This is a genomic window from Mesorhizobium sp. Root102, from assembly GCF_001425625.1.
In the GTDB taxonomy this organism is placed as follows: domain Bacteria; phylum Pseudomonadota; class Alphaproteobacteria; order Rhizobiales; family Rhizobiaceae; genus Mesorhizobium.
In genome coordinates this window covers 168,102-224,970 of the sequence record NZ_LMCP01000023.1, presented here as the reverse complement: position 1 = coordinate 224,970, position 56,869 = coordinate 168,102, and the positions used below count along the sequence as shown (strand labels likewise).

Sequence of the window (56,869 nt, the reverse complement as noted above, 5' to 3'; positions counted from 1 at the left end):
GCGCCTATGGCATGTCTCCCGGCCTGCTTTTGCGGCGCATCACCTTGCCGGCAATGCTGCCCTTCGCCATACCGGGCCTCGCTAATCTCTGGCTGATCGCCACCAAGGACACCGCGCTGCTGGCGGTCGTCGGTTTCTACGAACTGGCGCTGGCAACGCGGCAGGCCGCCGGTGTCACCAAAGCCTATTTCACCTTCTTTTTCGCAGCAGGCGTGCTCTACCTGCTGCTCTCGCTGTTTTCCAATCTCATCATCGGCCGGGTCGAGGCCTGGTCGCGGCGCGGCATGCCTTCGCTCAAGGATGCGCGCTGATGGCCAATGAGGCGGCCATCATCAACGCCGTCGCGCGAACGTCGCTGTGGCTGCAGCCGCACCGCATCGTGCTGATCCTGATCGCACTCGGCCTGGTTCTGTCGGCGGCCTTTTTCATGCGCTGGGACTGGCTGCCGCAATATTATGAAATGGGATTGATCGGCATCTGGCGCTCGCTGTGGATCCTGGCCGTCACCTGCGTGCTGGGCTTCCTGCTGGCCGTGCCGCTGGGGTTGGCGCAGGCCACCGGCTCCTTCTGGTTCGCCGCGCCCGCCAAGGTGTTCTGCACGGTGATCCGGGGCACGCCGCTGCTGATCCAGCTGTGGCTGCTCTATTACGGCCTGGGCTCGCTGTTTCCGCAATATCCGTGGATCCGCGAATCCTGGATGTGGCCGTATCTCAGGCAAGCCTGGCCCTATGGCGTGCTGGCGTTGACCTTGTCTTTCGCCGGCTATGAGGGCGAGGTGATGCGCGGTGCCTTCGCCGGCGTGCCCAAGGGGCAACTGGAGGCCGCCCGCGCGTTCGGCATGAGCCGATGGAAGACGTTCCGGCGCATCTGGCTGCCGCAAGCCATCTACCGGGCGCTGCCGACGCTGACCGGCGAGACCGTGCTGCAATTGAAGTCGACGCCGCTGGTGGCGACGATCAGCGTCATCGACATCTTCGCCGTTTCGTCCAAGGTGCGGCAGGACACCTACCTCACCTACGAGCCCTTGCTGCTGCTGGCGCTAATCTACATGACGATCACCGGTATTCTGGTCCTCGCCCTCGGCAGGATCGAAGCCCGGATCCCCAACAAGATCGGCTAGTGAGTTAGGGAATAGCGAATAGTAAGCGCCCGCTATTTCCGCTACTCCCTACTCGCTATTCGCTATTCGCTTAGGAACTCATTGCGATGCAACTCAGTCTCGACCAGGCAAAAGGACTGTGCCGGATGGCGGCACTTGGCGCCGGCGCCAATGAGGAAGCGGCGCAATCGCTCACTGCTTCGATCGTCGCCGCCGAGGCAGAAGGGCTTTCCTCCGTCGGACTGTCGCATTTCATCGATTATCTCGAGGCGCTGGAAGCCGGACGCATCGACGGCAATGCCGACCCGGTGATCACCCGGCCGGCGCTGGCGGTCTATCTCTCCGATGCACGCGGCGGGCTGGCGCATACCGGCTTCGACCGCACCATCGACGACCTCGCCAAGGCGGCAAAACTTTTCGGCGTCGCCATCTTCTCGCAAAAGAACGCCTATACATGCGGCGCACTCGGCTATTTCACCGGGCGGCTGGCGGCACTGGGACTGGTGTCTTTCGCAGCCACCAACGGCCCGGCCGTGCTTGCCGGCTCGGGCTCGATCAAGCCGGTCTACTGCACCAATCCGATGTCGTTTGCGGCACCCGCGGCCGACGGCGCGCCGCTGGTCATCGACCAGTCGTCGAGCGCCACCGCTTTCGTCAACATCCGCAAGGCGGCCGAGGACGGCAAGACAATCCCAGAGGGCTGGGCGCTGGACGCCAGCGGCAACCCGACCACCGATCCGGCCGCCGCCATGAAGGGCGCGATGCTTGCCTTCGGCGGCCAGCGCGGCGCCAACATCGCGTTGATGGTCGAGGTGCTGGCGGCGGGCCTGTCGGGCGCCAACTGGTCGCTCGACGCGCCATGGTTCAGCGGCGGGCCGGACAGCCCCGGCACCGGGCTGTTCGTGCTTGCCGTCGAGCCCAAGCTGCTCGACCCGGATTTCGAGCAGCGGATGAAGGACCAGCTCGACCGGCTGCGGCGGCGCTTCGGCGTGCATGTACCTGGCCGGGCTCGCGCAGAGGCCGCCGAGAAGGCGCAAGCGCGCGGCATCACCGCATCCAAGGCGGTGGTGCAGCGCATTTCCGAATTTGCCGCCCGCTACTCTTCCTGATTATTCCGTTAGACATCAGATAGTTATCTGGAACCTGCCCGCCTGAGGCGCGGCGCGGTGCGATTTTCTTTGCGCGCCGCTGAACCTTTCCGCGCCTTGCTGCGACACAGCTTTGTCCAAGGCAAGGCGAGCTTGCCCGATCCACACCGAGGGAAGCAGCAAACCGAAAAGCGAAAGCCTGTTTCACGCAAAGGATGGTCCTTTGCACCTCGGAGAACTCAACCCAAATCAAAAGGAAATTATCATGACCAACACCAAGATCACCATGCTGACCGCCGTCCTTCTGCTCGGCTCGTTCATGGGTGCCACACAGGCAGCCAGTCTGAAGGCCGCGCCGATCAAGCCGTCCAGCCCGGGCGTCATCACCGCCCCGAGCGGCGGCGCCACCGAGGATCATTACTGCAAGAACGGCCACGCGAAATTCGCCAGCTGCAGCGCCGATTTCATCGCAGCCTGCAAGAAGGTTGGCGGCACCATGTCGGATGTTCAGGGCTGGGGTGGGCGTACTTGCTTCACGCCCTCCTGATACCGTCTCAGGTCAGGCCGCTCCGTCGGCCCCTGACTTCGCATGGATGTCACCCGGAAAACCCCGCTTCGGCGGGGTTTTCTGCGTTTCGTCTTCGCAACGATAAAACATTCGAATTTTTGTCAACTTTTGTTTATTTGACTTCGCCCGACCTGACCGGCCGTCTGCGCTGATTGAGCAAACAGAGGAGCTATAATGTCGGCAAGCACGGACAATCCCCGCAACAGCCTTGTCATCCCGGCCCTTGGCAGGTTCTACGCAGCCTTGCATGATGGTGCGGAAACCGTTCTTCGCGTCGTCGCCGGTGCGTTTCTCACCATCCATGGCTCGCAGAAGATCACCAATCCTTTCGGCGCCGCCGAGATGGTCGAGGGTCTCGGCTTTTATCCGGGCGCCTTGTGGTCTTTGCTGCTGGCCTGCACAGAATTCTTCGGCGGTATTTTCATCGCCATCGGGTTTTTGACGCGGCCGGCCGCCTTTGCCGGCCTGTTCGTGCTGCTGGTCACGGTCTGGTTCCACCTGATAACCATGGGCCAGGGCATTTCGGGCGCGGAAAAGTCGCTGCTGTGGGCGGCAATCCTGCTCTTCTTCGTCATTCGCGGCGGCAACCGCCATTCGATCGACGCCCACATGGGCAAGGCGTTCTGACAAGGCCAAACAAGGGCGGCAGCGACGACGCGTCGCCCTTTGCCTTTGGCGCGAAACGGATTATGAAACGGCTTCAGCCAAGCTTGCGAGCGCCGGAGCCAGCCATGACCGAAATCCTGCAGACCCCAAAGCTCGTCGTCGTCTTTGGCGGATCGGGCTTTGTCGGCCGCCATGTCGTGCGCGCACTGGCCAAGCGCGGCTATCGCATCCGCGTCGCCTGCCGGCGGCCCGACCTCGCCGGGCATCTGCAGCCGCTTGGCAATGTCGGCCAGATCCAGCCGGTGCAGGCCAATGTGCGCGTGCGCTGGTCGGTCGACCGCGCCGTTCAGGGCGCCGACCATGTCGTCAATCTGGTCGCCATCCTGCATGAGAGCGGCCGGCAGAAATTCCCCGCCGTCCACGAGTTCGGCGCCCGCGCCGTGGCCGAAGCGGCCCGTTCTGTCGGCGCCGGCCTCACCCATGTCTCGGCGCTAGGCGCGGATGCGGACTCCGAATCGGACTACGCGCGCACCAAGGCGCTTGGCGAAAAGGCCGTACTGGAGACGATCAAGGACGCGGTCATCTTTCGTCCGTCGGTCAACTTTGGGCCAGAGGACGAATTCTTCAACCGCTTCGCCAACATGGCGCGCTATTCGCCGGTGCTGCCGCTGATCGGTGGCGGCCAAACCAAGTTCCAGCCGGTCTATGTCGGCGACGTCGCCGAAGCGGTGGCGCGCTCGGTCGACGGCAAGGTCGATGGCGGCCAGATCTATGAACTCGGCGGGCCGAAGGTGCTCACCTTCAAGGAATGCATGGAAGAGCTGCTTGAGGTGATCGAGCGCAAGCGCCTGCTGGTGCCGGTGCCGTGGTGGGTGGCCAACATCCAGGCCTCGATCCTCGGCCTCTTGCCCAATCCGCTGCTGACCAAGGACCAGGTGATGCAGCTGCGCGAGCACAACATCGTCTCGGACGCGGCCGCCAAGGCCAACAGGACGCTTGCCGGCCTCGGCATCCAGCCGCAATCGATCGCGACGATCCTGCCCAGCTACCTCTGGCGCTACCGCGCCGCCGGCCAGTTCCAGCAACGCAAGCCTGCTGCCTGAGTCTGTGCAAACGCCCAAGGGCGTGGTGAGATTCGGGTCAGGCCGAGTAGAGAATGGTGGCTTCCGAGAACCGGAACGGAGTGTACTTTTGGTACGTGAGTACCGGAAGCTCAGGAAGCCATCGTTCGCAGGCCGGCATCACCTGAATATCAGCGTACCTGACGGGGCGTGACCTGCATCGGCAGACCGCCTTGCGGCTGCGTGGTCAGTTTCTGCACCGGCCAGGGTTTCGTTTCGGCCGTGGTGTCGAAGCGGAAGCGCGACAGCATGATCGCCAGCGCGATGATCGCCTCCTGCATGGCGAAACTGGCGCCGATGCAGACGCGCGGGCCCGCGCCAAACGGCAGATACTGGAAGCGATCGATCTTTTCGCGATTTCCCGGATGGAACCGCTCCGGCAGGAAGGCATCCGGCCGATCCCAAAGCTTCCTGTGGCGATGGACGACCCAAGGCATCACCAGAACCGCCGCGTGCTTCGGGATATAAAGATCCTTCCACATTTCCGGCTCGATCGGCTCGCGGTTGATCGACGGTGCCGGCGGATAGAGCCTGAGCGCTTCGTCGAAAGCCGCACGCGTGAACGGCATGGCGTCCAGCCATTTCGTCGGATCGGACTCACGCGCCAGCACCTGGTCGATCTCCTGTTCGACCCGGTTGCGCTCCCACGGCGATTCCGCAAGGCAATACAGCGTCCAGCCCAGCGCGCGCGCCGTCGTCTCATGGCCGGCGCCGATGAAGGTGATGATGTTGTCCTCGACCTCGGCCCGCGTCAGTCCCTCCGGCCCCTCGGCCTTCAGCAGCAGCGTCAGGAAATCCTGCGGCACGGCATCGGGATCGCGTTTGAATTTCCCTTCGCGCATCTTGACCGTGTCGGTGACGATCTTGCGAAAATAGGCCATGGTCTTGCGGCCGCGGATGCGGGTCAGTCGCGGCAGCCAGTCGGGCGCGCGCAACAGGTCGAGCGGGTCGACGCGGCCCATGGTCTCGAACAGGCGATCGATTTCGTTGGCGAAACTGCCGGGCTGTCCAGCGATCTCATCGGAGAACAGCGTCTCGGCCAGGATGTCGTAGGTGAGCAGCGTCATGTCATGGGCGATATCAGACGTGCCGCCGTCTTCGTAACGGGTGACGAATTCCTGCGTGCGCCGGAGCATCGGCTGGGCAAAGCCGAAGATGTGGCGCGGCGTGAACACAGGAGCCATCGCCTTGCGCGACCGCTTCCAGACCTCGCCCTCGGCGGTCAGCAGGCCGTCGCGCAGGATCGGCCGCAGGATCTTCTGGCGCACCGTCGCCATCTTGTAATTCTTGGCGTTATCGACCAGCACGTGGCGGATCAGGCCGGGATCGTTGGCAACGATCAGATGTCCACCGACGCCACTCGCCGAAACCCAGGGCTCGTTGTAGGTATGCTCGCCCCACAGTTCGAGCGGGTTGCGGTAGACGATGCGGATCATCTCCAGCGTGGAGGGCGGCGTCGTGCGCGGCTTCGGCGCCGGGGGGACGAAGGGGGCGGGCTGGATGTCCATGGGCTGCTCCGCTGATACACCAATGTAGTGGCTCGCAATCCCGGCGTCCATGTGACCGTACGGCAGGCACGAACCGTGCAACCCGGGACCTCGCGGCAGACAGTCTGTTCAGGCGATTGTGACCGCCGCCCTGGCGGTGTCGCCTTGTTCGCGGCCGTGCTCTGCCGTAGGTCTCGGTCACCAACAGATACCGCCAACGAAGGAGCCCGCCTTGAAGCACCAGCTGAATATCATCATCGGCAGCACGCGGCCGGGCCGCGCCGGACCGGTTTTTGCCGAGTGGCTGGAGAGGTTCGCGCGCGAGCACGGGAAATTCGAGCCTGTACTGACCGACATCGATACGTTCAAGCTTCCGGTGCTGGACGAACCGCACCATCCAAGGCTTGGCAACTACCAGAACGATCATACCAAAGCCTGGTCCAAGGCGATCGATGCCGCCGATGCCTTCGTGTTCGTGGCGCCGGAATACAATTATTTCGTGGCGCCGGCGATCGTCAACGCGATCGACTATCTCTCGCGCGAATGGAAGTACAAAGCCGCCGCCATTTTCAGCTATGGCGGCGTCTCCGGCGGCCTGCGTGCGGCGCAAGCGCTGAAGCCGCTGCTGACCTCGGTGGGTATCATGCCAATCTCGGAAGGCGTCGCGCTGCCGATGTATCAGAAACTGCTCGACGAGAACGGCGCTTTCAACGCCAGCGAACAGGTGCAGGTCGGAGCCAAAACCATGCTCGACGAGCTGTTGCGCTGGAGCGAGGCCCTGAAGCCGATGCGGGCTGCCTGAAAGCGCTGGTTTTCCGCCAAAAGCCCGGCTTGCTCATGCCATAAAGAGGTGGAATGTTCGCGCAAATGAACAAGCCGGGGGGCGGTTCGACTTGCGTTTGCTTTTTGCCTTGCTGCTGACGCTCATGACCGCCGCCACGGCGATGGCTGAGCGGCGCGTAGCCTTGGTCATCGCCGCCGACGACTACCGTCTGATCCGACCACTTGCCAATCCGGTTCATGACGGCGAGGCGATGGAAGCGGTGCTGAAGAAGCTCGGCTTCGAGGTCATTCTCGAAACCAATCGCGACCTGCGGCGCATGCGCCGCGCGCTCGACGATTTTCGCGAGGATGCCAAGGGCGCCGATGTGGCGTTGGTCTATTTCTCCGGCCACGGCGTGGAAATCTCGGGCGACAACCGGCTGCTGCCGGTCGACGCCGACGCCTCCTCGTTCGACGCCCTGGAGAAGACCAGCCTGCCGCTGGAGGAGGTGCGCGACGCTGTTGCCGCCACGGCCAAGGTCGGCCTGATCATGCTCGACGCCTGCCGCAGCGATCCGTTTTCGGGCACGGTGCGCGAAGGGCGCGGCGCGACCTCGCTGGCCAAGGATGTCACCGACAAGGTGAAGCCGGGTCTCGGCCGGACCGGCCGTGCGGAAAACATCCTGTTCGCCTTTTCCGCCGCACCCGGCGAGACGGCCGCCGACGGAAACGGCCAGAACTCGCCGTTCACGACAGCGCTGACCAAATATCTCGGCACCGACGGGCTCGAGATCCGCTCGGTGCTGACACTGGTGCAGCAGGAGGTCTACGACCTGTCGCGCGGCAAGCAGCTGCCTTACGTTGAAAGCGGCCTGCCGCAGCTCTTTTTTGCCGCGAAGGCCAGGCAGGACTTGCCCGAGCGCGAGCGCCTGTTGCTCGCCATGGCCGATGTGACGCCCGAAATGCGCGGCCAGGTCGAGCAGATCGCCAGCGATGCCGACATGCCGCTGGCGCCGCTTTATGGCGCGCTGATCGGTCTCGACACCAAGCACCTTTCCGCCGAGAGCCTGGATGCCAGCCTGCGCGAGGCGGCGGACGCCTTCGTCAAGGTGCGCGGCGAGATGAAGACGCTGGCCGCCGACGATCCGCGTGTGACGGAACTGCGTCGGCAGGCCGAGGAGCAGCTGGCCCTGGGCGCCTTCGGCGCGGCACAGGCAAAACTGGCAGAAGCGGTCGATATCGACGAAGTGTCGCGCAAGGCGCTGAAGGTGAATTTCATCGACCGCACGCTGTCGCAAGCCGCAACGCTGTTCCTGTCGGCGGGCGCGGCTCGCGCCGACCTCAACTATGCGGCGGCCATCGAGGGCTATGAAACCGTGCTGTCACTGTATGGCGAGGCCGGGCAAACCTCGCTCAGCCTGGAACAGGCCGACCGTCAGAGCCGCACGCTGGAGGAACTCGGTCTGCTCTATACGACGGTCGGCAATGTCGAGGCGGCCAGCCGCGCCTTTACCGCGTTGTTGGCCAATCTCGAGCAGCGCTCGCGTCAGGAAACCGACCCCAGCGTCAAGCGCGATCTCGCCATCAGCCATATCAAGCTCGCCAACATAAGGATGGCGCAAGGCGACCTGCCAACCGCCCTGGAAAACTACGAGGCCGCCAGGGACATGCTGCAGGGTCTGACCGCAAGCCTGCCGGACGAGAAAGGCTGGCTTGGCGATCTGGCCACGGCCAATGACAAGATCGGCAACGTGCTGGCGACGCAAGGCGATGTTGGCGCGGCCGCCCAAGCCTATCAGCAAAGCCTGTCGATCAAGCAGCAATTGGCCGATGCCGAGCCGGACCGCGCCTATCTGCTGCGCGATCTGACCATCACCCATGATGAAATCGGCGACCTTGCCCGTACCGCCGGCCGGTTGGACGGCGCCCAGACGGCTTTTGAAGAGAGCCTGAGAATTCGGCTGGCACTGGCCGAGAACAAGCCCGATGACCCCGAGCGCCAGCGCGCTGTCTCCGTCAGCCATGAAAAGATCGGTGACGTGCTGCGCGAGCGCGGCGACCCCGCCGGTGCACTCGTGGCCTACAACCAGAGCCAGGCGATCGCCGAAGAGCTGGCGCGCCGCGACCCCAACGATACCGACTTGAAGCGCGACCTGTCGATCAGTTACGCCAAGGCCGGCAATGCCCTGAGCGACCAGAAGAGCTGGTCTCCAGCACTGGCTTCCTATCAGCAAGCGCTTGATATAGCGCGTGAACTCGCCGCCACCGATCCTGGCAACACAAACTGGCAGCGGGACCTGTCGGTCTGTCTGGAAAAGGTCGCCGGTGTGCTTGACGTCCAGGGCGATATCGGCGGCGCACTGCAAAACTATCAGGACAGTCTTGCCATTGCCGACCGCCTGGCCAAGCTCGACCCAGCCAATTCCGACTGGCAACGCGATCTGTCGATTACGCTCTCGGAGATCGGCATGCTGGAGACCAAGCAGCGCCATTTCGAGGGCTCCAGGAAAGCCTTCGAAGCCAGCCTCGGCATCCGCCAGCAACTAGCCCGGTCCGATCCGGACAATGCGATCTGGCAATTTGATCTGGTACAGGCCTACATCAACTACGCCTATGTGGCGAAGGATCCGAAGGCGGTGCTGACCAAGGCGCTTAACCTGACGCTGGAGCTCGACCGCACGGGTCGGCTGGCGCCGAGAGACAGATCCACGATCAAGTATTTGCGCGGCCTTCTCGCCAAATTCGGCGCCCGAAAGAAATAGCCGGCTGCCGGCCGGGAGTTCGCCCCCGAAATGCTCGCAAACCTTGGAAAAACCGCCTTTAGCGCCTATATCTAGTCCATATCAGAGGCGCGATTCGGGGCCGATTTTCAGCGCCGTGCAAGCGGCATCCAGACAACAGGTTTTCATGAGCGATCAGATCGACAACAACAACGGCGCTGAAGCCGAATACGGCGCCGATTCCATCAAGGTTTTGAAGGGGTTGGATGCTGTCCGCAAACGCCCCGGCATGTATATCGGCGATACTGACGACGGTTCGGGCCTGCATCACATGGTCTATGAGGTGGTGGACAACGCCATCGACGAGGCGCTGGCGGGCCACGCCGACCTCGTCACCGTGACGCTCAACCCAGATGGTTCGGTCACCGTGATCGACAATGGCCGCGGCATTCCGACCGATATCCACACCGGAGAAGGCATTTCGGCGGCCGAAGTGATCATGACGCAGCTGCATGCCGGCGGCAAGTTCGACCAGAACTCCTACAAAGTCTCGGGCGGCTTGCATGGCGTCGGCGTCTCGGTGGTCAATGCGCTTTCGGCTTGGCTGAAGCTCAGGATTCGCCGCAATGGCCAGATCTTCGAGATGAGTTTCACCCATGGCAATGCCGACGCTCCGCTGAAGGCTACCGGCAGCTATGAGCAGGACAGGCAGCCCGGCACCTATGAAGGGCGCAGCGGCAGCGAGATCACCTTCTTCCCGTCGTCCGAGACCTTCACCATGGTCGAGTTCGATTTCGGCACGCTGGAACACCGGCTGCGCGAGCTCGCCTTCCTGAATTCCGGCGTACGAATCATTTTGACCGACGCCCGCCATGCCGACATCGTGCGCCATGAACTGCACTATGATGGCGGGCTGGAAGAGTTCGTCAAATATCTCGACCGCATGAAGAAACCGCTGATCGACAAACCGATCGCCATCAAGGCCGAGCGCGACGGCATCACCGTCGAAGTGGCGATGTGGTGGAACGACAGCTACCACGAGAACGTGCTGGCCTTCACCAACAACATCCCGCAGCGCGACGGCGGTACCCATCTGGCCGGTTTCCGCGGCGCGCTGACACGCCAGATCACCGGCTATGGCGAATCCTCGGGGCTGACCAAGAGGGAAAAGGTGGGGCTGATCGGCGACGATTGCCGCGAGGGCCTGACGGCGGTGCTGTCGGTCAAGGTTCCCGACCCGAAATTCTCCTCGCAGACCAAGGACAAGCTGGTCTCGTCCGAAGTCCGCCCGGTGGTTGAAGGACTGGTCAACGAGGCTCTCGGCACCTGGCTCGAGGAACATCCGGCCGAAGGCAAGGTGGTGATCGACAAGGTGATCCAGGCTGCCGCGGCGCGCGAGGCGGCACGCAAGGCCCGCGACATCACCCGCAAGAGTTCGCTAGGCATCACCTCATTGCCCGGCAAGCTGGCCGACTGCCAGGAACGCGACCCGGCGAAGTCCGAGATCTTCATTGTCGAGGGTGACTCCGCCGGCGGCTCGGCCAAGGGCGGCCGGTCGCGCCAGAACCAGGCCATCCTTCCGCTGCGCGGCAAGATCCTCAATGTCGAGCGGGCCCGTTTCGACCGTATGCTCGGCTCCGAGATGATCGGCACGCTGATCACCGCGCTCGGCACCTCGATCGGCAAGGACGAGTTCAACGCCGACAAATTGCGCTACCACAAGATCATCCTGATGACCGACGCCGACGTCGACGGCGCCCATATCAGAACCTTGCTGCTCACCTTCTTCTTCCGGCAGATGCCGGAGCTGATCGAACGCGGCCATCTCTACATCGCCCAGCCGCCGCTCTACAAAGTGACGCGTGGCAAGAGCTCGCAATACATCAAGGACGAGAATGCCTTCGAGGAATTCCTGATCGGCTCGGGGCTGGAGGAAGCATCGCTTACGCTCGGCTCGGGCGAGGTTCGCATCGGACAGGACCTGCGCGGCGCCATCGACGACGCGCTGGCGGTGCGCCAGCTCATCAACGGCCTGCACACGCGCTACAACAGGGGCGTGGTCGAGCAGGCGGCGATCGCCGGCGGCCTCAACCCGGACGTCTTCACCGATCTCGCCCAAGCCAACGCCATGGCCGAGCGCATCGCCAAGCGTCTCGACATCATTGCCGAGGACACCGAACGCGGCTGGACCGGTCGTATGTCGACCTCGAACGAGGGCATCGGCGGCTATGTGTTCGAGCGCACGGTGCGCAGCGTCAAGGAATACGCGCATCTGGACCTGGGGCTGATCAATTCGGCCGATGCACGCCAGCTCGACCGCTATGCGCCGCGCCTTACGGAAGTATATGGCGAGCCACCGGTGCTGCGCCGCAAGGATGTCTCCGAGACCATATCGGGGCCGCTGGCGCTGCTCAACGCGGTCTTCGCGACCGGGCGCAAGGGCTTGACCATGCAGCGCTACAAGGGTCTCGGCGAGATGAACGCCGAACAACTCTGGGAAACCACGCTCGATCCGAACGTGCGCTCGCTGCTGCAGGTCAAGGTCAATGACGCGACGGACGCGGATAGTCTGTTCTCGCGACTGATGGGCGACGAGGTCGAACCCAGGCGTGAGTTCATCCAGGACAACGCGCTGTCGGTCGCCAATCTGGATATCTGATCTCGATGTTCTCTGAGATTGGCGCGCCGCGGCGCGCCAATTGTTTCACCCGTGGCAAACAAAATCATTTTTTAACCCGCCGGAACGGAAGTCCCCTCGGGACATTGTGACAACATCGATCACAATTTCTCACAGGAGGCCATCATGGGACGCGGAATTTTGCTCTGGTTGCTCGGCATTCCGATTCCGATCATCATTCTGATCATGCTTTTCGTACGATAGGGGGAACTCATGCAGTCCACCCTATCGGCTGTCGACGTTTCAACTTCAACAGAATCATCCACCACGGCCGTCAGTTGGGGACCGATCATCGCCGGCGCCTTGGCGGCCTCGACGCTGACTTTCATCCTCATGTTGGTCGGCTCGGGGCTGGGGCTAAGCATGGTGTCACCCTGGTCTGGCTCCGGCGCGTCGGTCACGACCTTCGCGGTCTCCACCGCGATCTGGCTGGTCATCGTGCAATGGCTGTCCTCCGGTGTCGGAGGCTACCTTGCCGGACGCCTGCGCACCAAATGGGTCGGCATCCACACCGACGAGGTCTATTTCCGTGACACCGCCCACGGCTTCCTCGCTTGGGCGCTGGCCACCTTGCTCGTCGTCGGCGTTTTGGGCTCGGCGCTTTCCGCCGCGGTGGGTTCAGGCGTGCAGGCAGCCTCGACCGTGGCGTCGGGCGCCGCCATGGGTGCATCGGCCGGTGCATCCGCCAATGCCGGTGGCGCTGCTGCTGACAATGCGACATCCTACCTGGCGGACTCGCTGTTCCGTCCGGCTGATCCGAGCAAGCTCGCGGCAGCCGGTCCCGACGGCGATGCGGTTGCGGTAGGCCAAGCCTCGCGCATCCTGGTCGCCAGTGCCGCGGCAGGCGAAATCTCGGCCGATGACAAGACCTACCTGTCGCAACTGGTCGTCGCCCGCACCGGCCTCTCCGAGGCCGATGCCAAGGCGCGTGTCGATGCCCTGGTCGCCAAGGTTCAGGACGCCAAGGTCAAGGCACAGCAGGCCGCCGACACCGCCAGGAAGGCCAGCGCGACCTTTGCGCTGCTTGGTGCGCTGTCGCTGGTGATCGGCGCCTTCATCGCAAGTGCGGCGGCCGCTCTCGGTGGCCGGCAGCGCGATGACGAAGAAGCGGTGTTCCTGACCAGCCGCTGATCTGGACCTGAAGCAAATCGATCCACTCCGGGCCAAACCCCGGGGTGGATTTCTGTTTGAATTGCCAGGCGCCGCGTGGAGTACCGATCCCGTTCGCCGTTCTCATTTTTCGGGAGGTATCGCCCGCGCTTCCGCCTGGCTCGGCTCCAGCTTGCGGCCGAGGTCGACAGCGTCGCGCAGCACGACAAGGTGCGAGCGAGGCTGGTCGCCGGCAGCGACCTCGACACCGGTCGCCGCCAACGACCAGTACAACGTGTGGGTGAAGACGCGACCAAGTGAGCCGCGCAGCTCGACCTGAATATTCTGCACACCCGGGCCGAAATTTTCCGCCATCGGCCCGGAGATCGGATCGCCCGTCAGCCAGCCATTGCCGCGGTCGAAGATGTTGGTCCAGCGCGTCGCCGCAAACACCGCGCCATGATGCACGGCGCGCCGCGGCTTGCCCGAACGGTTGCGGCCTTCCTGATAGAGCACTGTGCCGCCGGTCGCGCTCTCGGCGATCGGGGGGCATGCCGAGAACAGCCGCTCGGCAATGCCGCGCCTGAATTCGGCGAGATTGTACGTCACCAGAAATTCGCTGTGGGTCAGCGGGCTGCCAAGCGTGACGAAATCGCTGATCTTCCAGGCCCGATGGTCGGCATCGCCAGTGCGCAGCCGCCGGTAAAGCTCCCACTGATCGCGCCGGAAGCCGGCAAGATCGTCCAGGCTGCCGGGCCATGCCGAACCGTCGGCAACAAGCGTCGCCTTGTCGATGGCGTGGATCGCCTTCAGTTTCGCCTTGTCGCGGATGGCCTCCAGTTTTTGGGGCCTGAAATCGGCCCACAAGATCTGCAACAGGTCATAGGCGATCATCGACCCAAGGCTGTGCGAGACCAGCACGATCCGGTCGTAGCCATCGTCCATCATCAGACGCTTCAGCAGCTTCAGGCCGCGGTCGCGGATCAGCGCGCGCTTCTCGACCGTCGCCGCTTCGGCGCGCACATAGGCCGCGACATCGCCGAAATAGGGAAGGCCAAACCGGTCCACCGACCAGATGATGAACGAGGCCAGGATGGTGACGAACAGGCCGGCGGCCAAGGAAATATACTGCTGCCAGAGCGAGGTCGCGAGCGCGAGCATCGCGCACAGGACGACGATGACGGCCAGAAGAGTGACGAGATAGAGCTTGCGGGCATCGCGCGGAATGTCGGCGGGCTTGCGCCACAGCAGGTTTGTCACCCACGCGGCAAGCCGCCCCCGCGTCGTGCCCTGCGTGATGTCGGCCCAGTAAAGCTCGTAGAAATCGGTGCGGCGGCCATCGACATCGTAAGGCGTGGTGATGCGGCGAAGTTCGTATGAATTTGTCCGGCTGTCGGGGGTGATCCAGCTCTGGTTGATCTTCGCGCCGGTCGGGTCGGCCGGATCGGCGACATGGGCATAAAACGGCGCTCGGCTGGGATCATGGCTCCAGACGGCCTGGACAAAGCCGCGCAGCGTATCCATCGGCCGCTGTTCGCCCATGCCATGCACGATCACCACCGCCTGGCTCGGCTTGTGGGGCGCTTTTCCGGTGACCGGCGATGCGACGGGATCGGGCACCAGCGTCTCCGTTGACGACAATCCCGCCGGTGAGACGGGAAGTCGTCATCGTAGCCCTGAAACCGCTGTCAGCCAAGAAAAAGCCCGGCGCGAAGCCGGGCATTTCTCGGTGTGTCTCAGTGCTGATTGCCGATCAGTGATCCATCGCCTTGACGATTTCCTCGGTCATCTTCTTGGCGTCGCCGAGCAGCATCATGGTGCCGTCCTTGTAGAACAGCGTGTTGTCGATGCCGGCATAGCCGGAGCCGAGCGAGCGCTTGACGAACAGGCAGGTGCGCGCCTTGTCGACGTCGAGGATCGGCATGCCGTAGATCGGCGAGGACTTGTCGTCGCGGGCCGAAGGGTTGGTGACGTCGTTGGCACCGATGACATAGGCGACATCGGCCTGCGCGAATTCGGAGTTAATGTCCTCGAGCTCGAACACTTCGTCATAGGGCACGTTGGCTTCGGCCAGCAGCACGTTCATGTGGCCGGGCATGCGGCCGGCGACCGGGTGGATGGCGTATTTGACGTCGACGCCGTTGGCCTTGAGCTTGTCGGCCATTTCGCGCAGCGCGTGCTGCGCCTGGGCAACCGCCATGCCGTAGCCCGGCACGATGATGACCTTTTGCGCGTTCATCATCAGATAGGCGGCGTCGTCGGCCGAGCCCTGCTTGACCGTGCGCTCGATGCCGTCATCGGCCGCGGCCGTGGTCTCACCGCCGAAGCCGCCGAGGATGACCGAGATAAAGCTGCGGTTCATGCCCTTGCACATGATGTAGGACAGGATCGCGCCGGATGAGCCGACCAGCGCGCCGGTGATGATCAGCGCCAGATTGCCGAGCGTGAAGCCGAGGGCAGCCGCTGCCCAGCCCGAGTAGGAATTCAGCATCGAGACGACGACCGGCATGTCGGCGCCGCCGATCGGGATGATCAGCAGGATACCGAGCACCAGCGAGGCAGCAACGATTAGCCAGAACACCAGCTTGGACTCGGTGGTGACCAGCAGCACGATCAAGACGATGAGTGCGATGGCAAGCGCTGCGTTGATGAAGTGACGGCCGCCAATCATGATCGGCTTGCCGGACATGCGGCCGTCGAGCTTGAGGAAGGCGATGACCGAGCCGGTGAAGGTGATGGCGCCGATGGCGACGCCAAGGCTCATCTCGATCAGCGCTTGGGCATGAATGTCGCCATCCGTGCCGATGCCGAAGCTTTCCGGGGCATAGATGGCCGCGGCCGCCACCATGACGGCAGCGAGACCAACCAGCGAGTGGAAGGCAGCGACCAGCTGCGGCATCGAGGTCATGGCGATGCGGCGCGCGGTGACGGCGCCGGCGCCGCCACCGATGGCGAGGCCGAGCACGATCAGGCCGAAACGGCCGGCGGACGGGGTGGCAAGTGCCAGTGTGGTGGCAATGGCAATGCCCATGCCGATCATGCCGTAGAGATTGCCCTGGCGGCTGGTGGTCGGATGCGACAGGCCGCGCAGCGCCATGATGAACAGGACGCCGGAGACAAGATAGAGGAAGGACGCGAAGTTGGCGTTCATGGCGCTCTACTTGTCCTTCTTCTTGTACATGGCCAGCATGCGCTGGGTGACGAGAAAGCCGCCGAAGATGTTGACCGAGACCAGCATCAGCGCGACGAAGCCGAAGCTGGCGGCGATGCCGGAAGCGGCTATGCCGACGGCAAGCAGCGCGCCGACGACGATGACCGAGGAGATGGCGTTGGTGACGGCCATCAGCGGCGTGTGCAGTGCCGGCGTCACCGACCAGACGACATAATAGCCGACGAAGATCGCCAGGATGAAAATGGCGAAGCGGAAGACGAAGGGGTCGATGGCGCCACCGGACAGCGCATGCGCGGCGTCACCCGCCGCATCGGCGCCACCGGGCGCGGTCGCCATATTGTGCACCGCCAGCCGAACAGCGGCGGAGGCCTGGTCGAGCTGGTCGAGAGCTTTTTGCAGGGTCTGGTCCATCACGCGATTCCTTTCGGCTTCGACGAGGGCGACTTTGGCACGGCCGCCTTCTTGGGCGCGGCTTTCTTAGACGCAGCCGGTTTGGCCGAAGCGTCAGCGACCATGGTGGTGGCCGGGATCGCGGCCGGCTCAACATAAGGCTGCTGGTCGGCCTTGGCGAAGGCCGGATGAACCACCTTGCCACCATCGGTCAGCATCGTCGCCTTGACCAGATCGTCGTCGCGATTGATGGCAAGCGTCTTGGTCTTCTTGTCGACCAGCGTTTCGAGGAAGGCAAACAGGTTCCTGGCGTAAAGCAGCGATGCTGACGCGGCGATGCGGCCCGGCACATTGAGATGGCCGACGATCTTGACGTTGTTGGCTGTGGTGACGACCTTGCCGGCTTCCGCACCCTCGACATTGCCGCCACGTTCGACGGCGAGGTCGACGAGCACCGAGCCCGGCTTCATCGAGGCGACCATGGCCGCCGACACCAGCTTCGGCGCCGGCCGGCCGGGGATCAGCGCCGTGGTGATGACGATATCCTGCTTGGCGATATGCTCGGCGGTGAGTGCCGCTTGCTTGGCCTGGTATTCCTTCGACATTTCCTTGGCGTAGCCGCCGGCCGTTTCCGCAGCCTTGAATTCCTCGTCCTCGACCGCGAGGAACTTTGCACCGAGCGACGCAACCTGTTCCTTGGCGGCGGGGCGAACGTCGGTGGCGGTGACGACCGCACCAAGCCGGCGCGCGGTGGCGATCGCCTGCAGGCCGGCAACGCCGACGCCCATGATGAAGACCTTTGCCGCCGGCACCGTGCCCGCCGCCGTCATCATCATCGGCAGTGCGCGATCATATTCCGAAGCGCCGTCGATCACCGCCTGGTAGCCGGCAAGATTGGCCTGCGAAGACAGCACGTCCATCGACTGCGCCCGGGTGATGCGCGGCATGAATTCCATCGAAAAGGCGGTGACGCCGGCCTTGGCAAGGGCTGCCACGGCGGCATCGTTGCCGTAGGGATCCATGATGGCGATGACCGACGTACCGGGCTTGTAGCTCTTCAGTTCGGCATCACCGGGCCGACGCACCTTCAGTACGACATCGGCCTTGGCGACATCTGAAGCCTTGCCGATCGTGGCACCGGCGCTCGCATAGTCGGCATCGACGATGCGCGAATTCAGACCGGCACCGGCCTCGACAACGACATCGAAGCCCAGCGCCGCCAGCCGTTTCACCGTGTCAGGCGAGGCCGCGACGCGCGGCTCGTTGGCATCGAGTTCACGAGGGATGAAAACCGTCTGTCCCACCGCATGATCCTTTCGGCCGGAAGCTGTTTCCCGCAAGACGCCGGCCGGCCTCGCGGCGGCGCCATGGACAAGGTGTCGGAAAAATCTATCGGAGGATAAAGGCGCCGACGGCCAGAATCAGCACGAACAGGATGGTCGCCGAGAAGAAGCCGCCCGCGAAGAAACCAAAAGCCATCGCCAGAAGCAGGGCTCCGCAGAAAAGCGAACCGTATTTGGCCAGCATGAGGAAGCCCGCATAGGTGCGGTCATGCTCAGCATAGTCCATCTTCGCGCCCAGTTCGACAGGACCGGTCGGCGAGTGATCAGCCATAGGAATACCCCTTCGAAGACATCATTCAGGCACATAGCGAAAAGCCGGGCCGAGAGCAATGGCGCTATTGCCGCATCGCAGCCGACAACTGCCTCAAAGGAAAATTGAAGCCGGCTGCCGACGCGCGCCGAAGCCGCCCCCGGATCCGGGTGTCTGATGCGGAAAGATGCTCCGAAAGCGGTCGAGGCGAACGCTTGCGTTGCCTCAACCGGCGCTCTCAGCCGGCAAGATGCGGGAAAAGCCCGAGCAGCCCGACGACGATCAGATAGAGCGCGACGATATAGTTCAACAGCCTTGGCATCACGAGGATCAGCACGCCGGCAATCAGCGAGATGAGCGGGGTGAGCGCAAGCGTGGAAATGGTCATGTCGGGTTCCTTTTGGCAGATCCGTCGAAATGAAGACGCGGAACGTCAACGCGTCGCCGTCCTCGGAACGCGCATCCAAGCGAAAAGCTCCGTACGCTCTGCAAAAAGCGGTGACCTCAGGCGGCGTCGCGATAATATTTCGCTGTCGGCACGATGGACAAGGGGGTCAGTCGGTTGATGGCCGGATTGGCAAACATCAGCCGCTGTTCCATCGGCGTCGATCTAAAGAATGGGAACCGTTCGAGCGTCCGACGCATATTCTCGCCGGCGGGGATTTCGAACAGTGCTATCGGGGTAAGAACGCCCGGAAATACTTTTCCTTCCGTCCTCTGCACGGCATTGAAGTAACGGGAATAAAAATTGGAATGCTCGATCTTGACCGGTGTAAGCACCGAGTTCTGGCCAAAGTAGCGCGAGGCGACCATGGCAAGCCTGAGTGTCAGGAAAGGCAGCACTCCGGGCGCCGGCGCGCCGTCGGGATCGGTTGCGAAGCGGGTTCCGTCGATGAAGGTTTCTCCGCGGGCAAGTCGCTCGATCAGTATTTCCGGATAGGCTTCGACGGACGGCGAATGCGGGTGCTCACTGGAAATGTAATGAAAGCGGATCGTGCTGACCAATTCGCCATAGCAATAGACACCGAATCGGTAGGAATTGGGCAGATTGTCCCAGCGATCCTCGAACATCCCGCTGGCGATTGGGCCGCACATGCCTGAGCGCAGATAGGATTTATAGCGAAGTCGGTAAATCGCCTCCAAATCCTCGCCTCCGGTAATGAGGCGATAATCGACATGCTCCAGCAGTTGCATGATCGATCGGTTCAGCACCGAATCCCCTGCTGCGCTGACCGCACCAGACGCATTCCTTGCAGCCCTTGCAGCATCCATTATCTGTCCTCGAAATTCCGCCTACGGATAAGCTATTCGAGTCAAAATGAGACACAAGCAGAAATTTAGATGTTGTTAATTTACTTTCTGTTAACCTTAACAGGTGAGCGCCAATTTGAGTAGACATTGGTGAGCAATGCGCCGCCCGGAGAAGGATGTGGGTCACGGCCTCCGAGACATCGCACCTCCGTCGACAAACAGGTGCTTGAGCTAGGCTAACTTGGGTTGAGGATCATCTTGGCGCCCGCGCCAGCGCTCAATCCATTCGAAAGCTGACTCTGGGAAAGACCATTTTTAGCAGCATTGCGCAAAAGCAAATCGCGGCGGAACAGATATCCGGAGTAATTCGCATGAGTTCGAGATCAGGGCAGTACTTGAATCGAAGCACGCCAGGAATCAAGCGAGCTTTGAAATCACAGCACTAAATGGCTGTCCGTTTGCCGGCGAGATGCAGGTCAGCGGCGAATGGCCAAGTGACATTTGACATCGTTTCGATACCCGACGCACTGAGCGCGGCGCCGAACAGGAAGCCTTGCACGAGATCGGGTTTGACCTGCAGGGCCAGGATTTTGAGCTGTTCGAAGGTCTCGACGCCTTCGACAGTTACGGCAAGCCCCAGCGGCCGCGACAGGTTGACTATGCCCTTGAGCAGTTCGAGCGAGCGGGGGTTCTGAGTGACGTCGATCAGGAACGAGCGGTCGATCTTGATCTTGTCGAGCGGCAATTTGTGCAGGTAGCTCAGGCTCGAATAGCCGGTGCCGAAATCGTCGAGCGCGATGCGCACGCCAATCTGCTTCAGCTCCTCGATATACTGACGCGTCAGCGACTTGTCGTCGAGCAGCGCCGTTTCGGTGACCTCGATCTCGAGCCGGCTGGCTGTGAGGCCGGAGGCGGCCAACGCATCGCGAACCTTCTGGATGACGTCGCGATTGCGGAAATCCTTGGCCGAGAGATTGACCGAGACGCTGGTCTGGTCCGGCCATTTGGCGCATTCGGTGCAGGCTGCCTGCAGCACGAAGGTGCTGATCTCGGAAATGATACCCATTTCCTCGGCCAGCGGAATGAAGATGCTGGGAGAGACCGGCCCGAGATCGGGATGGTCCCACCGGCACAGCGCCTCGCAGCTGGCGATGCGCATGGTGCTCATCGCCACGATCGGCTGATAGACCACCCGCAAACCGTGGCTTTCCACGGCGCTGCGCAGATCCGCCTTCATCAGCTGGCGGTTACGGAAGGCGGCATCCATCGCGGCTTCGAACAGCCGCCAGCCGTTCTTGCCGAGTTCCTTGGCTTTGTAGAGCGCAAGGTCCGCCTTGACGATCATGGCATCGACGTCGGTATCCTTGACCCGCGACAGCACCGCGCCGCCGCTGGCCTGGATGCGCAGCCCGTGACCGGCGACGTCGACTTCCCCTTGCAGCCCGGCGAAGATCTCGTCGAGCTGGCTGGTCAGATGGCTCTCATCCTCGACGCGGTCGAAGAAGATCATGAACTCGTCGCCGCCGAAACGGCTGACCGTGATGCCTTGCCCGGCAATGGCGGCAAGCCGCTCGGCAACGGCGTAGATCAATCCGTCGCCGATCGGATGGCCAAGCGTGTCGTTGACGCTTTTGAAATCGTCAAGGTCGAGCACCGCCAGGCCACAGAGACGATCGCGATCGCCTGATACCATGGCCTCGCCGATCAGTTCGTGGAAATAGGCGCGGTTGGGCAGGCCGGTGAGGTTGTCGTAGCGTGCCATGAAGCGGATCTTGTCTTCCGCCTCGACACGGGCGGTGACATCCTCGAAGGTGATGACGCCCAGCTCCTGGCTGCCTTCGCGAGCCGAGAATTCATAGTGCTGGCCGTTGGCGAGGGAAACCAGCACCTTGCGGTCGCGGCCCTCGCGCAGGGCGCGCGTCAGTTGCGCCTCGATATAGCGGCAATCCTTGGGCGCCAGCATGCCGCCGGCGACACCGCGCATCAACAGACCATGGATCGACCGCCCGAGCAACGCATCCCCGGACTTGAGCGACATCAGATGCGCGGCTTCGGCATTGGCCACCGCCACCCGGCCGTCCGGGCCGAGCATGACGAGGCCGTGCGACATGGTGTTGAGCGCGCGATCGAACCTGAGCGCGAGCTTCCTCGCTTCCTTGTGGCCGATGACCGCCGAGAAAAGCACGTCGCGGACGTGGTCGGCGCTGTTGATCGTGACGAAAGTCAACGGAATGATCATCAGCCCGAGAATAACCGAAGGGGCATCCATGCGCAGCAAGAGTGCAAGTGCTGCAGGACCAATGAAGGTCACGGAAAAAATCCGCACCATGAGCGGAGATCCGTAGTTCCGGCCAACAACCGTCACCAAGGTTGCGATGGCCAGCGACGTCGCGGCCAGTTCGGCAAAGGGATCGGGATAAACATAGATCGATATGAAGCACAGCGCGCCCAACCCGAGGCCCTGCAGGCTGCCCTTGAGGATGTAGTTGCGCTCCCACCGCTGCGCCTCCTGGACGTCGGCTATCACACCGCCCGCCTTCCGGAAGCTGCGAATGCCGAAATAGCGGAAAAGGCAGATGGACAGCAGGACAAAAGAGAAAGCCAGGAACAACGGATTGTTCGTGCGCAAGTAGATCATGAATCCGAGGATCCAGTAGCACACGCCGCCAATCACCAGCATGTGGGCGTTGTCGAACAACGACCGCACAAACTGGATATAAACATCCGCCGGGATGTTTTCGGTCTTTGTTCTGCCCATATCGTCGGCCCAACGCTAAGCCTCGTCATCCCACATCCGCCTTAAGAAAGGCTTAGAATAGTGTTTTGGCTGGGTTGCTGAAGGAGCGCAAAAGCAGGACAGACCGGGAAATCAAGCTTCAGGTAAACAAGGCCTTCACTCGGCGGCCTGAAGTGCCGGCCCCGCCGGTGCGTTTGCGAGGCGCTGGAGCAACCGGGAACGTTCGCCGGCTGCCTTTTCGGCACTGGCCTGCCGGACGTGGCCGTAGCCGCGAATGAGAGCCGGCACCGAGGCCAGCGCAAGCGCCGCATCGATCCTGGGCGGGGCCAGCGATCGGGAGATGAGCTCCAGATCCGCCTCGTACTGCGCCAGCAGCCGCCGCTCCATGCGCCGCTCGGCGGTGTAGCCGAACAGGTCGAAGGCTGTGCCGCGCAGACCCTTCATCGCCGCCAGCAGGCGGAAACCCTTCATCATCCAGGGGCCGAAACTCGATTTCCTAGGGCTGCCGTCATTGCCGCGGCGGCCCATGATCGGCGGCGCGAGGTGGAATTCGAGCTTTTCGTAGCTCTGGAACTGTTTTCCGAGTTCGGCGGCGAAAGAACCGTCCGTGTAAAGACGCGCCACCTCGTACTCGTCCTTGATCGCCATCAGCTTGAACAGATTTCTGGCGGCAGCTTCCGACACCGCGCTGGAACCGGGCACGGCCTTCGCTTCGGCCGCACGCAAGACGGCCAGTTTCTCGGCATAACGCCTGCCATAGGCGGCATTCTGATAGGCGGTCAGGAATGCGACACGGCGGGCGATGATGTCGTCCAGCGTCTCGGCGACATCGGCAGCCTGGCCGGTCTTTCCAGCGACGGTTGGGCCCGGCTGGGCGACGAGGCCGCGTACGAAATCCGGCTGATGGGCAGCGCGACGGCCCCAGCGGAAGGCGGCGACGTTCATCGCCACGGCTTCGCCATTGAGCTCGATCGCCTTCTCGACCGCCTCGGCCGACAGCGGCAGGCCGCCATGCTGGAAGGCAAAGCCGAGCATGAACATGTTGGCGCCGAGCGAATTGCCGAAAAGTGCCGTGGCGGTGCGGGTGGCGTCGAAGAAATGCGCCTTGTCGTCGCCCGCGGCCGCACGGATCGCCTTCTTCAGCCGCTCTATCGGCAACGAGAAATCCGCCGAACGGGCGAATTCGCCAGGCATGATCTCGGCGGTGTTGGCGACGAAGATGGTGTGGCCCTCGCGCACCGCGGTCAGCACCTTCTTGGCGCCCGACACGACGAGATCGCAGCCAAGCACGAGATCGGCCTTGCCGGCCGAAACGCGGATGGCATGGATGTCGTCCGGGGTGCGGGCGATGCGGACATGGGTGAACACCGAACCGCCCTTCTGGGCGAGGCCGGCCATGTCGATCATGCCGCAGCCCTTGTCCTCAAGATGCGCCGCCATGCCAAGCACCGCACCGACGGTGACGACGCCGGTGCCACCGACGCCGTCGATGATCGCCGCCCAACCCTGTTCGCCAAGCGGGAACTCGGCCGGCACGGGCACGCCGTCGAGCGGATCAGCCTTGCCGGCCAGACCTTCGGCCTTGCGGATCTTGGCGCCGTGCACGGTGACGAAGGACGGGCAGAAGCCGTTGACGCAGGAGAAATCCTTGTTGCAGCTCGACTGGTCGATCTTGCGCTTGCGGCCGAATTCGGTTTCAACCGGCTGGATCGAGACGCAGTTCGATTGCACGCCGCAATCGCCGCAGCCTTCACAGACCAGCTCGTTGATGAAGACCCGTTTGTCGGGATCGGGGAATGTGCCGCGCTTGCGGCGGCGGCGTTTTTCGGCGGCGCAGGTCTGGTCGTAGAGCAGCACGGAAACGCCTTTGACATCGCGCAGCTCGCGCTGGACGAGATCGAGATCGTCGCGGTGATGAATGCTGGCGCCGGCCGGGAATTCAGCTTTGCCGGCATATTTATCGGGCTCGTCGGTGACGATGGCGATGCGATCGACGCCCTCGGCGCGCACCTGCCTGGCAATCATGTCGACGGTCAGGCCGCCTTCATGCGGCTGGCCGCCGGTCATGGCGACGGCGTCGTTGTAGAGAATCTTGTAGGTGATGTTGGCGTCGGTAGACAGCGCGAAGCGGATCGCCAGCGTGCCGGAATGGTTGTAGGTGCCGTCGCCGAGATTCTGGAAGATGTGGTCGCGTTTGGAGAACGGCGCCTGGCCGACCCATTGCGCGCCCTCGCCGCCCATGGCCGTGAAACCGACGGTGTTGCGATCCATCCACAGCGCCATGAAATGGCAACCGATGCCCGCCGCGGCGATCGAGCCGTCCGGCACCTTGGTCGAAGAATTGTGCGGGCAACCGGAACAGAAGAAGGGCGTACGCGAGCCGATGTCGGTGGCGTCGGCGAGCATTGCCTGGAACTGGCGCAATTTTGCCACCCGCGCCAAGATCTCTTCAGACGGGCCGATGGTCCTGACGATCCTCTCGCCAAGCGCGATGGCGATCTCGTTGGGATCGAGCGCGCCCTTGGCCGGGAACAGCCAGTCGCCGCGCTCGTCCTTCTTGCCGATAATGACCGGTTGCGTGGCGGTGCCGTAAAGGCTCTCGCGCAGCTGCACCTCGATCAGCGAGCGCTTCTCCTCGACGACGACGATGGTGTCGAGGCCGCGGGCGAAGTCGGCGATGTGATGCAGGTCGAGCGGCCAGGGGCAACCAACCTTGAACAGCCGCACGCCGATGCGGTTGGCGGCCGCCTCGTCGATGCCGATATCCTCCAGCGCCTGGCGGACATCGAGATAGCTCTTGCCCAGCGTGATGATGCCGATCTTCGGGTTGCGGCCGCCCGAATAGACGATCCGGTTCAGCCCGTTGGCATGGATGAAGGCGGAGGCCGCGGCGCGCTTGTGCTCATGCAGCCGCTCCTCCTGGCCTAGCATGTCGATCTCGTGGCGAATGTTGAGACCGCCGGGCGGCATGTCGAAATCCGGCACGACGATGTTCAGCCGCTCGAGCGAGGCATCGACCGAGGCCGTCGATTCGATGTTGTCCTTGACGCATTTGATGGCCGCCCAGGTACCGGCAAAGCGCGACATGGCAAAGCCGTAGAGCCCGTAGTCGATGATCTCCTGGACACCGGCCGGATTGAGGATCGGCACCATGGTGTCGACGAACAGGAATTCGGTGGCATGCGCGTTGGTCGAGGATTCGGCCATGTGGTCGTCGCCCATCAGGGCGAGCACGCCGCCATGTCTGGACGAGCCGGCGAGATTGGCATGGCGGAACACATCGCCGGAGCGATCGACGCCCGGCCCCTTGCCGTACCAGACCGAAAAGACGCCGTCATGGGTGCCCTCGCCCAGCAGTTCCGTCTGTTGCGATCCCCAGCAAGCGGTGGCGGCAAGCTCCTCGTTGAGGCCGGGCTGGAAGACGATGTCGGCCTGCGCGAGCTGTTTCTTCGCCTTCCAAAGCTGCATGTCGAGGCCGCCGAGCGGCGAACCGCGATAGCCGGAGACGAAACCGGCCGTATTCAAGCCGGCGCGGCGGTCTCGCTCGCGCTGCATCAGAAGCATGCGGATGACCGCCTGCGCGCCGGACAGGAAGATGCGCTCCTTTGCAAGGTCGAACTTGTCGTCGAGCGCGACGTCGTGCAGCGTCATCGGGAATTTCCTCTGCGGAGGCCACGCGGGGGCAGGCAGCCAACGTCGGGGTCGGATGACGTATCCTTTCTCCCCTTGCAAGGCAGGTCAAACAAAATCGTAGTTACCAGGCAACGCGCAACGAACAGTCCGTGACCATCTCGAAATCGGGTACGAAAGCGATCGGCGGGCATTGTCCAGCGGACGAAAATTTCAGCCGCAGCCAGGGCTGGCAGCGATGCGTCAGCTGCCCTTCGAGCAATCCGGCTTCGGTTCGCCCGGCAGCTTGCCGTCGGGATGGCCTACGAGATCGGGATTGGCGGTATAGAGCTGGTCGATGACCAATGGCCGGTCGGGCAGCACCGACTGGTCCTCCGTCGACATCAGCGTAGTGTCGATCTTCTGCAGAACCGCGCCGTCGGCGCCCTTGATGCTGATGGCAATCGCATAGGGCTTGTTCTTGACGACGCAGGTCAGCGCCGGGCTCTCCAGCGTCACCTTGTCGAGCTTCGGCCACACCTTCTGCTCGACCACCAGAGGCGCGCCGCCAGCGGGATCCTGGAAACTGGCGACCGCGACCTGGCGCTCTCCCATCGGCTGCAGCGGCCGCAGCGTCACCACATAGGTCGCCCTGGCGAGGCGGTAGTTGAAGACGAATATCTTGCCGGAAATCTCGAACAGCTTGCCTTCGGCGTTGCCGGTATCACGACAGGCGCCGAGCGCCACGACGGCAAAGAGTGCCGCGCCGACAACGATCGAACGGGAAAGACCTCTAAGCATTCTTGACCTCATTTTCCGCCATGCGGCGGCGGCGATAGTGACGACTTGCCTTCTGCCTGTTGCCGCACACCGCCATGTCGCACCAAAGGCGGCTGGAATTGCGGCTTCTGTCGACGAACAGCCAGGTGCAGTTGGGACAGATCCTGAGCCTTGCGACGGTGTCGTCGCGCAGCAGCGACAGCGCGGACACCGCCAGCGCCGCCTCGAAAGCGATCGGCGTCACCGGGTCGCCGAACGGCCTTCCCGGCGCACCGATCTCGGTCCGGCTGCCGGCCAGACCCTCGGCGCAGGCTCTCAGGAACCCCGGCAGATCGGTGGTGACAACCGCGCCCTTCGACACCGCGCCGCGAAATAGCCGGTCCGTCGCCTCGCGGATCGACAGCACGACGGGTGCGATTGTCTCCGGTGACGGTGCAGCCAGCGGCCTGTCGCCAAGCTCGGCGGCGCGAAAGCGGCTCGCGGCATCGGCGAAGCGGGCAATCTCGGACGGATCATCGAAACGGTCGAAGGTCCGCTCCGGATCGCCGCGGAGCACGACGGTGTTCGCCGTGTCGAGCGCAAGCAGGCCGCCGGTGAAGCGGTGCGGGGTCCAGGATACCGTCATGCCATAAATCTAACCTATAAATCGCATTTGACAAGTTAGATTCAGCGATGCAGTTTCTCCACCAGGCGCGGACTCCGCAGCCTTTGTCTTGAGCATCTCGTTGCCCCAAAACTGCTTTGCATTTTTGGGCGACATGCTCCGAGGGTTTCGCATGCTCTACTTCTTCCAGCAGGTCCTGAACGGGCTGCATTCGGGCGCGCTCTATGCGCTGCTCGCCTTCGGCTATGTGCTGACCAACGGCATCCTCCACCGCACCAACCTCGCCTATGGCGCGCTGTTCGCCTTTTGCGGCCAGACGATGATCCTCACCGCGGCCTTCGGCTATCAGGTGCTATGGCTGACGCTGCTTGCGGCGGTGGCGCTCGGCGTCGTCACGGCTTTCCTCTATGCCGCGCTGATCAGCCACGTCCTGTCGCGCAGCGTCTTCGAACCGTTGGCCGACCGTACACCCAACGCCATCGTGGTGACGACGCTGGGCATATTGCTGCTGTTGTCGGAGGCAAGCCGCATCGCCGCCGACACCCATGACCTGTGGCTGCCGCCGATGCTGGCGCAACCGATCGTTTTCGCGCAGGGCGCGACCTTCAAGGCAACGCTCACGCTCATCCAGCTCATCGATTGCGCGGTGGCGCTGGCGGCAATCGCGCTGGCCAGCTGGGCGTTTGCCCGTTCGAGCTTCGGCCGGCTCTGGCGTGCCGTCTCCGACGATCCCAAGGCGGCGGCGATGTGCGGCGTCGACGTGCGCGCGGTGTTCCGGCATGCGGTCCTGTTCGGCGGTTTCTGCGCCGCGCTGGCCGGCGTCATGGCCGGACTCTATTACGGCAATGTCAGCTTCGGCTCGGGCCTCGTCTACGGGTTGAAGATCCTGTTCGTGACGGCGGTCGGCGGCTATCTGTCGCCGCCACGGGCGGCCCTCGGCGCGGCCGCCTTCGGCATGGCCGAATCGCTGTGGGCCGGCTATTTCCCGGTCGAATGGCGCGATGCGTGGATGTATCTGTTCCTGGTCGCCACCCTGGTGCTGATCGGCGCCGGTCGCGACACCGGCAAGATCGCCTGAGCCATCAGACTTTGGTTGCATGACGTCGCGGCAAATGTCCCACAGCCGGCGCTCGCATCTATTTGATGGTGTTTTGTTGCTTCCATCCTTGTTGACCCGTCAGTCCACGCGCGGCATACCGTTGGACCACGCGGCGTGACGGACAAGAAGGGGGAAGCCGGCACGCCTCTGCTACAAGGGAGGAATGCATGGCAGGGCTGCTCGCTCTATCCAGAACCATTGATCGCGCGAACGAATTCATCGGCAAATGGATATCGTGGCTGATCCTGCTGGCGATCCTGGTGAGCGCCGCCAACGCCATCATCCGCAAGGTGTTCGACATATCCTCGAACGCCTGGCTCGAGCTGCAGTGGTATCTGTTCGGCGCCGCCTTCATGCTGGCCGCCGCCTATACGCTGAAGCAGAACGAACATATCCGCATCGACATCGTCTACGGCCTGTTTCCACGCCGCGTGCAGCACTGGATCGACCTTTTCGGCCATGTCTTCTTCCTGATGCCGTTCGTGACGCTGATGGTGATCTATTTCGTTCCCTATGTGTCGCTGTCGTTTCGCAGCGGCGAGATGTCCAACAATTCCGGCGGGCTGATCATCTGGCCGGCCAAGGCCATCCTGCTCGTCGGCTTTTTCCTGCTCGCGTTGCAGGGCATTTCCGAAATCATCAAGAAGATCGCCATCATGCGCGGCGACATGGACGATCCCAATCCGTTCATATCGGCACATGAGCAGGCCGAGCTCGAAGCCAAGGCACTGGCCGACGAGGTGCGCTCGTGATGGAGTTCATCGCGCAGAACATGGCGCCGATCATGTTCGCCTCGCTGATCATCTTCCTGCTGATCGGCTATCCCGTCGCCTTTTCGCTGGCCGCCAACGGCTTGATGTTCTTTTTCATCGGCGTGCTCCTGTCGCCCTATTCCGGCGGATCGATCAACCTCGCCTGGCCGCTCCTGCACGCACTGCCGGATAATTTCTACGGCAGCCGGGTGATGTCGAACGACACGCTGCTGGCCATTCCGTTCTTCACCTTCATGGGCATCGTGCTCGAACGATCGGGTATGGCTGAAGACCTGCTCGACACGATCGGCCAGCTGTTCGGTCCGATCCGGGGCGGCCTCGCCTACGCCGTGATCTTCGTCGGCGCGCTTTTGGCGGCGACCACCGGCGTGGTGGCGGCTTCCGTCATCGCCATGGGCCTGATCTCGCTGCCTATCATGCTGCGCTATGGCTACGACCGCCGGCTGGCATCCGGGGTCATTGCCGCCTCGGGCACGCTTGCCCAGATCATCCCGCCCTCGCTGGTGCTGATCGTGCTTGCCGACCAACTCGGCCGCTCGGTCGGCGACATGTATGCCGGAGCGCTGATTCCCGGTCTCGTCCTGACCGGCCTCTACGCGCTCTACATCCTGATCGTTTCGATCTTCTGGCCAAAAATGGCGCCGGCGCTGCCCCTGGAAGCGCGCACGCTCGGCCATGGCGTGATGTCCCTGCTGGTGGCCTTGGCGGTCACGGTTGCTGCCTCCTACGCGGCGTATCGCTATCTGGCGCCGGCGCATGGCGACAATGCCGACATTCTCGGCGCCACTGCCGGGGTGCTCTTCATCTACATCGTGGCCATCGCCGACAAGCGCCTGAACGTCAACATGATGTCCAGGCTCGCGCAGCAGGTGATCATCGTGCTGATCCCGCCGCTGGCGCTGATCTTCCTGGTGCTGGGCACCATCTTCCTCGGCATCGCCACCCCGACCGAAGGCGGCGCCATGGGCTCCGTCGGTGCCTTGATCATGGCGGCGGCAAAGGGCCGGCTGTCGCTGGACGTGGTCAAGCAGGCCCTGACCGCGACGACGAGGCTGTCGTCCTTCGTGCTGTTCATCCTGATCGGCGCGCGGGTGTTCTCGTTGACTTTTTACGGCGTCAACGGCCACATCTGGGTCGAACACCTGCTGACCTCGCTGCCGGGCGGCGAAGTCGGCTTCCTGATCGGCGTCAATCTGCTCGTCTTCTTCCTCGCCTTCTTCCTCGACTTCTTCGAGCTGGCATTCATCATCGTGCCGCTGCTGGCGCCGGCCGCCGACAAGCTCGGTATCGACCTGATCTGGTTCGGCGTGCTTCTGGGCGTCAACATGCAAACCAGCTTCATGCATCCGCCGTTCGGCTTCGCGCTGTTCTACTTGCGTTCGGTGGCCGCCCGCGTGCCCTATCTCGACCGCCTCACCGGCAAGCAGATCGCGCCGGTCACTACCGGGCAGATCTATTGGGGCGCGGTGCCCTTCGTCTGTATCCAGGTGATCATGATCGGGCTGACCATCGCCTTCCCGCAAATGGTGATGCACTACAAGGGAACGACCGTCGATCCGGGCACCATCGACTACAAGGTGCCGGAAGTACCCGGCCTGTCGCCGCTCGGCACGCAGCCGGCCGGCGGCGGCACGGCACCGGCCGCTCCCGCCGCCCCCGATCTGTCGCAGCCGCCTAGCTTCGGTGACGCGCCGCCGGCCCAACCGGCAGCGCCACAGCCGGACCTGTCGCAACCGCCAAGCTTCAATTGAAACCGGCATGGCGACGATGATGAGAGCAGTGCGGCTTGAAGCGGTGGGCAGCATCGTGCTGCGCGAAGTCGACAAGCCTGACATCGGGCCGGACGAGCTTCTGGTGCGGATCGAGGCCTGCGGTGTCTGCGGCACGGACCGGCATCTGTTTCACGGTGAATTTCCGTGCACGCCGCCGGTGACGCCCGGCCATGAATTCTCCGGCATCGTCGAAGCGATCGGAGCATCCGTCTCTGGTTTTGCCGTCGGCGATCGCGTCACCGGCGACCCCAACATCGCCTGCGGGCGTTGCGCACATTGTCATGCCGGGCGGGTCAACCTCTGCAGCAATTTGTGGGCCATCGGCATTCATCGCGACGGCGGCTTTGCCGACTATCTTGCCTTGCCGCAGAAGCAGGCTTTTGTCCTGCCTGCCGACCTGAAGCCGACACATGGCGCCTTCTGCGAGCCGCTCGGCTGTTGCCTGCATGGCGTGGACCTTGCCGGGATCAAACCGGGCAGCTCGGTGGTCGTGCTTGGCGGCGGCGTGATCGGCCTGCTCACCGTACAACTGGCAAAACTGGCCGGGGCCACGACCATCGTGCTGTCGACCAGGCAAGCCTCGAGGCGCGCCCTTGCTAGGGATTTCGGCGCGACAGCGACGGTCGATCCGACCGCCGCCGATGTCATCGATGCCATCGCCGGGCCAGCCGGCCTGATGCCAGGTGGTGCCGACGTCGTCTTCGAATGCGCAGGCGTGCGAGAGACCGTCGAGCAGTCCATGCGGCTGGCCCGCGCCGGTGGCACGGTCGTCATCGTCGGCGTGACGCCGCAAGGCATGAAAGCGGAATTCGAGCCCTTCGACTTGCTGTTCCGGGAACTGAAGGTGCTCGGCTCCTTCCTCAATCCCTACACCCATCGCCGCGCCGCCGAACTCATTGCAGCAGGTGCAATCGAGATCGACAGGCTGATCTCAAGGCAGGTGCCGCTCGAGGACGCGGCGGCAGTGATCGCCAATCCGCCGGCACCAGGCGAGGTCAAGGTGCTGGTGGTGCCGCGCCGGGACTGAGCTGCCCGGGCCGTCATCTGACCTTGTGCGCATGCCTGCTATCCTGGCGGCTTTCACATCGGCTTCTTCGTTGGCGAACCGGACATCGTGCATGCAAAACAGGCCGAGCTTGCCGATGCGGGCCTCGCGCCGGGCGAGGTGCAAGAGCTGACGCGCGGCGGCGTCAGTTCGACGACCTTCTACTGTCATGCGCCGGGTGGAATGCTGATCGAGGTCAGCTCCTCGCTAGCCTGAAAAGAATGACCCCGGGCAAGCAGGCCCGGGGTCTTTTCAAATGAAGGCGATAGGCCGACTACAGTTTGCCGTTGCGTTGCTGCACCATCATGAAGGTGTCGTAATTGTATTCTGCCACCTGCGCCCAGAGATAATGCTCCTTGCGGAAGCCCTTGATCGACTCCCAGATCTTCTTGAACGGGGCGTTGGAGGCTTCCATTTCAGCATAGACCTCGTTGGCCTTTTCGAAACAGGCGGCCATGATCTCCTGGCTGAACGGACGCAGTTTGGCGCCGCCGGCCACCAGCCGCTTCACCGCCGCAGGGTTCAAATAGTCGTATTTCTGCAGCATGTTGGCGTCGGCCGCTTGTGCCGCGGTGCGCAGCAGCGACTTGTACGCCGGCGAAAGCTCGTCGTATTTTGCCTTGTTGAACATCAGATGGACGGTCGGGCCGCCTTCCCACCAGCCGGGATAGTAGTAATAGGGCGCGACCTTGTAGAAGCCGAGCTTCTCGTCGTCATAGGGGCCGACCCATTCGGCGGCGTCGATGGTGCCTTTTTCCAGCGCCGGATAGATATCGCCGCCGGCGATCTGCTGCGGCACGACGCCGAGCTTCTGCACCACCTTGCCGGCAAAACCGCCGATGCGCATCTTGAGGCCGGAGAGGTCGGCAACCGTGTTGATTTCCTTGCGGAACCAGCCGCCCATCTGCACGCCGGTGTTGCCGCCCGGCAGGCCAAAAAGGCCCTGCGTGGCGAGAAACTCGTTGAACAGGTCGATGCCGCCGCCATGATAGTGCCAGGCATTCATGCCGCGCGCGTTGAGCGAAAAGGGAACCGCTGCACCGAGCGCCCATGTCGGGTCCTTGCCCCAGTAATAATATGCCACCGTGTGGCAGGCCTCGACCGTACCGGCCGTGGTGGCGTCGGCGGCCTGCAGGCCTGGCACCAGCTCGCCGGCGGCGAAGACCTGGATCTGGAAATTGCCGTCGGTGGCTTCCGACAGCATCTTGGAGAACACCTCGGCGCCGCCGTAGATGGTGTCGAGCGACTTCGGGAAGGACGACGCCAGCCGCCACGTCACCTTAGGATTGGACTGGGCTATTGCGGGCGCCGCCAGCGAGGCCGCCGCCGCCGCGGCGCCGACGCCGGTGACACCGGCCTTGCGAATGAATGAACGACGATCCATGCAGTTCCTCCCTTTTGGATCAAACAGACCGAGACTCGGGAACATCCTCGATATCCCGGCTCAGTCTGGGGCAAAACAATACACAGGCAAGAAGTCGAGTCCAGCACGCCGGCCCGATTTGACGGCGAAGCCCAGCTGCCCTGCAACTATAGTCTAACAGGCCTTTTCGTGGCCCATGCGCACGCTGAAACTTGGCATGGAAAAATAACCAGGGATCGCCTATTTTAGAGGCAGGACATCCCTGCCCAGATGGAACACAGAGCCAAAATGCATCAGCCGCTCGTCGCCATATCGACCGACGTCCGTCAGTTCGACAACTACACCTGGCATGCCGCCCCGCAGCAATATCTGGAAGCGGCAGTTACCGGCGCCGGCGTGTTCCCGCTGCTGGTGCCATCGTTCGGCGACCGGCTCGACTTCGACGAACTTCTGTCGTCGGTCGACGGCGTCATGGTCACGGGCTCGAAATCCAATGTGCATCCTTCGCTCTATGGCGGCGACGCCAGCGAAGCCAATGGCCCCTATGACCCGGCGCGCGACGCCACGACGCTGCCGCTGATCCGCCGGGCGATCGAGCGCGGCGTGCCACTGCTCGCCATCTGCCGCGGCATCCAGGAATTGAACGTGGCGCTCGGCGGCACGCTGGGTACCGAGATCCAGGAGCGCGAGGGTTCGCTCGATCACCGTGCGCCGGTGAGCGACAATCAAGACGAACGCTTCGCCATCCATCAGACCGTTTCGATCGAGCCCGGCAGCTGTCTGGCCGGCGTGTTCGGTGCCGGCGAGATCAAGGTCAATTCGGTACATCGCCAGGCGATCGACCGGCTCGGCCCGAAGCTGCAGATTGAGGCGGTCGCCACCGACGGCACGGTCGAAGCGGTTTCGGTGCGCGACTCCCGCGCCTTCGCCGTCGGCGTGCAATGGCATCCGGAATATTGGGTCAAGTCGGACAGCAACTCGATGAAAATATTCCGTGCCTTCGGCGATGCTGTAAGAGGCCACGCCTTGGCCCGCCAAGCGGCGCGCACGGCGGCAGAGTAGAGACTATCGGGATCCGGCCCTTGGCGCGGATCCCTCGATCACCCCAAATCAGAACTTGTAACTGACGCCGACGCGGACAGCCTGGGTGGTCACGTCGGTGGGATAGAGGTAGCCGCTGTCGGTCGCCGGATTGTCGGTGAACGTGCCGAAATCGCTGTAGCGATACTCGACACGGGTCGTCCAATTTTGCGCGAAGGCATATTCGATACCGGCGCCCACAGTCCAACCTGCCTTTGTGTTGGACGAGTTATCCGTCGTGGTGCCGTCGTCATATTTTGTGTCGAAGTGAGCGACGGCCAGACCGCCCGTGGCGTACAAGAGGGCAGGTCCCGTCGCATAGCCAAGACGTGCGCGCAGCGAACCCTGAACGTCGATCTTGGTTTTGATGTTGCCGGCATATGCCGAATCCACGGAGCCGCTCGCTCCCGAGGCTTCGAGATCGGCTTCGACGCCCAGAACGATCGAATTGAAGGCCTGATTGTAGCCGACGTGGATACCGCCGATCACCCCGTCGGACTTCCACGAGTCAGCCCAGTCGGAATTGCCGTCGTCGATGTTGGCATCGTGGCTATCGACGTGCCCCCAATTGTATCCAAGCTGCGCGCCAACATAGTAGCCACTCCATTCGTAAGCCACCGGAGCTTCGACAAGCGCGTCCGCAGCGAAAGCGCCACCCGAAAGGGCGACAAGAATGGTGGATGCGAGAAGGATGGATTTCACGTTACGCCCCCGGTTGAATAGCGGCATAACGGTCTATCTTCTGCTCTATTACAAGATGCTAAAATATCGCGGCGCTGTTTTTACAATTGGCGTGGCAGAACGGCCACTCCAATTGGCTGGCTGAACCGCCACGGCGGTGCGATACCTGCCCCTTGCAGCGGCAGAATAGGCCACTGGGCATTAATAGCTATTCAGCGACAGCAACGGTAGCGCCGGGGCATAGGATTCGTAGCCGTCGCCATCGGCAACCGCGAAAGTGACGATTGGATCGGTGCCATTGGCGCTGAAGGCGACAGTGCCGTCGTTTTGCTCGCGCCAGAACCTCGCCTGCTCTATGCCCGGCAAGAGCCGGCGGCATTTCGGAGCAACGGTGAGCAGCGACAAACCGTCCGAAATTTCAGCCCCCCGGCTGACTGCACAGGCCGCCTCATCGCCATTGGCGACCAGCCTGTAGCTGTTGGGTGGGGCGGCCTCGTTGGCCACGCTTTCCCCGCTGCCTAGATGAAACAGCTGAACGCCACCGAACAGCGTTGCGGCAGCGATCAATGCGGAAAGTGCTTTCATCATTCTTCATCCACGCACACGGACAGGATGAAGAATGATTCCAAAGGGTTAAGCTGACGTTAATAAGTGTGGCGGCCAGCCGATCAGCATCATTCTCTGTGTTGACGCAATTCCCAAGGGAAAGCGCTTCGCGCTTTTCCCGGGAAAACCGCTCTACACTTTTCCTGGAATTGCTTTGGCCTTCACATGCGCCGTCTCGGGCACCGGCGTCAGCGGCCGGCGCTCGGTGAACCACGACACCAGATTGTCGACGCACAGATCCGCCATGGCGCGGCGCGTGTGGTCAGATGCCGAGCCGACATGCGGCAGCAGCGACGTGTTCGGCGCGTCGAGCAGCGCCTTGGGCACGTTCGGTTCGTCGGCAAAGACATCGAGGCCGGCAGCGGCGATGGTGCCGTTGGCAAGCGCCGCCGCAAGCGCTGCCTCATCGACCGTGCTGCCGCGGCCGATATTGACGAAGACGCCGCTGGCGCCGAGCGCCGACAGGATTTCGGCGTTGACCGCCTTCTCCGTCGAGGCGCCGCCCGGCGCCACCGAAATCAGCGTGTCGACGGCTTCGGCAAGCCCTTTCAGGGTCGGGTGGTACTGATAGGAAAGGCCTTCGACACGGCGCCGGTTGTGATAGGCGACCGGCAGGCCGAAGGCTTCGAGACGCCGGGCGACGGCTTGCCCGATGCGACCCATGCCAAAGATACCGACCTTGCGCCCGCGCAAGGTCAGCCGGCTTAGCGGATAGTTGCCCTTGCGCACCCAACTGCCGTCGCGCAGCCAGGTTTCGGCACGCGGCAGGTCGCGGATGGTGTTGATCAGCAGCCCGATGGCGGTGTCGGCGACCTCCTCGGTCAACACATCAGGCGTGTTGGTGACCATGATGTTCTTCGCCGCCGCATGGCCGACATCGACCGAATCATAGCCGACGCCGAAGGAGGCGATGAGTTCGAGATTGGGCAGTGCATCCATCATCGCCGCGTTGATGCCGGCAAACGAAGCGATGCCACGCACCTTGCTGCGCATCTCTTCGGTGACGAGGGACGGATCGGCGCGTTCGATCGGGACAGGCCTGAATGTGTGGTTGATGCGGTCGACCGCATGATCGTTGAAATCGCCCGGCACCAGAATGGCGACGGTCTGCAGCTGTTCGGCCTTGGTCATGCACGCTCCACCGGCTTGCCGGTCGACTGACGCACGTGCAGTTCCGGCTTGATCAATTCTTGCGAAGGCCGCACCGTCTGCCCGTTGAGCTTGTCGAGCAGCGCGCTGGCGGCGCGGCGGCCGACCTCGCGCTGGCCGTTCCAGACGGTGGTCAGCGCCGGCGTCGCGATCGCCGCCTCTTCGAGATCGTCATAGCCGGTGACGGAGATATCGACGCCCGGCACCAGGCCGGCACGGGCAATGCCGTTCATCAGGCCGATGGCGACGAGGTCGTTCCAGCAGCAGGCCGCCGTCGGCCTGTCCTTCAGCGCCAGGAACTGTCCGGCGGCCTCGAAGCCGGCCTGCTTGGTGCGCGGGCCGGCGATGCGCCAGGACGGCCTGACTTCCAGCCCGGCCGCCTCCATGGCGTTGACATAGCCCTGATAGCGGTCGCGACCGGTCGAGGTTTGGTCGGTGCCGCCGATCATGGCGATGCGCTTGTGGCCGAGCGAGATCAGATGATTGGTGGCGAGGCCTGTTCCATAAGAGTCGTCGCCACGAAAGACCGGCACGTCGGCGCCCTCGACGGTACGCGCGATCAGCACCGCCGGCAGGCCATTCTCCTCGGCCATCACGATGTCGGAAGCCGGTGTGCCGATGGCCGGCGACATGATGACGCCGTCGGCGCCGAGCTGCAAAAGCGTGTCGATGAAAGTGCGCTGCTTTTCGAGCTGATCATAATGGTTGGACAGGATGAAGGTCTGCCGGCTGCGGTCGAGCTCGCTTTCGATCGAGCGCAGGATCTCGGCGAAGAACGGGTTCATGATGTCGTGGACGACGACGCCGACAATGCCCGAACGCGAGGTGCGCAGGCTGGCCGCGCGGCGATTGTAGATATAGCCGATGGCGCGGGCATGTTCCTTGATGCGGTCGCGCGTCGAGCCGGCAACCAGCGGGCTGTCGCGCAGCGCCAGTGACACGGTGGCCGTGGACACGCCGAGCGCATCCGCGATCGTCGAAAGCTTGATTTTCTGTGCCAGCGCCTTGCGCCCCCCGGACCTGAATTTCCTGACCTAAACTGTTTAAAGGCGGCGTTATGCCATCGATCGAGTGCAAATCAAAGTTTTTTTGCCAGCGCTTCCGCCTCCACATCCGAGGCGGCGCGGCTCTGCAGCCGAAGCCGGTGCTCGCGATGGACGATGTAGAGGCCGCTGGCGACAATGATGGCGGCGCCGAGCAGCGTCCAGCGGTCGGGAAACTGCTTGAAGACGATCCAGCCGGAAATGATCATCCACACCATCTGCGAATAGGGATAAGGCGCTAAGGCGGTGGTCGTCGCCAGCCGGTAGGCCTGGACCAGCAGCCAGTGACCGACGCCGCCGAACACGCCGAGCATGAGCAGCACGAACCAGTGCCAGCCGTCATGCGGCAGGGAAAACGAAAATGGCAGCAAGGGCAACAGCAGCAGCGCCGGCGCCAGCGCCGAAAACAGGATGAGGCTCTCCGACGTCTCGGTCGCCGACATGCGGCGCGTCATGATGACGTAGAAGCAGTTCGACAACATCGAGCCGAGCGCGAACAGGTGCCCGACGCCGAAAACGCCGACGCCTGGCCGGGTAATGATGAGGACACCGGCAAAGGCCGCCAGGATCGCCAGCCAGCGCCGCCAGCCCGCCCACTCGCCGAGCAGCGGGCCGGCCAGCGCCGTGATCACCATCGGCCCGAAGAAATAGATCGAAGTGGTCTCGGCCAGTTGCAGGGAGCGCAGTGCCAGGATGTTGAAGATGGTCGAGCCGAACAGGAACAGGCCGCGCAGGACATGCGCCGGCAGGTTGACCGGGCGAAACCGCACCGGCTGGCGCCAGCCGCGCAGCAGCGTGCCGACCAGCACGACATGCACGGCAAAGCGCACCCAGGCAACGATCAGCACGGAAACCCCGGCAAGGACGAGATACTTGCTGCTGGTGTCGAGGAAGGTGAAGAAGACATAGGTGGAAAGCATGCACAGGATCGCCACCGGGGGCGTCGCGCTTTCTAGATGTCTTTGCGGAGCACTCACTTGCAGGCCGGGTGGGAAGCTGGACTGAAGCTCACCTTTGCGAGAATTGCCGGCTGCCGGCAAGCCAATTGTCGCCTGCCGCGACACCAAAGCCGGCTGGCATAACAAGAGCCCCGGCAGGCTTGGTCCATGCTTCGGAAAACTAGGCGTGCATGCGAGCGCCCTTGGTGATCTTGTCGACCAGCTTCTTGTCGACGCGAAGCGCGATACCGACCACCTTGGCGTCTTCAGGCGCGAATTCGCCGAAGACGGATCGGTTGGCCGCGTCAAAGCCGGTCGCGAACATCTCCTCGACATAGAGCGAGGTGGTTACGCCGCGCTCCAGAGTGCGCCGATGGATGGTGCCCAGTGTTGCCTGGTCGGCGGACAAAACGATGACCGGCTGGATCGACAGCGGGTTGTACAGATTGCCGGCGCGGTCGCGATAGGGCTCGCCGATGATGTCCGGAAACTGGGCCACGATGCCGCTGGTCAGAAAGGCCGTGACGTTGAGTTTCTGCCAGACCGGCAGATCCTCCCTGAGCACGATTGCAAATTTCGTATCGAACATGAGACATTGACCATTTGAGCTTGTGCCCCAATGCGAGGCTGAAGGAGACGATGTCGCACGATCTAGACAGCCAGGCCTTCAGGGGTCTTGGACGTTTGTGCGTCGGTGCGGCGGAAAACTGCATCATTTCCGCCCCCGATCCCGCCGGCATGGAGCGGATCGAGGCGCGCTTCCGTGGCAGCGCGTTCGAGTTGCATCGCCACGACACCTATTCGATCGGGGTGACACTGCACGGGGTGCAGACGTTTCGCTATCTTGGTGCTGCGCGCCACAGCCTGCCCGGTCAGATCATCGTGCTGCATCCCGACGAGTTGCATGACGGCGGCGCGGGTACCGAGGACGGCCTGCGCTACAGGATGCTCTACCTGGAGCCGTCACTGATGCTCGACTGCCTTGGCGGCGCTTCGCTGCCTTTTGTCAGGGATGGCGTGGTGACGGACGCCGCTTTCTGCGCGACGCTGCTTTCTGCGCTGGGGCCGCTGGAGCAGGAACTCGACGAGTTGTTCGTCGACGACTTCCTGACGCAACTGATGCAAAGCCTGACACGGCATGCCGGCCAACCGGCAAAGCCGATGACCAGGACGGCGTGGCGAGCGGCTGCACTTGCGCGCGACTATCTCACGGAAAACCTGACCCGACCGGTGCGCTCCGGCGAACTGGAAGCGGTAACCGGGCTCGACCGCTACGCCTTGTCACGGCATTTCCGCGCCGCTTTCTCGACCAGCCCACATCGCTTCCTGGTGATGCGCCGGCTTCAGCGCGCACGGCGCATGATTGCCGCTGGCGAACCTTTGGCGCAGATCGCGGTCGAAGCCGGCTTCAGCGACCAGAGCCATTTTATCAGGCAATTCAAGAAGGCGTTCGGTATGACGCCGGGGCGCTGGTCGTCGCTGGTTCATGGATTCACTGCGACGGCGGCCTGATCGCCTGCCGCGACGATCGGCTGATCAGTCGTCCGACTCGGCGTCGTCGTCGATGAGCACCAGTTCCTCGTTCGAGAGGTTGGCCTCGATGCGGGCAAGCAGCTTGAACAGCGCCTTCTGGTCCTTCTTGTCGAGGCCCTTCAGTGCCTGCTTCTCTGTCTTCTTAACCGATTTCTCGATGGCGTGGATGATGTCGCGGCCGGTGTCGGTGAGGAAGATGTGCGCCTGGCGAGCATCAGCCGACGAGGCGCGTTTTTCCAGGAAACCCTGGGCCTGCAGCCGGTTGATGGTCTTGGTGATGGTGGGCGGGCGCACACCGAGGCGACCGGCAAGATTGCCAGGCGTCTGGCCGTCCTCGCGGTCGAGCGCCAGCATGATCTGGTCCTGGCCGGCATAGAAGCCGTGCGCCAGGAGCCGTGCCGCCAGCGCGGTTCTTGCCAGCCTTGCCACCGAATGCAGCCGGCTCATTGTCGCAGTCTTGTCCGCCTTGGCCATGGTCATCCCTCTTCGGCCGTACCGGTGCGGGCAGCATAGAGACAGCCGGCCGGTTGGCAATCGACGATCAAAAAGATTCCGGAGCTTCAAACAGCTTTGCCGGCAAGCATTGTGGTGTCCGCCGTGGCTAATGCCAGATGTTTATTTCAGTTAGATGACAAACGAGTTTTCGCGGCCGGAGTTCTTGCCGCAAGCAGGGGCTGAGGGAATGCCGCTCAGCCGGGCTTCTTCGCGACGATCATCAGCGCCTGATAGGCATCCTCCACCTCGCGCAGTGCGGCTTGCGATTGCGGTCCGGCCTGCCTGGCGATGCCGTCGCTGGCATTGGAGGTATCGCGCTTGCCGGGCCGGTCATTGTAGGGTGCGACCGTGGCGAAGATCTGCTCGCTGAGGCTGTCGGGGAAGAACAACTGGCCGGTCATCACCGAACTGTCGTCAGGGAAGACCTTGAAATGGATATGGGTGGTGCGGCCGCGATACCAGCCGGGATAGATGGTAGCGAAGGAAACGATGCCGCTTGCGTCGGTCCTTTGCCAACCACGCAGGAAGGTTTGGCCGACGTGTCGACGTCCCGGCCGTCACCTTGTCCCGGATAGCCGGAATAGGCACCTTGCGCGTCGCAATGCCAGATGTCGACACGAGCGCCGGCAACCGGGCGGCAGCCCGCGTCGACGACCTGCAGCCGGACGTCAAGGGCAATACCCTTCTTGCCTTCGGTGACATCGGCACGTTCGAGTTTCGGGTCGAAATAGAACGGTCCCTCGGTCACTTCAAGCGTAATGGTGCAGACACCAGCGCCGTTTTCGAACAGGGCCAGTCCGGCATAGAGCGAGGCCTGGGTAGCCGAAGATTGGGCGGCCATTGCCGAGGCCGGCAGGAAGGCACCACCTCCGGCCGTGACCGCGATCAAACCAAGCGCCTGGCGTCGGCTCAATGAGAAGGAGGATGGCTTGCCGGACATATCTTGCCTCTCGAATTGGCCTCCCGCGTCCTGATCTAGGCGGTCGCAGCGGCTCTCGCCAGTCTAAATTCGGTAATGTCGGCAAGCCTGTTTGGCCCATCGGTTTGCCCCGTGCAAAAGCCCGGCACACATCCTATATGGAACCGACAATCCCTTTTTCGAGGGCCGGATTTTTCGCGGCCCAGCACCTTCGAGGCAAGCCATGAGCGACGCACAGACGCAGATCCCCGTAACCGTTCTCACCGGCTATCTCGGCGCCGGCAAGACGACACTGCTCAACCGCATCCTGTCGGAAAGCCACGGCAAGCGCTACGCCGTCATCGTCAACGAGTTCGGCGAAATCGGCATCGACAATGATCTGATCGTGGAATCCGACGAGGAAATCTACGAGATGAACAATGGCTGCGTCTGCTGCACGGTGCGCGGCGACCTGATCCGTGTCGTCGAGGGCCTGATGCGCCGGCCAGGGCGCTTCGACGCCATCGTCGTCGAGACCACCGGGCTCGCCGATCCCGTGCCGGTGGCGCAGACCTTCTTCATGGACGACGACGTGCGCTCCAAGACCAGGCTTGACGCGGTGGTGGCGCTGGTCGACGCCAAGCACCTGCCACTGCGGCTCAAGGATTCCAAGGAAGCCGAGGACCAGATCGCCTTCGCCGATGTCGTCGTGCTCAACAAGACCGACCTCGTCACCCCCGAAGAGCTCGCCAAGGTCGAGGCGACGATCCGCGCCATCAATCCGGCGGCGAAGATCCATCGCACGACACGCGCCGGCGTCGCCTTGTCCGAAGTCCTCGATCGCGGCGCATTCGACCTGTCCCGAGCGCTGGAAAACGATCCGGATTTTCTCGAGGCGCATGACGACCATGACCATGACGGCCACGATCATCATCACCACGATCATGACGGGCATGACCACCACCATCACGCACATGCTTCCGACATCCATGATGTGACGGTGCAGTCGGTGTCGCTGCGCGGCGGCGAGATGGACCCGAAGAAATTCTTCCCGTGGATCGAGAAGATCACCCAGATGGAAGGCCCCAACATCCTGCGGCTCAAGGGCATCATCGCGCTCAAGGGTGATGACGAGCGCTACGTCATACAGGGCGTGCACATGATCATCGAAGGCGACCACCAGCGCGCCTGGAAGGACGGCGAGAAGCATGAGAGCCGGCTGGTGTTCATCGGCCGCGAGCTGGATGCCGAACGGCTGAAGAAGAGCTTCGACGCCTGCCAGGTGACTTGATTTCCAAGCCTTATAACGCTAGCGCTGCCCCTTCTGTCCTTCTCCCCTTGTGGGAGAAGGTGGCTGAGCGAAGCTCGGTCGGATGAGGGGTGATCCAGCTTGGCACCGACGGCACTCCGTCCAACACCCTCATTCGTCTCGGCGCTGCGCGCCGATCCACCTTCTCCCACAAGGGGAGAAGGTTGGCGCCACACCTGGCCGCGCTGGCGACTTCTCGGGGATGGCAGCAAACTTCATTGGAATGGTTCTGATGCCCACAGTCGCCCCCCTAGACCTCGAAGGCCATTGCGTCGCCGCCGTCTTCCTCGGCGACGTGCCGCATTTCGCGCTGGCTGACGGCGCGATCCATCGGCTCGACCATGGTCACAAGACGGTTCAGGCCAATGACGGGCTGCTCGCCGCCTTCCACGATGCGGCCAACGACCGCCTCATCACCGGCGGCGAGGACGGCAAGGTGTTTGCTGTGAAGGCAGGCGGCGAAGCCACCGAACTGACCAGTGCCGGAAAGAAGTGGATCACCAGCGTCGCCGCAGGACCGCAAGGCGCGATCGCCTATGCGACGGGCAAGACCGCCTTCGTGCGCTTCGCCGACGGCAAGACCAGGGAATTCGTTCATCCGCGTTCGGTGGAAGGGTTGGCGTTCTCGCCCAAGGGCATGCGCTTCGGTGTCGCCCGCTACAATGGCGCGACACTGCATTTCCCGGCCGCCGAGGGCAAGCCGGTGGAGCTCGAATGGGCCGGCGCCCACACCGGCATCACCTTCTCGCCCGACGGCGCCTTCCTCGTCACCACGATGCAGGAGAACGCGCTGCATGGCTGGAAGCTCGCCGACGGCAAGCACATGCGCATGACCGGTTATCCCGGCAAGGTCAAAAGCCTGTCGTGGAGCGTGAAGGGCAAGTGGCTGGCGAGTTCCGGCGCGCCGGCGGCGATCGTCTGGCCGTTTTCAGGCAAGGACGGGCCGATGGGCAAGGCACCACTGGAACTCGGCACGCGCGGCAACGCCATGGTGACGGCAGTCGCCTGTCACCCCAGCCAGGATGTCGTCGCCGTCGGCTATGATGACGGCATGGTGATGGCGGTGCGCTTTGCCGACGCCAAGGAAGTGCTGTTGCGGCGGCCGGGCAAGGGCGCCATCACCTCGATGATGTGGGACAAGGAAGAGCGCCGCGTCGCCTTTGGCAGTGCCGCTGGCGACTGCGGCGTCATCGACATTTCGGCGTAGTTCAGGACTTATTCAGCCCCGCACGACACCTTGCCCGTCAACTCTTTCGGCTTGCCATCCGTTTCCACGTCGGCGGCATTGTCATAAACGGCAAGTGTGTACTGCCCGTCATAGATCCCTTCGTCGCTGGCCTTGGTCAGGATCGTCAGTTCGACGGAATTGAATGTGTTTGCCACCTCGTACTCGCGGTAGATGTTCAGCCGCAGATCCTTGCCGTCCAGCCAGTACTGGGTCAGGTTGGAATCCTCGAACGTCGTCTTGCGCAGATGATCGTCAACTGACCTCGCCTTGATTTCGAGATCGCCGCGAAAGTTGAAGGTCGGGCCGCCCATGCCCCTGGTGACGCCGGCGCCGACGTCGAATGCCACCGCCGTATCGTCGACGTTGCACCAGATGCCGCCTGAGGCGAAGGCGGCGCTGGCCGACGACAGAAGCATTGTCACACAGATGATCGTCCTCATTTTTGCTGTCCCCACCTCAATTCCCGCTCATATTGGCGCTGACTTCGGCAGCACGGTCAAGCGCCGCTGCCAATGGCTGAGCCAACGCAGGATGGACGCGCGGCCAATTGCGGATGCGGACACGGATTGGCTAAGAGGGATCGACCAGAGGGGTTTTCATGCACAGCGATACTTCCAAGACGTCCATCGGCGGCATCGGTCGCGACCGCATTGCCGAGTTGCGCGAAACCGAGGGGGCAGCCTTCCGCAAGGCGCGGCCAAAGTCGCAAGCCAAGGCCGGCAACGGCCTGCCCGGCTTCTTCGGCGGCGTGCCTATGCACTGGATGAACGACTGGCCGACGCCCTTTCCGATCCTGGTCGACAGCGCCAAAGGCGCGACCATCACCGACATCGACGGGATCAGGCTTGACGATTTCTGCCTTGGCGACACCGGCTCGATGTTCGGCCATTCGCCGCCGCCGGTGGCGCGCGCCATCCGCCGCCAGGCCGGACGCGGCCTGACCTATATGCTGCCTTCGGAAGATGCGCTCGCCATCGGGCCGCTGCTGCAGCAGCGCTTCGGCCTGCCGTTCTGGCAGATCGCGACGACGGCGACCGACGCCAACCGCTTTGCGCTGCGCGTGGCCCGCGCCGTTACCGGCCGGGAGAAAATCCTCGTCTTCAATGGCTGCTATCACGGCTCGGTCGACGAGACGATGGTGCGGCTTATCGACGGCGAGCCCGTCAACCGGCCGGGATTGGCCGGCGAGTTCCGCGACCTGACCCGTACGGCCAAGGTGATCGAGTTCAACGACATTGCCGCGCTGGAAGCCGCGCTCAGGGACAAGGATGTGGCTTGCGTCATTGCCGAACCGGTGCTGACCAATTCCTGCATGGTGCTGGCCGATCCGGGCTACCATGACGCGCTGCGCAGACTGACGCGGGCGGCCGGCACACTGCTTCTGATCGACGAGACGCATACGATCTCGACCGGCCCCGGCGGCTACACGAGGAAGTATGGTCTCGACCCGGATTTCTTCGTCCTGGGCAAGCCGATTGCCGGGGGTGTGCCGGCAAGTGTGTGGGGCATGAGCGACGACGTCGCCTCGCGCTACGCAGACTACAACAGGACCAAGCAGCCGGGCTATTCCGGCATGGGCACGACGCTGTCGGCCAACCCGCTACAGTTCGCTGCGATGCGGGCCACGCTTGAAGAGGTGATGACCCAGGAAAATTATGACCGGATGGATCGTCTGGCGCGGCGGCTCGATGCCGGGCTGTCCGGCGTGATCGACCGCTATCGCTTGCCCTGGCATGTTTCCCGTGTCGGCGCTCGTGTCGAGTTCATCTGTGCGCCCGGTCCGCTGCGCAATGGCGCTGAGGCGGAAGTGGCGCATGCGCCGGAATTGGAGGCAGCCATCCATGTCGCGCTGGTCAATCGGGGCGTGCTGATCGCACCCTTCCACAACATGATGCTGATCTCGCCGGCGACGTCAGGTGCCCAGGTCAACCGGCTGATCACCGCTTTCGGCGCGGTTGCGGCAAAGCTTGCGGCATGAGACAAGCGGCAATGGACCATCCCAATGCCATAATGACCTCACCTTCGGGCTCGACACCCGCCGAGGCGCAAGCCTTTCTCGATGCCCATCCCGAGATAGAAGCCTTCGATATCGTGCTGACCGACGCCAATGGCGTCGGCCGGGGCAAGATCGTGCGCAGGCATGAGCTGAAAAGCATCTTCGAGGGCGGCCGCCATATGCCGATCTCGATCCTCGGCCTCGACATCACCGGCGAGGATGTGCACGAGACCGGGCTGATCTGGACGACTGGCGACGGTGACCTAAGGGCATGGCCGATTCCCGGCACGCTGGTGCCGCTCTACGGCACAAATCCGCCGCGTGGCCAGTTGCTGATGGCGATGTACATGCTCGACGGCCGGCGGATGTCGTCGGATCCGCGGCTGGCGCTTGCGAGGCAAGTCGATATCCTGGCGGCCAAGGGTCTCTATCCGGCTGGCGCCTTCGAACTTGAGTTCTTCCTGCTGGCAAATGAGCGGGACGCCGACGGCAAGGTGCAGCCGGCGCGCGCCGTGCTCGATGGCCGCGTATCGGGCAAGACCGAAGTCTATTCCGTCGATCATCTGCACGGCATGGAGCCGTTGTTCTCCGACATCTATGCGGCAGCCAAGGCGCAGGGCATTCCGGCCGAGACAGTGATTTCCGAATATGCGCCCGGCCAGTACGAATTGACGCTGAACTACCGCAAGGATGTGATGCGGGCGGCCGACGATCTGGTTATGCTGAAGCGGCTGGTGCGGGCGCAGGCGCGCCGCCACGGCGTCACCGCCTGTTTCATGGCCAAGCCGATCGAGAAGTATGCCGGCTCGGGAATGCATTTCCACGTCTCGCTGCAGGACAAGGCAGGCCGAAACGTCTTTGCGGAGGCCGGCGGCGAGAGCTGGTCGCTGCCGTTGCTGCAGGGGCTCGGCGGTCTCATCCAGACGATGGCGGAATCGATGCTGGTGTTTGCACCGCACGCCAATTCCTGGCGGCGCTTCGTCTCGCAATCCTATGCGCCGGTGGCGCCGACCTGGGGCGTCAACAACCGCTCGGTGGCGCTGCGCGTGCCGGCGGGCGACGCCAAGAACCGGCGCATCGAGCATCGCCCATCTGGCGTCGACGCCAACCCCTATCTGATCGCCGCGACCGTGCTGGCCGGCATTATCAAAGGCCTGGATGAAGGTCTCGACCCCGGCCCGGAAACCACCGGCAACGGCTATGAGGCGGCTGTCACGCGCACGACGATGCCTGTCGACTGGCGCGCCGCGATCGAAGCCGCGCGGACCTCCACCTTCCTGAAGAACGCGCTCGGCGAGGACCTGCACCGGACCTTCGTGGCGATCAAGCAATCCGAGTACCTGCGTGTTGCACGCACGGTCAGTGAACTGGATTACCACCTCTATCTGCACGAGGTTTGATGGTTCATGATGGGCGGCGATCACTTTTTCGCCGCCTCCATCAAATGAGGTGGCGTGCCTCTCGCTTAGAACATATCATGAACATATGAGTGCACTCACCGTCCGTGAAAAGCTGGCGATTCTGTCCGACGCCGCCAAATACGATGCCTCCTGCGCCTCTTCCGGTGCGGCGAAAAAGGATTCGCTGAAATCCGGCGGCATCGGCTCGACCGAGGGCATGGGCATATGCCATTCCTATGCGCCCGACGGTCGCTGCATTTCGCTGCTGAAGATCCTGCTGACCAATTTCTGCATCTACGATTGCAGCTATTGCATCAATCGCTCTTCCTCGAATGTACGGCGCGCCCGTTTCACCGTCGACGAGGTGGTGAAGCTGACCATGGATTTCTACCGGCGCAATTACATCGAGGGCCTGTTCCTGTCTTCGGGCGTCATCCGCTCACCGGACGAGACCATGGGCGACATGGTCGAGGTGGCCCGGCGATTGCGGCTGGAGGAGAAATTCTCCGGCTATATCCATCTGAAGACAATCCCGGAAAGTTCGGCGGAACTGGTCGAGAAGGCAGGGCTTTATGCCGACCGGCTGTCGATCAATGTCGAGCTGCCGACCGACGAGGCCGTAAAGCGGCTGGCGCCGGAAAAGAAGCCGGAAACGATCCGGCTTTCCATGGCCAGGCTGCGCCAGAAAATGGAGGAGAAGGCCGAGCCGACACTGAGGACCAAAAAGCGCGAACGCTTTGCGCCGGGCGGACAATCGACGCAAATGATCATTGGCGCCGACAAGACCTCCGACGACGGCATACTGCACACCAGCGCGCGGCTCTATGGCAGCTATCATCTGCGGCGCGTCTACTACTCGGCCTTCAGCCCGATCCCGGATTCGTCGTCGTCCCTGCCGTTGCAGAAACCGCCGCTGATGCGCGAGCACCGGCTTTATCAAGCCGACTGGCTGATGCGCTTCTACGGATTTTCACAGCCGGAGATCCTCGCCGGCAGCGGCGACGGCATGCTCGACCTCGCCATAGATCCAAAGCTGGCCTGGGCCCTGCGCAACCGGGGGCAGTTTCCGGTCGACATCAACCGCGCCGACCGCGAAGCACTGCTGCGCGTTCCGGGTCTCGGCACCAAGGTGATCGCCAAAATCCTGGAGACCCGCCGCCATCGGCGCATGCGGCTGGAAGATGTCGGGCGCCTCTGCCAATCGATCGTCAAGCTCAGGCCCTTCATCATTGCCGAAGGCTGGTCGCCAGGCGCGCTCACCGACAAGGCCGGCTTGCGCGACAAGATCGTGCATCCTTGCGAACAACTGTCGCTGTTTTGACCATGCAACCGGCTGAGCTCAATCTTGCCAGCTACAGCGTGTGGCTCGACAGCGAGACCGACTTTTCCGGCTGGCGCGATGCGGCGCGGCGGCTGGCGCTGAACGAGGTCAGGCCGGAGGTTATCAGTTGGCATGTCGCAACCGGTTCCGACCGACCGCAGAGGGATTTTCCGGCCCCGCCGGCCGGCGCGCAGCTCGTGGTGCCACGCGACTTCATCGGGCATGCGGAAACCGCCTTCTGCCATTCCGATCCCACCCGGTTCGCCTTTCTCTACCGGATGCTGTGGCGGTTGCGCACCGAGCCGAAGCTGCTGGCGATCGCCTCGGATCCAGACACCAAGCGTCTCGAGGCCATGGAAAAGGCGGTACGGCGCGACAGCCACAAGATGCATGCCTTCGTGCGCTTCCGGAAGATCGGCGACGGCGACGAGGAGCGCTATGTCGCCTGGTTCGAACCCGATCATTTCATCGTCGAGCGGAATGCCGATTTCTTCGTCAGGCGTTTCACCGGTATGCGCTGGACAATCCTGACGCCTTATGCCTCCGCCGACTGGGATGGCGAAAGGCTGGCGCTCGGACCGGGCGCGGCCAAGGGCGATGCGCCTGATCAGGACGATATTGAGGCGCTGTGGCGAACCTATTTCGAGAACATCTTCAACCCGGCACGGCTGAAGGTGAAAGCCATGCAGAAAGAGATGCCGAAGAAATATTGGCGGAACCTTCCCGAGGCCTCGCTCATTCCAGACATGATCGCAGGAGCGGACAAGGCCGCCAAAGACATGATTGCCAGAATGCCGACAGCACCCGCGCCGCACCACGCCAAGGTGCAGGCGCGGCACTGGCCGAAGCAACAGCCAGACGAGACAGGACAGCACGATGGCGCAAGCACCATTTCCGAACTGCGCGAGGCTTCGAAAGGTTGCCGCCGCTGCCCGCTGTGGCGCGACGCGACGCAGTCCGTGTTTGGCGAAGGGCCGGACAATGCCAAGGTGATTTTCGTTGGCGAACAGCCGGGCGATCAGGAGGATCTTGCCGGCAAACCTTTCGTCGGTCCCGCTGGCAAGGTCTTCGATTCGATTCTTGATGAAGCCGGTGTCGATCGCCAGAAAGTCTACGTCACCAACGCCGTCAAGCACTTCAAATTCGAGCCGCGTGGCAAGCGCCGCATCCATTCCAAACCGAATGCCGGCGAGGTTAAGGCCTGCCGCTGGTGGATCGACAGGGAGTTCGCGCTGATCAAGCCAGACCTTGCCGTGGCGCTTGGTGCAACGGCGGCGTTGTCGCTGCTGGGCAAGGCAATCCCAGTGACGAAAACGCGCGGTCAGGTGATCGAGCGCGAAGATGGTTTGCGCGTGTTCATCACCATCCATCCGTCCTTCATCCTGCGCATCCACGAGCCGGCCGACAAGGAAGCCGAACGCGAGCGGTTTTTGCAGGATATGATGCAGGTCAAGCGGCTGATGGCCGCCTAATCCGTTGTTCTGCGCAATTCCGGACGGAAAACCGCTGCACACTTTTCCTGGAATTGCTTCAGCTACCTGATCAGGATTGCCCTGAGGTCGTTGACATTCGTGCCGGTCGGGCCGGGCACGAAGAGATCGCCAACCGCGTTGAAGGCCGTCCAGGCATTGTTGCCGGCGAGCATCGCTTTGGCATCGACGCCCGCTGCAAGCATGCGCTGTACGGTCGAAGCATCGGCAAAGGCGCCGGCATTATCTTCCGAACCGTCTATGCCGTCGGTGTCGGCGGCCAGCGCGTGAATGCCGTCGACGCCATTGATGCCGATGGCGAAGGCAAGCAGGAATTCCGAATTGCGGCCGCCCTTGCCTTTTGCGCGCAGCGTCACGGTTGTCTCGCCGCCCGACAGGATCAGCACCGGCTTCGAAAATGGCCGGTTGAGCGTCGCCACTTCGCGCGCGATTGCCGCATGGACGCCGCCCACCTCGCGCGCTTCCCCTTCGATGGCATCGGAGAGGATGACAGCTTCGACGGCTTGCCGTTTCGCTTCCGCAGCAGCCGCTTCGAGCGACACACCCGCAGAGGCGATCAGATGGACCTCGTTGCGCGAAAAGCGTTCATCATCCGGCTTTGGCGCATCGGCGGCAGGCGAATTGATATGCGCCATGACCGAGGCTGGCAGTTTCATGCCATAGGCCGATATCGATGCCAGCGCGTCTGCGCGGCTGCCAGTGTCCGGTACCGTCGGGCCGGAGGCGACAAGTGCTGGATTATCGCCGGGAATGTCGGAAACGACCAGCGACACCACCTTGGCCGGCCAGGCGGCCGCCGCCAGCCTGCCGCCCTTGATGGCGGAAAGGTGCTTGCGGATGGTGTTCATCGCTGCGATCGGCGCGCCGGAGGCGAGCAGCGCTTCGTTGACGGCGATCTCGTCGGCCAGCGTCAGGCTGCCGGCCGGCGACGGCAAGAGCGCCGAGCCGCCACCCGAAATCAGCGCCACGACCAGATCATCCGCTGTCAGTCCCTGGACCTTGGCGAGCAGACGCCGCGAGGCTTCGAGCCCGGCGGCATCCGGCACCGGGTGCGCCGCCTCGATGATCTCGATGCGCTCGCAGGTTGCGCCATAGCCGTAGCGGGTGACGACCAGCCCTTCGATGGGGCCGTCCCACACCTTCTCGAAAGCCGCAGCCATCTGCGCCGAGCCCTTGCCCGCGCCAATGACGATGGTGCGGCCCTTGGGCTTGGCCGGCAAATGATCCCTGATGGTTCGTTCCGGATCGGCTGCGGCGACGGCCGCGTTGAAGATGGAGGCGAGAAAGGCCTTGGGATCGAGCACGGTCATTCGGCTCCCCGAAGCAATGCCAGCCCGCGCTTGTCGACGCCCAAATGATCGCACAGCGCATCGACCACGACGCCGTGATCCTCGCGCTCCGGCAGTCCGGAAACGGCGATTACGCCAATGACGCCGGCGCCCTTGACGGTAACCGGAAAGCCACCGCCAGCCAGCACATAATCAGCAATATCCAGTCCCTCACCAACCTTGAAGGTGCGGTCGGCGCGCTGCTGTTCCAGCACCATGCGGTAGGTGCTTTTCAGGAACCGTTTAACGACATTGATCTTGCGCCGCGCCCAGTCGGGATTGGAAGCATTCGAGCCCGGCATCGCCGCATAGAACAGCGGCCTATCGAAGGTCCTGATGTCGACTATAACAGGCAGGTTCTCGGCGAGCGCGCGGTCGCGGATGGCTGAACCGATCTTGAAAGCAGCGGCCTCGTCAAAGGCGGCGAAGACCAGGATCTCTTCCTGTCTCTTGATCAGAGCGATGTCGTCAGCAACGGCCATGTCGTTCCCCTGTCAACTTCGTCGCACGCTTTGACCGATGGCCGCCGCCGGGTCAAGCAAGGAACGCGCCGTAGTGCTCTAATTCGCCATGTCGCTCTTGGCCGACCGGCCTGCGACATAGACCTCGCGCACGGCGCGGTCGTCGCCCAGCGTCTGCAGCAGGAACAGTTCCTGCGCCAGCGTCTCGACCGTTTCCATCCTGAGCCGCATCGCCGGCGTCGCCCTGGCGTCGAGCACGACGATGTCGGCATCGGTGCCTGCCTCCAGCGTGCCGATCTTCTGCGCCACCGACAGCGCCTCGGCATTGCCGCGTGTCATCTGCCAGAAGGACTGGAACGGGTTCAGCTTCTCGCCGTTCAGCGCGATCACCTTGTAGCCCTCGTCCATGGTACGCAGCATGGAATAATTGGTGCCGCCGCCGACATCGGTGGCGGCGGCGATGCGGATCGGCTTGTCGCGGCGGCGGAAGCGTTGATAGTCGAACAGACCGGAACCGAGGAACAGGTTCGAAGTCGGGCAGAACACCGCCACCGAGCCCGAATCCGAAAGCGCATCCGCTTCGCGCTCCGACAAATGGATGCAGTGGCCGAACAGGCTTTTCTTTCCCAACAGCCCATAGTGCTCGTAGACGTGGGTGTAGTCGCGCGACCACGGGTAGAGTTCCTGCGTGAAGGCGATTTCGGCGTGATTTTCCGACAAATGCGTCTGCATGTGCAGGTCGGGGTACTCGCGGCAGAGTGCTGCGGCCATCTCCATCTGCTCCGGCGACGAGGTGATGGCGAAGCGCGGCGTGATCGCACAATGCTGGCGCCCCTTGCCATGCCATTGCGCGATCAGCGCCTTGCTGTCGTCGTAGCCTGATTGCGGCGTGTCGAGCACGCCGTCTGGCGCATTGCGGTCCATCATCACCTTGCCGGCGATGTTGAGCATGTTGCGGTCGTGCGACTCGGCAAAGAAAGCTTCGGCCGAGGCCTTGTGCACCGAGCAGTAGGCGACGACCGTCGTGGTGCCGTGGCGCACCATCTCGTCGAGGAACAGCCGCGCGATGCGGCGGCCATGCTGGGCGTTGGCGAACTTGGTCTCTTCCGGAAAAGTGTAGGTGTTCAGCCAGTCGAGCAGTTCGGCGCCATAGGAAGCGATGATCTGCATTTGCGGGAAATGCACATGCGCATCGATGAAGCCCGGCAGCAGCAGATGCGGCCGATGGTCGATTTTATTCGTCTCCTCGCCGGCCTGCTTTTCGACCTCGGTATAGGTGCCCGTGGCGACGATCCTGCCGTCGCGGATCAGCACGCCGCCATCCTCCTCGTAGCACCAGGCGGAATGGTCATCGATGGTTTCGGGCCAGCGCACAAAGGAGAGCGTGCGGCCGCGCAGAAGTGTCCAGCTCATGCTATTTCCCTGCGCCTTCGAACCAGGCCACCAGCAGCGCCCGCTCCTTGTCGGTGATCTGGCTGACGTTGGCGGGCGGCATGGCGTGGCTGCGGCCGGCCTGCAGATAGATCTCGCGAGCGTGGTTGGCGATGTCGGCGTCGGTGTCGAGCATCACGCCCTTCGGCGCATGATAGATGCCCTCATAGACCGGCTCCGCGGCATGGCACATCGAGCAGCGGCCGAGCACGGTGTCACGCACAGCCGGGAAATGCGCTGAAGCGACATAGATTTGCGCCGCCGCCGATTCCCTGGGCTCGCCGGTCAGCACCTTCGGCGCGGTCGACAGCCAGATGATGACGATGAACAGGACAAGTGCCGCCATCCAGGTCCAGGTCGGGTTGCCCTTGCGCGCGTGTACGCTGTTGAAATAGTGCCGGATCAGCACGCCGATGATGAACACCAGCGAGGCGATGACCCAGTTGAACTCAGTGCCGAACGCCAGGGGATAGTGGTTCGACAGCATCAGGAACAGCACAGGCAGCGTCAAATAATTGTTGTGCAGGGAGCGCTGCTTGGCGATCTTGCCGTATTTCGGGTCGGGCTTGCGGCCGGCGATCAGGTCGGCGACGACGATCTTCTGGTTGGGGATGATGACCATGAAGACATTGGCCGACATGATCGTGGCGGTGATGGCGCCAAGATGCAGGAAGGCGGCGCGGCCCGTGAACAGGTGCGTCAGCCCCCAGGCGATGAACACCAGCACGCAGTAGAGCACCAGCATCAGCCCGGTGTCGCTTTTTCCAAGCGGCGAGCGGCACAGGAGATCATAGACCACCCAGCCGACGCCGATCGTTGCCAGCGACAACAGGATGCCGACCGGCACCGACATCGGCAGCACGTTGGGATCGATCAGGAACAGATCGGCTCCGGCATAATAGACGACGCACAGCATGGCGAAGCCGGACAGCCAGGTGGCGTAGGATTCCCATTTGAACCAGGTCAGGTGTTCCGGCATCTCGGCCGGCGCCACCAGATATTTCTGGATGTGGTAGAAACCGCCGCCATGCACCTGCCATTCCTCGCCGAAGGCGCCGACAGGCATGCCCGCGCGCTGGCGCAGGCCGAGATCGAGCGCGACGAAATAGAACGACGAGCCGATCCAGGCGATGCCTGTGACGACATGCAGCCAGCGCACGGCGAAACTCAGCCAGTCCCAGAAAATCGCGAAATCCATCATTGAAGTCGTCCCTGCCGATCCGGTGACTTTACGGGCTGGAGCGCAAACGGAAAGAGGCGGGGTGTGCGATGACTTTCAAAAAAAAATGGAAAATACTAAGCTGTTTCCACGCAGCCGCATGAGAGCCACGACACCGCATGGCCTATCTCGACAACATCGCCGTCTTCGTTCGCGTCGTCGAACTCGGCAATCTGTCGGCGGCCGGCCGTGACATGCGCATTTCACCGGCGGTCGCCTCAAACCGCATCAAGGAGTTGGAGAAGCATCTCGGCGTGCGGCTGTTCAACCGCACCACACGCCAATTGATGCCGACCGAGCATGGCACGGTTTTTTACGGGGGTGCCAAGCAGGTGCTGGAGGCGATCACCGAGGCGGAAGCTGCGGTCTCGGCCCTTTCCGGCCAGCCGCGCGGCACCATCCGTGTGACCGCGCCCCTCGGCCTCGGGCGCCGGCTGGTGGCTTCGGGCATTCCGGATTTCCACGACAAATACCCTGACATCGAGGTGCGGCTGAGGCTCTCGGACCACAATGTCGACATCATGAAGGAAGGCATCGACGTCGCCTTCCGGCTCGGCATCATCGAGGATTCCAGCCTCAGGATGCGCGGCATCATGGAATGCGAGCGCGTGCTGGTGGCGGCGCCGAAATATCTGGAAGCGCGCGGCGAGCCGGTGGAGCCGCAGGAGCTGATCGGCAAGAAACACGACTGCCTGATGCTGCGCTATTCCGGCGCGCGCGAATATGTGTGGACGCTGCAGACCCCCACCGGTCCGCAGAAATTCGAGGTGCACGGGCCTTACGACACCGACGATGGCGACGTGCTGACCGGCTGGGCGCTGTCCGGCCGTGGCATCATCAACAAGCCACGCTTCGAGGTCGAGCCCTTCATCCGCGACCAGCGGTTGAAGGTGATCCTGCCCAGCACCCCGCCGACACCGGTGCAGTTTGCCGCCGTCTATCCGCACAAGAAGCTGCAGGATCCAAAAGTGCGGCTGCTGCTCGACTTCATGGCCGAGCGCTGCCAGCGGCTGATCAACGACCTTCTCGCCGGCAAATAGGGACTGGCCGACACATGACCGGCGGTTGGCCCAGCGCCGGCGGTTGCCATCCCAGGACGTGGCGAACATAGTTCCAGCTCCATCTCGTCTCGCAGGAACCGTCGATGGGCGACAACGCCAGAATGCATCTTGCTGTTTCGCTGTTGTCAGGAATCGCCGATCCATCACCGGGGCCGGAATTCGGCCGCCTGGCTGGTTTCGCGCAAAAAGGTTGAAGCAACCGGCCTGGACATGCTGCTGCTTGCCGATTCCGCGCCGGCTGCCGGTGGTGACGCCGCGAACAGGCCGATGCCCTTCGAAGCAACGACGTTGCTTGCCGCTCTGGCGACCATGACGAGCAGGATCGGCCTGGTCGCAGCGGCGTCGACGATTGCCCACCAGCCCTACAATCTGGCGCGCCGTTTTGCTTCGCTCGACATCATCAGCCATGGCCGCACCGGCTGGAACGCAACCATGATGCAGGGTCCGCAAGAGGCAGCCAATTTCAGCCGGCCGGAAGGGTTTTCATCAGGCGATTTTCGCCGCCGCACGGAGGAATATATCGACATCGTTCAGGGCTTGTGGCGAGGCTGGGATGCTGACGCGCTGCTGTTCGACCAAAGCGGCGGTCGCTTCCACGATCCAGAAAAGATGCATCTGTTCGACCACAAGGGCGAGTTCTTTTCGGTGCGCTTAGCCCGCCAGCACCTTGTCCTGCAGGACCTGATGCTCGGCATTTGACTCGGCGGCCTGGACCACCAATGCGGTCATGATCTCGGCCGCCGCCAGCGCCGCGATGACCTGCGGGCGCTTGTCCTTGACGGCGTCGCCGCCGATCG

Annotated in this window: 53 protein-coding genes (2 of these 53 only partly in view); 25 read left to right on the top strand and 28 right to left on the bottom strand. The window is 63.0% G+C overall.

Annotated elements, in window-relative coordinates:
• The 6 genes from ASD12_RS19670 to ASD12_RS19645 form a co-directional block, all read left to right on the top strand.
• On the top strand, positions 1-311 hold the final stretch of the coding sequence (locus ASD12_RS19670; protein WP_056590140.1) for an ABC transporter permease. It extends 355 nt beyond the left edge of the window; 311 of the gene's 666 nt are visible here — the last part of the coding sequence; its start codon lies beyond the left edge, outside the window; the stop codon is at positions 309-311.
• Complete coding sequence (locus ASD12_RS19665; protein WP_056589674.1) at positions 311-1,120, top strand: ABC transporter permease; 810 nt, start codon at positions 311-313, stop codon at positions 1,118-1,120. The genes ASD12_RS19670 and ASD12_RS19665 overlap by 1 nt, the downstream gene beginning before the upstream one ends.
• A gap of 86 nt (positions 1,121-1,206) precedes the next feature.
• On the top strand, positions 1,207-2,208 hold the full coding sequence (locus tag ASD12_RS19660; RefSeq protein WP_056589671.1) for an Ldh family oxidoreductase: 1,002 nt from the start codon (positions 1,207-1,209) through the stop codon (positions 2,206-2,208).
• 244 nt (positions 2,209-2,452) lie between these two features.
• On the top strand, positions 2,453-2,734 hold the full coding sequence (locus ASD12_RS19655) for a hypothetical protein (RefSeq protein WP_056589668.1): 282 nt from the start codon (positions 2,453-2,455) through the stop codon (positions 2,732-2,734).
• Between the two features lie 195 nt (positions 2,735-2,929).
• The gene (locus ASD12_RS19650; protein WP_056589665.1) at positions 2,930-3,382 is read left to right on the top strand and encodes a DoxX family protein; all 453 of its coding nucleotides are present in this window, start codon (positions 2,930-2,932) and stop codon (positions 3,380-3,382) included.
• A 104-nt stretch (positions 3,383-3,486) separates the two neighbouring features.
• On the top strand, positions 3,487-4,464 hold the full coding sequence (locus tag ASD12_RS19645; protein WP_056589662.1) for a complex I NDUFA9 subunit family protein: 978 nt from the start codon (positions 3,487-3,489) through the stop codon (positions 4,462-4,464).
• Between the two features lie 149 nt (positions 4,465-4,613).
• Here ASD12_RS19645 and ASD12_RS19640 read toward each other — a convergent pair whose 3' ends face one another.
• Entirely contained in the window at positions 4,614-5,990 is a 1,377-nt protein-coding gene (locus tag ASD12_RS19640) for a cytochrome P450 (protein WP_056589659.1), read from the bottom strand.
• 211 nt (positions 5,991-6,201) lie between these two features.
• On the opposite strand from ASD12_RS19640, the gene ASD12_RS19635 reads away from it, so the two are divergent.
• The 4 genes from ASD12_RS19635 (at position 6,202) to ASD12_RS19620 (ending at position 13,259) form a co-directional block, all read left to right on the top strand.
• Positions 6,202-6,771: an NADPH-dependent FMN reductase gene (locus ASD12_RS19635; RefSeq protein ID WP_056589655.1), complete on the top strand. Its 570-nt coding sequence runs from the start codon at positions 6,202-6,204 to the stop codon at positions 6,769-6,771.
• Positions 6,772-6,862: 91 nt separating this feature from the next.
• Positions 6,863-9,493 (top strand): caspase family protein, encoded by a 2,631-nt coding sequence (locus ASD12_RS19630; RefSeq protein WP_244482903.1) that lies wholly within the window; start codon positions 6,863-6,865, stop codon positions 9,491-9,493.
• A 145-nt stretch (positions 9,494-9,638) separates the two neighbouring features.
• On the top strand, positions 9,639-12,110 hold the full coding sequence (gene gyrB, locus ASD12_RS19625; RefSeq protein ID WP_056589653.1) for a DNA topoisomerase (ATP-hydrolyzing) subunit B: 2,472 nt from the start codon (positions 9,639-9,641) through the stop codon (positions 12,108-12,110).
• Positions 12,111-12,341: 231 nt separating this feature from the next.
• On the top strand, positions 12,342-13,259 hold the full coding sequence (locus ASD12_RS19620; RefSeq protein WP_056589650.1) for a hypothetical protein: 918 nt from the start codon (positions 12,342-12,344) through the stop codon (positions 13,257-13,259).
• Between the two features lie 102 nt (positions 13,260-13,361).
• Here ASD12_RS19620 and ASD12_RS19615 read toward each other — a convergent pair whose 3' ends face one another.
• The 11 genes from ASD12_RS19615 to ASD12_RS19570 all read right to left on the bottom strand — a co-directional run bounded on the left by ASD12_RS19615 (position 13,362) and on the right by ASD12_RS19570 (position 27,374).
• Positions 13,362-14,837 (bottom strand): hypothetical protein, encoded by a 1,476-nt coding sequence (locus ASD12_RS19615; RefSeq protein ID WP_056589647.1) that lies wholly within the window; start codon positions 14,835-14,837, stop codon positions 13,362-13,364.
• A 133-nt stretch (positions 14,838-14,970) separates the two neighbouring features.
• Positions 14,971-16,368: an NAD(P)(+) transhydrogenase (Re/Si-specific) subunit beta gene (locus tag ASD12_RS19610; protein ID WP_056589643.1), complete on the bottom strand. Its 1,398-nt coding sequence runs from the start codon at positions 16,366-16,368 to the stop codon at positions 14,971-14,973.
• A gap of 6 nt (positions 16,369-16,374) precedes the next feature.
• Positions 16,375-16,803, bottom strand: a complete 429-nt coding sequence (locus tag ASD12_RS19605) for a proton-translocating transhydrogenase family protein (RefSeq protein WP_200953708.1) — start codon at positions 16,801-16,803, stop codon at positions 16,375-16,377.
• A complete protein-coding gene (locus ASD12_RS19600; RefSeq protein ID WP_056589636.1) occupies positions 16,800-18,083 on the bottom strand; it encodes a Re/Si-specific NAD(P)(+) transhydrogenase subunit alpha in 1,284 nt (427 codons plus the stop codon). The genes ASD12_RS19605 and ASD12_RS19600 overlap by 4 nt, the downstream gene beginning before the upstream one ends.
• A gap of 85 nt (positions 18,084-18,168) precedes the next feature.
• Entirely contained in the window at positions 18,169-18,393 is a 225-nt protein-coding gene (locus tag ASD12_RS19595) for an aa3-type cytochrome c oxidase subunit IV (protein ID WP_056589634.1), read from the bottom strand.
• A 217-nt stretch (positions 18,394-18,610) separates the two neighbouring features.
• Positions 18,611-18,760 carry a DUF3096 domain-containing protein gene (locus ASD12_RS33280; RefSeq protein ID WP_013528205.1) on the bottom strand — a complete coding sequence of 50 codons (150 nt, stop codon included), beginning with the start codon at positions 18,758-18,760 and terminating at the stop codon, positions 18,611-18,613.
• 116 nt (positions 18,761-18,876) lie between these two features.
• On the bottom strand, positions 18,877-19,584 hold the full coding sequence (locus ASD12_RS19590; RefSeq protein ID WP_244482902.1) for a hypothetical protein: 708 nt from the start codon (positions 19,582-19,584) through the stop codon (positions 18,877-18,879).
• Between the two features lie 481 nt (positions 19,585-20,065).
• On the bottom strand, positions 20,066-22,381 hold the full coding sequence (locus ASD12_RS19585; protein WP_056589626.1) for an EAL domain-containing protein: 2,316 nt from the start codon (positions 22,379-22,381) through the stop codon (positions 20,066-20,068).
• A 135-nt stretch (positions 22,382-22,516) separates the two neighbouring features.
• A complete protein-coding gene (locus tag ASD12_RS19580; RefSeq protein ID WP_056589623.1) occupies positions 22,517-26,011 on the bottom strand; it encodes an indolepyruvate ferredoxin oxidoreductase family protein in 3,495 nt (1,164 codons plus the stop codon).
• A 222-nt stretch (positions 26,012-26,233) separates the two neighbouring features.
• Complete coding sequence (locus tag ASD12_RS19575) at positions 26,234-26,770, bottom strand: hypothetical protein (RefSeq protein ID WP_082525538.1); 537 nt, start codon at positions 26,768-26,770, stop codon at positions 26,234-26,236.
• On the bottom strand, positions 26,763-27,374 hold the full coding sequence (locus ASD12_RS19570; RefSeq protein WP_056589618.1) for a CGNR zinc finger domain-containing protein: 612 nt from the start codon (positions 27,372-27,374) through the stop codon (positions 26,763-26,765). The genes ASD12_RS19575 and ASD12_RS19570 overlap by 8 nt, the downstream gene beginning before the upstream one ends.
• 151 nt (positions 27,375-27,525) lie before the next feature.
• Between ASD12_RS19570 and ASD12_RS19565 the strand changes: the two genes are divergently transcribed.
• The 5 genes from ASD12_RS19565 to ASD12_RS19545 all read left to right on the top strand — a co-directional run bounded on the left by ASD12_RS19565 (position 27,526) and on the right by ASD12_RS19545 (position 32,258).
• Entirely contained in the window at positions 27,526-28,431 is a 906-nt protein-coding gene (locus ASD12_RS19565; protein ID WP_056589616.1) for a branched-chain amino acid ABC transporter permease, read from the top strand.
• Positions 28,432-28,619: 188 nt separating this feature from the next.
• Complete coding sequence (locus ASD12_RS19560; protein ID WP_056589614.1) at positions 28,620-29,204, top strand: TRAP transporter small permease subunit; 585 nt, start codon at positions 28,620-28,622, stop codon at positions 29,202-29,204.
• Entirely contained in the window at positions 29,201-30,976 is a 1,776-nt protein-coding gene (locus ASD12_RS19555; protein ID WP_200953707.1) for a TRAP transporter large permease subunit, read from the top strand. The genes ASD12_RS19560 and ASD12_RS19555 overlap by 4 nt, the downstream gene beginning before the upstream one ends.
• A gap of 19 nt (positions 30,977-30,995) precedes the next feature.
• Complete coding sequence (locus ASD12_RS19550; protein WP_056590133.1) at positions 30,996-32,024, top strand: zinc-dependent alcohol dehydrogenase family protein; 1,029 nt, start codon at positions 30,996-30,998, stop codon at positions 32,022-32,024.
• Between the two features lie 87 nt (positions 32,025-32,111).
• Positions 32,112-32,258: a hypothetical protein gene (locus ASD12_RS19545; protein ID WP_244482901.1), complete on the top strand. Its 147-nt coding sequence runs from the start codon at positions 32,112-32,114 to the stop codon at positions 32,256-32,258.
• A 58-nt stretch (positions 32,259-32,316) separates the two neighbouring features.
• Here the strand turns inward: ASD12_RS19545 and ASD12_RS19540 are convergent, their stop codons facing one another.
• Positions 32,317-33,426 carry a TRAP transporter substrate-binding protein gene (locus ASD12_RS19540; RefSeq protein WP_056589609.1) on the bottom strand — a complete coding sequence of 370 codons (1,110 nt, stop codon included), beginning with the start codon at positions 33,424-33,426 and terminating at the stop codon, positions 32,317-32,319.
• A 267-nt stretch (positions 33,427-33,693) separates the two neighbouring features.
• Between ASD12_RS19540 and ASD12_RS19535 the strand changes: the two genes are divergently transcribed.
• A complete protein-coding gene (locus ASD12_RS19535) occupies positions 33,694-34,467 on the top strand; it encodes a gamma-glutamyl-gamma-aminobutyrate hydrolase family protein (RefSeq protein WP_056589607.1) in 774 nt (257 codons plus the stop codon).
• A gap of 48 nt (positions 34,468-34,515) precedes the next feature.
• Here the strand turns inward: ASD12_RS19535 and ASD12_RS19530 are convergent, their stop codons facing one another.
• The 6 genes from ASD12_RS19530 to ASD12_RS19505 form a co-directional block, all read right to left on the bottom strand.
• On the bottom strand, positions 34,516-35,187 hold the full coding sequence (locus ASD12_RS19530; protein ID WP_056590130.1) for an outer membrane protein: 672 nt from the start codon (positions 35,185-35,187) through the stop codon (positions 34,516-34,518).
• 180 nt (positions 35,188-35,367) lie between these two features.
• A complete protein-coding gene (locus ASD12_RS19525) occupies positions 35,368-35,751 on the bottom strand; it encodes a hypothetical protein (protein ID WP_056589603.1) in 384 nt (127 codons plus the stop codon).
• A gap of 153 nt (positions 35,752-35,904) precedes the next feature.
• A complete protein-coding gene (locus ASD12_RS19520) occupies positions 35,905-36,903 on the bottom strand; it encodes a 2-hydroxyacid dehydrogenase (protein ID WP_056589601.1) in 999 nt (332 codons plus the stop codon).
• Entirely contained in the window at positions 36,900-37,922 is a 1,023-nt protein-coding gene (locus ASD12_RS19515) for a LacI family DNA-binding transcriptional regulator (protein ID WP_082525534.1), read from the bottom strand. Before ASD12_RS19515 ends, ASD12_RS19520 begins: the two co-directional genes overlap by 4 nt.
• Positions 37,923-37,999: 77 nt before the next feature.
• A complete protein-coding gene (locus ASD12_RS19510) occupies positions 38,000-38,884 on the bottom strand; it encodes a DMT family transporter (protein WP_056589594.1) in 885 nt (294 codons plus the stop codon).
• A 199-nt stretch (positions 38,885-39,083) separates the two neighbouring features.
• A complete protein-coding gene (locus ASD12_RS19505; RefSeq protein ID WP_056589592.1) occupies positions 39,084-39,491 on the bottom strand; it encodes a DUF2000 family protein in 408 nt (135 codons plus the stop codon).
• 50 nt (positions 39,492-39,541) lie between these two features.
• Between ASD12_RS19505 and ASD12_RS19500 the strand changes: the two genes are divergently transcribed.
• Entirely contained in the window at positions 39,542-40,414 is an 873-nt protein-coding gene (locus ASD12_RS19500) for an AraC family transcriptional regulator (RefSeq protein WP_056589589.1), read from the top strand.
• Between the two features lie 24 nt (positions 40,415-40,438).
• Here ASD12_RS19500 and ASD12_RS19495 read toward each other — a convergent pair whose 3' ends face one another.
• The 3 genes from ASD12_RS19495 to ASD12_RS19490 form a co-directional block, all read right to left on the bottom strand.
• Complete coding sequence (locus ASD12_RS19495) at positions 40,439-40,909, bottom strand: MarR family winged helix-turn-helix transcriptional regulator (protein WP_056590127.1); 471 nt, start codon at positions 40,907-40,909, stop codon at positions 40,439-40,441.
• A 215-nt stretch (positions 40,910-41,124) separates the two neighbouring features.
• Entirely contained in the window at positions 41,125-41,331 is a 207-nt protein-coding gene (locus ASD12_RS35890; RefSeq protein ID WP_320410749.1) for a hypothetical protein, read from the bottom strand.
• Complete coding sequence (locus tag ASD12_RS19490) at positions 41,331-41,870, bottom strand: hypothetical protein (protein WP_320410748.1); 540 nt, start codon at positions 41,868-41,870, stop codon at positions 41,331-41,333. Before ASD12_RS19490 ends, ASD12_RS35890 begins: the two co-directional genes overlap by 1 nt.
• A gap of 202 nt (positions 41,871-42,072) precedes the next feature.
• Here ASD12_RS19490 and ASD12_RS19485 point away from each other — a divergent pair, with 202 nt between their 5' ends.
• Together ASD12_RS19485 and ASD12_RS19480 are read left to right on the top strand one after the other, a co-directional pair.
• A complete protein-coding gene (locus ASD12_RS19485; RefSeq protein WP_056589586.1) occupies positions 42,073-43,119 on the top strand; it encodes a GTP-binding protein in 1,047 nt (348 codons plus the stop codon).
• A 250-nt stretch (positions 43,120-43,369) separates the two neighbouring features.
• The gene (locus tag ASD12_RS19480) at positions 43,370-44,344 is read left to right on the top strand and encodes a WD40 repeat domain-containing protein (protein WP_056590124.1); all 975 of its coding nucleotides are present in this window, start codon (positions 43,370-43,372) and stop codon (positions 44,342-44,344) included.
• Positions 44,345-44,352: 8 nt separating this feature from the next.
• On the opposite strand, the gene ASD12_RS19475 is transcribed toward ASD12_RS19480, so the two are convergent.
• Positions 44,353-44,805 carry a hypothetical protein gene (locus ASD12_RS19475; RefSeq protein ID WP_056589583.1) on the bottom strand — a complete coding sequence of 151 codons (453 nt, stop codon included), beginning with the start codon at positions 44,803-44,805 and terminating at the stop codon, positions 44,353-44,355.
• A gap of 158 nt (positions 44,806-44,963) precedes the next feature.
• On the opposite strand from ASD12_RS19475, the gene ASD12_RS19470 reads away from it, so the two are divergent.
• From ASD12_RS19470 to ASD12_RS19455, 4 genes are all read left to right on the top strand, one after another.
• A complete protein-coding gene (locus ASD12_RS19470; protein WP_056589580.1) occupies positions 44,964-46,343 on the top strand; it encodes an aspartate aminotransferase family protein in 1,380 nt (459 codons plus the stop codon).
• A gap of 11 nt (positions 46,344-46,354) precedes the next feature.
• Entirely contained in the window at positions 46,355-47,761 is a 1,407-nt protein-coding gene (locus ASD12_RS19465) for a glutamine synthetase family protein (RefSeq protein ID WP_082525533.1), read from the top strand.
• An 85-nt stretch (positions 47,762-47,846) separates the two neighbouring features.
• Complete coding sequence (locus ASD12_RS19460; protein WP_056589577.1) at positions 47,847-49,082, top strand: putative DNA modification/repair radical SAM protein; 1,236 nt, start codon at positions 47,847-47,849, stop codon at positions 49,080-49,082.
• A 2-nt stretch (positions 49,083-49,084) separates the two neighbouring features.
• Positions 49,085-50,554, top strand: coding sequence for a UdgX family uracil-DNA binding protein (locus tag ASD12_RS19455; protein WP_056589575.1), 1,470 nt, complete (start codon positions 49,085-49,087; stop codon positions 50,552-50,554).
• A gap of 62 nt (positions 50,555-50,616) precedes the next feature.
• Here the strand turns inward: ASD12_RS19455 and ASD12_RS19450 are convergent, their stop codons facing one another.
• The 4 genes from ASD12_RS19450 to ASD12_RS19435 all read right to left on the bottom strand — a co-directional run bounded on the left by ASD12_RS19450 (position 50,617) and on the right by ASD12_RS19435 (position 54,993).
• Entirely contained in the window at positions 50,617-51,882 is a 1,266-nt protein-coding gene (locus ASD12_RS19450; protein WP_056589574.1) for a glycerate kinase, read from the bottom strand.
• The gene (locus tag ASD12_RS19445) at positions 51,879-52,382 is read right to left on the bottom strand and encodes a heme-degrading domain-containing protein (RefSeq protein WP_056589571.1); all 504 of its coding nucleotides are present in this window, start codon (positions 52,380-52,382) and stop codon (positions 51,879-51,881) included. The genes ASD12_RS19450 and ASD12_RS19445 overlap by 4 nt, the downstream gene beginning before the upstream one ends.
• Positions 52,383-52,460: 78 nt before the next feature.
• Positions 52,461-53,774, bottom strand: a complete 1,314-nt coding sequence (gene guaD, locus ASD12_RS19440) for a guanine deaminase (RefSeq protein WP_056589568.1) — start codon at positions 53,772-53,774, stop codon at positions 52,461-52,463.
• 1 nt (position 53,775) lies between these two features.
• Positions 53,776-54,993 (bottom strand): urate hydroxylase PuuD, encoded by a 1,218-nt coding sequence (locus tag ASD12_RS19435; RefSeq protein WP_056589565.1) that lies wholly within the window; start codon positions 54,991-54,993, stop codon positions 53,776-53,778.
• 137 nt (positions 54,994-55,130) lie between these two features.
• On the opposite strand from ASD12_RS19435, the gene ASD12_RS19430 reads away from it, so the two are divergent.
• Positions 55,131-56,051: a LysR family transcriptional regulator gene (locus ASD12_RS19430; RefSeq protein WP_056589562.1), complete on the top strand. Its 921-nt coding sequence runs from the start codon at positions 55,131-55,133 to the stop codon at positions 56,049-56,051.
• Between the two features lie 231 nt (positions 56,052-56,282).
• Entirely contained in the window at positions 56,283-56,771 is a 489-nt protein-coding gene (locus ASD12_RS19425; protein WP_244482900.1) for an LLM class flavin-dependent oxidoreductase, read from the top strand.
• Here the strand turns inward: ASD12_RS19425 and xdhC are convergent.
• On the bottom strand, positions 56,724-56,869 hold the 3' end of the coding sequence (gene xdhC, locus ASD12_RS19420) for a xanthine dehydrogenase accessory protein XdhC (RefSeq protein WP_056589560.1). 736 nt of this gene lie beyond the right edge of the window; 146 of the gene's 882 nt are visible here — the last part of the coding sequence; the start codon falls outside the window, past its right edge; the stop codon is at positions 56,724-56,726. The genes ASD12_RS19425 and xdhC overlap by 48 nt on opposite strands.

Bases quoted from the DNA above. Each gene is read 5' to 3' on its own strand.
- ASD12_RS19665 (WP_056589674.1), top strand. From the start codon at position 311: ATGGCCAATGAGGCGGCCATCATCAACGCCGTCGCGCGAACGTCGCTG.
- ASD12_RS19660 (WP_056589671.1), top strand. From the start codon at position 1,207: ATGCAACTCAGTCTCGACCAGGCAAAAGGACTGTGCCGGATGGCGGCA.
- ASD12_RS19655 (WP_056589668.1), top strand. From the start codon at position 2,453: ATGACCAACACCAAGATCACCATGCTGACCGCCGTCCTTCTGCTCGGC.
- ASD12_RS19650 (WP_056589665.1), top strand. From the start codon at position 2,930: ATGTCGGCAAGCACGGACAATCCCCGCAACAGCCTTGTCATCCCGGCC.
- ASD12_RS19645 (WP_056589662.1), top strand. From the start codon at position 3,487: ATGACCGAAATCCTGCAGACCCCAAAGCTCGTCGTCGTCTTTGGCGGA.
- ASD12_RS19640 (WP_056589659.1), bottom strand. From the start codon at position 5,990: ATGGACATCCAGCCCGCCCCCTTCGTCCCCCCGGCGCCGAAGCCGCGC.
- gyrB (WP_056589653.1), top strand. From the start codon at position 9,639: ATGAGCGATCAGATCGACAACAACAACGGCGCTGAAGCCGAATACGGC.
- ASD12_RS19620 (WP_056589650.1), top strand. From the start codon at position 12,342: ATGCAGTCCACCCTATCGGCTGTCGACGTTTCAACTTCAACAGAATCA.
- ASD12_RS19610 (WP_056589643.1), bottom strand. From the start codon at position 16,368: ATGAACGCCAACTTCGCGTCCTTCCTCTATCTTGTCTCCGGCGTCCTG.
- ASD12_RS19595 (WP_056589634.1), bottom strand. From the start codon at position 18,393: ATGGCTGATCACTCGCCGACCGGTCCTGTCGAACTGGGCGCGAAGATG.
- ASD12_RS33280 (WP_013528205.1), bottom strand. From the start codon at position 18,760: ATGACCATTTCCACGCTTGCGCTCACCCCGCTCATCTCGCTGATTGCC.
- ASD12_RS19585 (WP_056589626.1), bottom strand. From the start codon at position 22,381: ATGGGCAGAACAAAGACCGAAAACATCCCGGCGGATGTTTATATCCAG.
- ASD12_RS19580 (WP_056589623.1), bottom strand. From the start codon at position 26,011: ATGACGCTGCACGACGTCGCGCTCGACGACAAGTTCGACCTTGCAAAG.
- ASD12_RS19575 (WP_082525538.1), bottom strand. From the start codon at position 26,770: ATGCTTAGAGGTCTTTCCCGTTCGATCGTTGTCGGCGCGGCACTCTTT.
- ASD12_RS19570 (WP_056589618.1), bottom strand. From the start codon at position 27,374: ATGACGGTATCCTGGACCCCGCACCGCTTCACCGGCGGCCTGCTTGCG.
- ASD12_RS19565 (WP_056589616.1), top strand. From the start codon at position 27,526: ATGCTCTACTTCTTCCAGCAGGTCCTGAACGGGCTGCATTCGGGCGCG.
- ASD12_RS19560 (WP_056589614.1), top strand. From the start codon at position 28,620: ATGGCAGGGCTGCTCGCTCTATCCAGAACCATTGATCGCGCGAACGAA.
- ASD12_RS19550 (WP_056590133.1), top strand. From the start codon at position 30,996: ATGAGAGCAGTGCGGCTTGAAGCGGTGGGCAGCATCGTGCTGCGCGAA.
- ASD12_RS19540 (WP_056589609.1), bottom strand. From the start codon at position 33,426: ATGGATCGTCGTTCATTCATTCGCAAGGCCGGTGTCACCGGCGTCGGC.
- ASD12_RS19535 (WP_056589607.1), top strand. From the start codon at position 33,694: ATGCATCAGCCGCTCGTCGCCATATCGACCGACGTCCGTCAGTTCGAC.
- ASD12_RS19525 (WP_056589603.1), bottom strand. From the start codon at position 35,751: ATGAAAGCACTTTCCGCATTGATCGCTGCCGCAACGCTGTTCGGTGGC.
- ASD12_RS19520 (WP_056589601.1), bottom strand. From the start codon at position 36,903: ATGACCAAGGCCGAACAGCTGCAGACCGTCGCCATTCTGGTGCCGGGC.
- ASD12_RS19510 (WP_056589594.1), bottom strand. From the start codon at position 38,884: ATGCTTTCCACCTATGTCTTCTTCACCTTCCTCGACACCAGCAGCAAG.
- ASD12_RS19505 (WP_056589592.1), bottom strand. From the start codon at position 39,491: ATGTTCGATACGAAATTTGCAATCGTGCTCAGGGAGGATCTGCCGGTC.
- ASD12_RS19500 (WP_056589589.1), top strand. From the start codon at position 39,542: ATGTCGCACGATCTAGACAGCCAGGCCTTCAGGGGTCTTGGACGTTTG.
- ASD12_RS19495 (WP_056590127.1), bottom strand. From the start codon at position 40,909: ATGGCCAAGGCGGACAAGACTGCGACAATGAGCCGGCTGCATTCGGTG.
- ASD12_RS35890 (WP_320410749.1), bottom strand. From the start codon at position 41,331: ATGACCGGCCAGTTGTTCTTCCCCGACAGCCTCAGCGAGCAGATCTTC.
- ASD12_RS19490 (WP_320410748.1), bottom strand. From the start codon at position 41,870: ATGTCCGGCAAGCCATCCTCCTTCTCATTGAGCCGACGCCAGGCGCTT.
- ASD12_RS19485 (WP_056589586.1), top strand. From the start codon at position 42,073: ATGAGCGACGCACAGACGCAGATCCCCGTAACCGTTCTCACCGGCTAT.
- ASD12_RS19480 (WP_056590124.1), top strand. From the start codon at position 43,370: ATGCCCACAGTCGCCCCCCTAGACCTCGAAGGCCATTGCGTCGCCGCC.
- ASD12_RS19475 (WP_056589583.1), bottom strand. From the start codon at position 44,805: ATGAGGACGATCATCTGTGTGACAATGCTTCTGTCGTCGGCCAGCGCC.
- ASD12_RS19470 (WP_056589580.1), top strand. From the start codon at position 44,964: ATGCACAGCGATACTTCCAAGACGTCCATCGGCGGCATCGGTCGCGAC.
- ASD12_RS19465 (WP_082525533.1), top strand. From the start codon at position 46,355: ATGGACCATCCCAATGCCATAATGACCTCACCTTCGGGCTCGACACCC.
- ASD12_RS19460 (WP_056589577.1), top strand. From the start codon at position 47,847: ATGAGTGCACTCACCGTCCGTGAAAAGCTGGCGATTCTGTCCGACGCC.
- ASD12_RS19455 (WP_056589575.1), top strand. From the start codon at position 49,085: ATGCAACCGGCTGAGCTCAATCTTGCCAGCTACAGCGTGTGGCTCGAC.
- ASD12_RS19450 (WP_056589574.1), bottom strand. From the start codon at position 51,882: ATGACCGTGCTCGATCCCAAGGCCTTTCTCGCCTCCATCTTCAACGCG.
- ASD12_RS19445 (WP_056589571.1), bottom strand. From the start codon at position 52,382: ATGGCCGTTGCTGACGACATCGCTCTGATCAAGAGACAGGAAGAGATC.
- guaD (WP_056589568.1), bottom strand. From the start codon at position 53,774: ATGAGCTGGACACTTCTGCGCGGCCGCACGCTCTCCTTTGTGCGCTGG.
- ASD12_RS19435 (WP_056589565.1), bottom strand. From the start codon at position 54,993: ATGATGGATTTCGCGATTTTCTGGGACTGGCTGAGTTTCGCCGTGCGC.
- ASD12_RS19430 (WP_056589562.1), top strand. From the start codon at position 55,131: ATGGCCTATCTCGACAACATCGCCGTCTTCGTTCGCGTCGTCGAACTC.
- ASD12_RS19425 (WP_244482900.1), top strand. From the start codon at position 56,283: ATGCTGCTGCTTGCCGATTCCGCGCCGGCTGCCGGTGGTGACGCCGCG.